Genomic DNA, 57,671 nt, shown 5'->3' with positions numbered 1-57,671 from the left:
CAAGAACATTTGGCATTAATCGCTACGGGAGCAGAAAATATCTGGGATCCGGCTATTTTACAAAGTACCAACTACAAAGACTTTACCAACGGCCACCTTAGCGAACTTACCCGGCAACGTTTTTTACCTGCAGATTGGCCAGAGCAAATGCGTCAGTTGCTGTTGCAGGTGGATGGACTGGCGCTATTCACCCTGGCACAGCTTAATGAAGATATACCGCTAACAGCCTTAGCCGACTTTGCAGCGCTTCGCGCAACAGCAAACTGGCAACATGCTGAGCAACAAGCTTTTAGCATAATTACAGAAGCCGGGTTTACACCTCAAGCCTTAGCTAGTTGGCAAGGTAAGGATTTAGTCACCGATTTTTACCGCTTGCGTAATGCCGGACAACTTGCATTGGCCGATATCAGTGCTGAGCGTTTATTACAGTATAAGTGGCTCACTCGGCAATTACAGCCACACCAACCTAAGCAAGAAGCCAATAAGATGCTTTCGCAGCCTAATCAATCACTATCAATGTCGGTACGCAAACAATTTGGGGCTCTGTTTAGTATTATGCATGCTTTTCAGCACGGTGATCCTAACCAGCACTTTTTGATAGATAAGGCGACCGGTAAGCTAACTGATCTAGCCACATTTGTTGCGGAATAAACTACGGTGGAAGTGTCCACTGTTGCTGTTACAGATCAGATCTCCCAGGATTTAGACCAGCTGACCGCAGCTCAACTCTCCACCACCGGGCAATCATTTTTAAGCCATTTGGAGAACGGAAAAGAAACAGCACAAATTGGCAAAGTGTTGCAGGTGCTAGAGTCATTGGGAATTGGGGTTGAGCTGATTCTGCCGCCTGATGTTGACACTAAGCTGTCTAACTATCACAACTCAGTAAAACACAGCAGTAATTTACACAATCCTAGCGCTTTTCCTGATGACCCAAAAGAAGAACCATCAAAAAAACATCGGATTGTCGCTCTGTTAGAGGATAGTCAAAACCTGCAGCGTACTGATACAAAGACCTTTCTTAAACTATGGGAAGAGGTATCGAACAGTAAAAGAGTGCGGCGGGCATGAGAGAATTAATCGTTTATCTTGATCGCACTGTGGTTGGAAAGCTATTCGAAGAGTCGTCGTTGTGGGGATTCTTAAAAGAGCACTTTAAAGAAATTCCAGCTTGTTAAGCTAACGAGAGGGCTATAGTCCGGAGTCCCGCTAACTCGGTAATCTTGAGCTAAGCTCAGCATTGGTAATAATCTTGTTTATTTAGGATTAAAGTCTTTAAGACTACTAATCTCTATTAAATCCTAACAGATGATGATTTAATCTATGCAATATACTACACTTGATTAAATCATCATCCGTTAGGATTTAAGCATGGCTCGTACTGTTGTCGTTACGCCTAAACCAGACATCACTAAACCGGTAGATATGCCTCTTCTGGGCGCTTATATTCGTCATCACAGAACTCATTTAGGTATGAAGCTGGAAGATGCGGCAGCACTATGCGGGGTATCAAAGCAAGCCTATAACAATATCGAGCTAGGTGAAAAAAATCTTAATGTAGATACGCTCTTTCGCGTACTTAACGCTTTAGGTATTTCGTTGCGAATTATGGGTACTGCAGGGGCTCACACAACATTAGAACAGGGAGGCCGCGATGGGGTATGGCTCTAACACGCTGCCACAGCTAGAAATTTTCGCCCAACACTATGTCGTAGGTACCTTGACGTTTAAGCAACAGCAATTTTGCGAACTTCATTATAGCGAGCACTGGCTTAATGTTGGCTACCCAATCTCCCCTCACCTTCCCTTATCGGGTGACTATTCAGCCAATACGGTAGTCCGTTTTCTTCGTAATTTATTCCCTGAGGGGGGCGCCTTTGACAGATTACTGGAAACAGAGCATTTGTCGAAGAATAATATCTATTCAATTTTGCGGACTATCGGCAGCGACACCGCGGGTTTGCTTACTTTTGCAACTCAAGTAGCGGATCAAGATGCGCCAATGCTACGACAGGTGACAAACGATGAACTAGCGGCTCGCCTGCGGCAGCAACAAGATATGACTTACTGGGATGGCAAGTACCGCTTATCCTTGGCTGGCGTACAGAACAAACTTAACGTTTTTCTTAATGACCACGATGATATTTTTTTGGCTAGCGGTGCTTATTCCAGCACGCACATCTTAAAGTTTGCCTCTGACAAACACCCTTCAATTGTGATCAATGAATTCTTCTGTATGCAGCTGGCAAAAGCGATAAATCTATCATGCGCTAAAGTAAGCTTACGTTCGCTCAATGAATTCACCTCGCTGATGATCGAGCGATTTGATCGCAAAAAAACATCGTCTGGTATAAAGAAGCGCCACATCATTGATGGGTGTCAGGCATTGGATATGCCGCCAGAAAACAAGTACGAACAAAACTTTGGTAGCAGTCGTGATGTGCAGCATATTCGCGAAGGGGTAAGCCTGCCTAAGTTGTTTGTCTTCGCTAACCAAACCGCAATACCTGCTCAAACCCGTCTAAAATTATTAGATGCCGTTATTTTTAATCTGATTATCGGCAATAGCGATGCCCATGGTAAGAATTTCAGTTTCTACATTGGCAAACAGGAAGGCATTAGCCTGGCGCCATTGTATGATCTTGTCAGTGTTGTTTATGAAGCTCAGCAAGTCCCAGATCTCGATACTCATCTTGCGATGGCAATTGGCGACAACTTTGAGATCGGGAACATTTCTGCCTATGACCTGTTAGCCTTTGCAGAGCAGGTAGGTATTGAACACGCTTATCTTAAGCGCCGACTCAATCGCCTATGCCAATTAGTGACAACGATGGTCCATAAGCTGGATTTCACGGCAGATCCCCTTAGCCAGGAACAACTTGCGCATATTGAAGCATTAAAAGCATTGTTCATAAAAAGAGCAGAGTCATTACAGTCTCAGGCTAAACTTTTTGAACAGGTGCGAAGAGAAGCGTTTTGATAGAACCTGTCAGCCCACAAATCAATAAATACCCTATGAGAGTATATAGAGTGGACATAACATCGACGAAGATCATTGATGCAGCTGAGGTGGCAATTTATTTCATTTGTGGAGCCTTTAATGGAAGAACATCAATGTGACAAGCTGCCAGTAGGGGCTTATCTGTATAAAGGACAACTAAGCTCGTGTGGTAAAACTTTATGGTATTTAAACTTAGTCCGTGAAGCGACAGAAGAAGACCTAGAGGAAAATCATTATCTTGACGAAGTTGGCGAAGCTATTTAGACAATGATATCTGAAGTTTTGTTTTGCCCCTACTGTGGTAAAGATTTATACAATGGTCAACCAAAAAAAAGCACGGGTGATTTTGCGCTTTATGATTCATCAGCCTATAAAATGAGAAAACGTTAAACTTCACTGGCTAGAGTTGACGCATAATATGACACTAAAAGTGGTACTTTTATTGCGTGTGGTGGTGTGAATTTGCAACGCGTGGTAAAGCACGTTTGCAAATGAGTGGATCTTTAAGTGCGATTAATCAGCAAACATGTTTTCTAACTAAATTTTTCAAAAAAACCAATTTATTTGTTTGCCTATGCGTCAGTTGCATTCCTCATTAATAAGATACCCCTAAGCACTTACTAAACTATTTCTTCTTAGGGGCACATATGAACAATTACGACGCAAACTCCATTCTAGAATTCGATTTTGAACATAACGACTTAATTAATGAAGATGAACTGAATTATGATTCCTTAGCCGAAGGCATCATGGCTGCAGCGCACGAATTATTGCCTTTGCTTGAATACGACGATGAATCAGACAGCTCATTTGAAGATGTAAATTCGTCAGTCAATGATGACGCGATAGCTGAAGCGTTCTCTCAAGCCATCGCTTCTGAACGTAAACAAAGCAGTAATATTTCTAAGAAAAGAGTAAAAAATAGTTCTAGCTATTCAACTCTTACAGAGGAACAACGTGCTGAGGTTTTTGAGCAAAGAAAAGCGTGCGCTAAATCAAACTCGTTGATTAATAGTCGTAAGCGTAATGCTTTTCCTGAGCCTATTAACAAGATGCTGTTATCAGATACAAATGATGAGGTTATGCTATTTATTGAACAGTTGACCTATATCGCAGTAAGTCAAAGCATGTCACTGGGTAATCTCAAACAGTTTAAGGCTGATACGTCAGAGTATAATGCTCTGAGATTTAATGAAACTATGATATTAGCTGCATTGTTTGGCGTTCCAACCGTTCTGCATAAAATTGCAACGAGAGCAGGTAAAGCCCCGCAAGAACTGCAGTTTCCTGAATGCGTAATTGACTGCCGAAAAGTGCTACATGAGAAATATCAGCGCCGAACTTTCTCACCTGACCAAAAAAGCCCCAGCAATGATTGGTTTCATTTTGCTGTAGAGCTCAAGAACAGTTTAAATAGCTCAAAGAGTGCTTTTGAATTTTTACATTTCATCTTCAAATACACTGAAGATAGAAATGGCGGTATTGTGTTTGATTACGCGAACCTTGCACTGCTGTTTCAAAACAATCTAGACCTGGATTTTCAATCAGATATCCTCTCAGAGTTAGGGCGTTTAAACCAAGAAAAACCATCGTTGTTTAAAAAACAGCGCAAAATTCAGCAATTCAAAAAGCTCTGTGAGGAGAAGATTAAAGGACAAATGCAAGCTATTTCAGCGGTTACGGAAATGGTGGGCGGCGCCTTTAACTCTAAGAAAACCGGCCCAAGAGGTATTGTGACTTTTATGGGAGCATCCGGTACAGGAAAAACGGCATTGGCCGAAACACTTGTTGATGCTGTAAATGAAGTGTACGGCGCTAGCTATCGGAAACTATTACTTAATATGGAAATGTACAGTGATGATCGTTCATCAATGAAACTCTTTGGAACGGGGTCTCAATATGTTGATTCAGCATTGGGCGAACTTACCACCGAAGTGCTGATCGCCCCCCGCACCGTTATTATCATTGATGAAATTGAAAAAGCGCATCGTACGGTTATCCAGTCATTACTCACCCTATTGGAAAAAGGTGAAATGACCGATCAAACCACCAACAAGGTCGTTGATTTTAGCCAATGTATTTTCGTGTTCACGACAAATCTCGGGCAAAAAGCCGCTAAACAAAGTCTGTCAAAAAATAAACCGCTCGATTTAAGTGCATTACTTGCTGAAAAACCGGGAAAAGTCGGTTTGTCACCTGAACTGATCAGCCGCTTATCACGTGGTAGTGTAGCGCTATTCAGAGAGCTAGAGATTAAAGACTTACTCAATATGGCAGAGCACGCAGCAAATATTGCGCGCGAAGATAAGACGCTTTGCTGGCCTGAAGACTTACCTGAGATGCTCATTGAAACCCTGGGTGGGGACCTTGCACCAAGAACTATCCTAGCTCAAGCCTCGAAACTACAGGGCAAGATTGTAGAGTTTGTGTTATCAACAATCGAAGAAACCGCAAACGACCCACGTATCGAAGTTGAAATAGCAGAAGATATTGCGAACTTTCACTATGCTGTGGTGACTCAAGATCGCCTGTTAACGCGGCTGCTTAAAAAGTACTTTCCAAATTGCAAAGTATTAACAGAGGTATCGCAAATCCAGCAATTATCTAGCGAGCAAAATATCCAAGCGGTACTGATTGATCAACCGCAATGTTCGACCGAACTGGCTGCTGAACATAAAGGTAACTTACACTTTTACAGTTTTGGCTATCAACATCAGGGTGTTGACGAAGCAATAAAACCAACACAAATAGAACGGCACTTTAAGCTTGTTGATTTTACCGTACCATCATTAACCGCATTTATTAAGCAGGTTGCTAAACGTTGTCGCCTATTAACCAGCGCTGAGCAACTACGTAAGCGTAAAATGATGGTTGAGTTTGATTATCAACTCACGCGCATTGATGATGGTTTCAAAGTCACCCTGCAACACCCTGTTTATGAGCAACGCTTTGATCCTAACGATTTTGAAGCACCCTACATGCAGGAACCTTGCATTCCCAAAATTAGCTTTCAAGATATTATTGGTCAAGATGAGCTAAAACAGAGTATGACATTCATTTTACAACGGCTACGTGGTGCAAATGACTTTGTACTGGATATGCCAAAAGGCTATCTTTTTGCAGGTTTACCTGGGACAGGTAAAAGTTATTTTGCAAAAGCCATTGCAGGCGAGTGCCAAGTACCCTTTATTCCGGTAAACGCAGCAGATTTGATGAATGGAGATGTGGTTATCAACATTAATCACTTATTTGAGGTGGCCGCACGTTATGCGCCATGTATTGTCTTTCTTGACGAAATTGACGCCATCGCGTTGAGCCGTGAACAAAACTCTATACATGGCCGTTTAGCGGTTAATACGCTGCTAACCCAGTTAGATGGCTTTAACAACAGTGATAATCCGGTTTTTGTGTTGGCCGCAACCAACTTTGCACATAAGCTTGACCCCGCTGTGATGCGTCACGGACGTTTTGATAAAATGGTAACTATCCCATTACCCGATCTCGCCGCACGCACACGCTTTATCGAACAATGCTGCAATAAATATAAGTTTCAATTAACAGATGCTGCCTTACTCAGTTTTGCCAAACGCGTTAGCGGTGCATCATATGGTTTTCTTGAAACACTGTTTCGCGATCTACAGCTAACGCTTCTCACTAAGCAATGCCAATTTAGTGCGAGTATGCTAGACGAACAATTGCTAGCGGCGACGATTGGAAATAAAAAAGCCGTTAGCTCCAATAATGATAAAGACCGCTTGGCCATTGCTTATCATGAAACAGGCCATTACCTTATGTACAAACATTTGCACCCCAAAGCGAGGTGCACCAACTTGTCGATCCAAGAACATGAAAGATCTGGCGGAATTACTATGTTTGATTTGGACGGGCAAGTGTTAAGCAACACAAAAGCAAATTATAAAGCTCAGTTGCAAGTGCTTTTGGCTGGACGCGCAGCGGAGAAACTACTCAGTGAACATGACGATGATATTTCAGCTGGCGCCAGTCATGATATTCAACAGGCTACGCAACTCGCTAAACGTGCCATATCGGATCTGGGTTTCTCAGACAGCTTAGGTTTAGCTGATTTTAAGCAATTACCTATGCTACAGACCAAGGTAGAAAACGAAGTAGTAGAATGGTTGAATACCGCGTTTATAGCCAGCGAAACGTACTTGCGGAAAAATTGGGCTTTAGTGAAGCAAATTGCTGAAGTGTTATTTGAGCAAGAAACGTTAGATCAAGATCAGCTAGACAACATTGAAACGCTGCCAAATAAGAAGAATGCTAAAGCATAACCATTCATAAAATGACAAAAGCGGGGTGACTCTAGAGCACCCCGTTTTTTTTACGCAAAAAAAATGGCTGCCAATAGAAGATAAGACCAAGTGTTTGTGAATTTAATGTAAAACGAACGAAAGGCCAAAGAAGTTGTTAAATAAAGGTAAGAAATAAATCCTTGCACAAAAAAGATGGTTGTTAATTTTACGTAAAAAAAGAAAGGCGGGATATGTGTTGCAAAATCGCGTTTTACAAAAAAAATCAATATAAAAAGCGATTTCTTAAAAAATAAAAATACTTCAAAAACAGTCACTTACAATCGAAAAGCGACCATTTAAAAATATAAATAAAAAAATAAAAAAAGTGCTTATTTCAAGGAAAAATTATTAAAGAGTAACGATAAGATATCTCTCAACAACAGCACAGACCAATATTAACACGAGGTGGCTATGTCTTCATCTACAATTTTTCGCGTACTTACGACTTTTATTGAAATTATTCCTGCATCCCCCAACTTTCTCTCTTCAAAACAGATCGCTGCGAAGTTAGCTGAGCTTGGTATGGACATTTCTCAAAGCCAACTAAGCCGAGATTTAAACGAATATGCTGCATTTTTTAATGTGCAAGAATGTGAGTTTTCTTACGAAGGTAGTAAATGTTGGCAGCGTTTTAGCAAAACGCCATCGGCAGCAACAATCTCAGAAACTGACATGGCCATCCTTAGTTTGATAAAGGAAAATATGGACACTTTTCCTGCATTTACCCAAGAAAGCTTAAATCAAAAGCTAGCCGATTTAAGCAAAAAACAAGCCGTGATGCACAAAGTGAACCCTAAACATCGTATATTTGAGTGGCAAAAAAATAGGGATCTCATTATCAAGTTTGAAAGACAGAATATTATAGATAATGCCCTACTAAAAGCGTTAATGCAGAGTCTTAATCATGATATTGCCTTCAAGTACACAACTGATGAATCTGCAAGTAAAGTTTACTCTATGAAAGTTCATTCGCTGTCTGAGGAAAATAATCAGCTAGTGATCCATGGATTTCTTTCGCATGAGAATACTCATGAAATAATTAAAGCATCTTCAATTAACATTGTAAAAAACAACCCTGATCACTCAGCATCCACACATGTGTTTCAACAGCAAAAATGTTCTAGGTAATATACCTCTGAATTGTGAGTTGCTTGCTACAACGTTTTAAAGTTGTTGGCAGGCAATTTTGCTTATGCTAAGGTTTTTAAGATATGTATTGATAAAAGCCTAGATGACTTTATGAGTGAAGAAATTAACAAGAAAGAAAGCCTACTCTATCGATTCATCTTACACAGCCTAGACCAGTATCAAAACGGATTAGACTGCAAGTCTTTAACGTATCGATTTAGAGAATCGTTTAAACATTATCAAATAACAGAAAACAACACTCTGTCCGCACTTAGTTACCTAGAACAAACCAATCGCATTAATAAATTACATGATAAATGGTTTCGGAATAAAAAAAACGATGCATTAGCCTGCTTAACCGAGAGTGATATCATCTTCGCTTTAATTGTAAAGAAATTTACTCCCTACTCTTTCTCCCCGTCATTAGAGGAATATCTAGATACCACCATTCAAGCTTATGCCTCTGGAGTTGCTTCATATTATAATTATGATTTTTCTAACTATTTTCATGAGTGCATGAGTGGCATAAATACGTTACCAAACATTAAGAAATTAAAAGCTCATGAGTTTAAAAATATTCAACAACCTTTAGCATTTAGACACTCATTTAAAAAGTCTATCTTAAAATTTTTTCAGTCCCAATCTATGAACGCCTTGAAAAACTTAATAAAAATCTTATTGAGCAAGGAGACAATTGATAGAATTGTAGACAAAGCATGGGTCAAAAATACTTTAGCAAAGCATCTATCTGATCTTATTTGTGGTGTTTGTGCTTATAGTCACGTTGTGAATGGTGGCAGTACCATTATATCGTCACTTATCTTAGAACGATTAATCGAACTTGCCCCTTTGTCATCGCAAAATAATATTTGGCTAGTTAATAACATACAAGAGTCAAACCTCAAAAACCCTGCAAAGCAATTTTGCAACACACTGACGTTAAAACTGAAATACTTTATACGCAAGGCCAGTAATGAACAGAAAGAGTTGAATAGAAACGGTCATAAAGTAAACAACCAAGATGTAGATTTTACAACCTTTGATCTAACGATTTTTATTTATCATGTTTTATCACTTAGTGAAAACAAAAAACTCCAAGAATCTTATTCGCTAGACTCCACCCCTGCTGCCATTAATTATTCTCAAGCTTTTAATTGTTGGGCGAAGACTAACTGTGATGATGATGAACATAACCATTATGAAGATGATTATTATCTAAACAACGTGAGGTCTGACATAAATCAAATTTTAATATTTTTAATAAAACACACAGATAACACTAAACAATACAGGTTTAATAAGGAAAATAGTTCTCAGAGTGATGAAGGGCATGCTAAAAACGAGAAACGCGAAGGCTTTGAATGGTTAGATGATAAAATCTACGAAAAACTGTTTAAACAGATATCATTCGATGATGGCGATAACATTGAATTGTACTCATTTGATTTCACTCTTAACGCTATTATTAGCCTAACCTCAATCCCTTACAAAAACGATAAGTTACTGCTCAGACGGCGTAACTCTCGCCTCGCCGTTTTTTTCCAAATTTATACTAAAACTTTTGAATTTTATCAATCAATTCTGCTTAACTGGCCAGAACATAATGCGACAACAGAAAAAGGTTCTCACAGCAGTATAGGCAACAATCCCACGGCGATAATGAGTTTTGATACTGACGAAACCGATAGTCCTTTTCTTGAATCATCAGCAAGCATAAAAAATCATCCTGATATAACGAAAAGCAGAATTGAAGCGCGCTCTAACCGTATGTTTTTTATAGAGAACCTTATTAAATCCATAGGGCGTTGTGACAAAAATGCTTTCGTAGAGTACCTGATTTTGCACACCAGTTCTGACAGAAAGACAATTGTCAGCGACTTGATGCAACTTGAAGCGATATATACGCTAAATGTCGGTATTGATGATGATGCCAACTTAATATTTAATCGGACAACAAATAGAGGCGCAGGCCTCTCAACCGCTGAAAAAAAACAAAGATTATTTCGTGCGTTGATAAATGAAATTCTTCGAAACTTTACTCCACTAGAGTCCTTCGGCAAATATCAACTGGCTTTTGAACAACTTCATATTGATTTAAGCGATTTTACTGTAGAAGAAAAAATATGGCTAGATAATCAGAAAAACCAACTAAAGCAATTGCCGCAAGTCGCAAAACGCTGGAATTTAGATTTTTGTCTTGAGCTTACCCAAAATATTGAATATCCAGAATTTATAAGCACTCCTAATACTCGGAACTGCAAAATAACAAAGTATAATGTGATTTTATACGATTATTACGGCATTACAGACAAGGAATACTTTAACGAGAATATTATTACACAACCAATTATAAATGCTCACTTTAAAGGCGGTGGTGGTTTTTCGTTCGATATTGATGAGCAATACGAAGATTTTACTAATAACAGTAACATGTCTTATTTCATACCACCGAGTAAAAAAAGTTATCTTGGTGATGTTTTGTTGGAGCATACGCTAGAAGCACTAGCAAAAGAATATCCTTTTGAAGGGAATTCAGCCTTTTTACAACAACAAATGACGAGCCTGATATATCCTCAGAAGCTGAAATTCAAATACTCGATGTTTAGTGCTCTTGCTCATACTAAATTTTGTACACCATATCGAGGCTAAAATAGCAGTATCATTGTAAGCGTAATAACAGTAGGACTACTACCTCGCAAAACTCCGTCCTAAAAAACCAAAATTGTGTCACATCAAAAATTGATCTGAACCAATATTTTTGGACAGCACACTAAGTGAGTCAAATGACTTAACGAGGGGTCTATGGACTCCGCCTCTATTGCAAGCACAAAGTGTTCAAACTTGGCGGTGAATGACTGCATACGTCTATTCGGCTTGTGAGATTCATGGTTTTGCCATGCTCCAGCCCTGATAACTTTCGCGCACAAGAGTCTCATCGAATAAAAGGTAATAAATACCAACCTCGTTACCAGGCCTTTCCTATGCACGGTCTTAGCCGCTTTATTTATCCACTTTGTAGTCCATTCTTTACTTGAAAGGACAAGAGCTGGGAGGTACTTGCCGATCTCTTTGCCTTTCACTGGCTCAAAATCTAACCAGATAATGTCATTGCGTTTTGGAATGTACTGCGCCACTACTCGCCTAACTCCTCAACAGAGACAACAGCCAATTCATCAGCATGTGCCGTATGAGCATCTAAGCCGTTTAGAAGTTCTTTTTCGCTAAACGGGAAGCGTTTCTTTTGACGCTTAATAGGTTCAATAGTGATCTTCTTACCATCCGCTTTAACCTCAATCTCAGCCCCTTCAACCAAGCCAAATTGACGAATTAACGCAGCAGGAATGATGTTGCCAAGACTGTTGCCAATTTTTCGTACTTGAGTCCGCATATCTCAACCTCACAAGTGGGTACATTGTTATAACCAAATTGATTGTATACCTTTTAACCTCGGTGCCAACATTGTTATAACTAAAAAGCTAACTCAGCTGCCTTAGATATTGAGATAATACGCTCCTCATTTTAATTCTAAAAAGTTTTTAACTTTAAAGTCATAGCTTCAAACGTTATTGTCTACCGACAGAAAAATAAAGATTTATGCTAATTACTACTACTACGCCAGAATCGAACTACAAACCGAGTATTAAAGTATCATACTCTTTTTGTAGCTAATCTCTGGACAAAAAAAATTTAGAATTGCTGCCTAAAGTATTCAGTTATCAACCCCAAGTTATGCATGATCGTTCGATCACGGGCTTACTCATGAGCGTCAGGTGCAAGGATGCCGATTAACAGAAAACAACTAAGTATGATTCTTTATTACTTAGTATGAATCTTTATCCTACTCACACATTTATACTGTTTAGTAGTGACGATTTAAATACCACCTAGCCGCAACAGGCGCATAAAAAAACGGATACAATAGTGCATATAGAACGGAATAACCTTTAGTCTTGGCATGAATGTTATAAAAAAAGTACCCAATGCAACCCCAAATATTGATCGTAATTAACACAGAGATCAAATAACAAAAACGCTCTTGATCGGGTTCTAACAGTGCCAATTTTATTAAGGGGCTCATCATGGCAAGTACCACAACCCCACCCAACAGTTGGCAACTATAAATTTGTAGTGTTTTCATGTTGTTTCTCTTTTTTAAATACCAACTACGCCAACCTAACCTTCGGTACCCATACCGCATAATCCATAAATAGTGTCATATTTACTCTCCCGGCGCGATTACCAATCATCTGAGCCAAAACTACTGAAAGAGTCATCCAGTCCACTACTATATGAGTCGCTACTGCTAAAATCTGATACACCACTGTCGAACATATCTATTGCTGAATCACAGCCTATACCGCCTATTGAATCAATACCGTAGGCGTTACCTTCAACATCAACGCCGCACATACCACCAATCATAATGTTCCCATTTGCCGGATTTAGCACGGCATCATCAGTAGCAAAATCAGTTACAGACTCAAACTCTGCAGTGCCTTCATCAAAAAGCCCGCCAAACCAGCTGAACAATCCCAATTTCATTCTCCTAAACAAATTAAAGTGCAATATCCTTACACCAGCTTTTCAACGGGTTGTCGATAATGACAGCACAAATGCTTATCCGAACTTAATTATTTTCGATTGAATAGCAAGTTATTTTTAATTGGGGTTGTATATGTATGGAATTCAGATAGGTGGCCGCTAAGCAATTGTGATCAATTCAAAACTGGACAAAGGTTTTGAGAAAAACAAACCTAAAAAAATGACTATTTTGGTCTGTTTTACTGAGTTTAGCTTTTAACTTGAGTACTGAGGCTTTAAAAATCCCTTGTTGCAAGATTCATATATTCTACCAGGGTTAACGACGCTGCCCCCTTCGTTATTAATTAATGCCATAAAAGCAAAGTAGTATATGTATGAGTTTGATGTTATCCGTAATCTAATGGTCAAAATAATCTAGAGGTATTCAAGAACCAGTCCTGCATCCTGTTTGCTTTGAATCAATAAATTCATAGTAATAGTAGAGGTTTGGCCTATTGAAATAGAGACACCATTCACAACCTTACCTAAACCGGCTCCTACATGAGTTTAGGTGGAGCCAGTTAGCCAGACTTACACTGTTTGTAGCAAACAAGAACCAGACCAACTGTTAATATCACTGCCGGTATTAACCATAGAGCTTCCATCTAATTCTCCCATACCAGATTTTGAGAAAGGACCGTCTGTTGTCTATTGACTGAGGGTGTTCCGGAGACAAGTTTAATAGGACAATAATAAAGTAAAGGTTTAGCGTCAACTCAATAACACGGATAAAAAGAACAAACTGGCTAGGTGATACCCAAACGTGTGGAAGGATCATACCGTCACTCTTTGCTCACCTGATGTATAACGGTGTGAAAAAGAAAAATACTTTTAATAAGTATTTCCTTATGATTTTTCTTGATAATGAAGCCAAAGGCTTTTACTTTGGAATTGTATGCGTCATGTAAGCTTCAGATTCAATGAATAAATTTATTCTGCATTTTGTAACTTACGCTTTGGCTAATTTAATTTGTAATAGAAACCTGCAAATGGATACAGGAGTCATTTAATGAAAATTTTGACAGGCTTGGGTTATGACGAGCGATTGCCAAACAGGCCTTCCAATCAACTTGGCTCTTATGTCTGCGGTGAACAAGGCCTTATAGCTGCCATGGAGTTTCGTGCGGGTTTAAAAAAAATTGAAGTATCTCAGGCTGCTCGGTCAGTCGCTTACCTTAAAGCTTTAAAAGCTGCTGATAATGGTGAGCGTTTTTATAGCAACTCTTTTCAAGTTGATGAAATGGCAAGTGCGGCGACCCTGTTAGCATGGCGAGATTGGTCGATTCTGCATGGCTGGAAGCACGATGAACGCAGTAATAATTTTGGCCGATTTCACGATTTCGACGCCGTAGAACAACATTTCACGAAAATTGGCTCTTCCCTGGGCGAACGTATTTATGCATTGATACCTCGCCTTGCAATGATAAAGTCTAGTATTACAGGTATTGAGTTGCACCATACAAAGGAAAGTTGGCCCCCCCTGTACCAACTTCTATTTAAGGAACTGAGGAATGCAGGGGTAAGCGTGACTGAGGTACTAGTTAACCATCAGCCACAAGCCATACCAGACAGTGATTTGGGCAAGTTACAGCGTGCCTTGCTTGCTGTTAGCAAAGAGCCAGTATCTCTGCGACACGATGGTAGCCTCAGATTAATCGCCACTGCAAATAAACCACTGGCGGCGCAATATGCAGTACAAGCGGCAAATGATAAAGCCATCGTTATATCCAAGAAACTCAATCACTACCTAGAAACAGCACTAGAGCTTCAGGCTGGAAATCATTCTGGGGTGGGTGATACATCTGGGTCGCGCTCACCTAATCAACTACTGTTTCTTATGTTGCAAAGTGCCTGGAAAACGCCCTCTGCTAATGCTTTACTCCAGTTTTTAACCCTTCCAGCTGGCCGTTTTAAATCGCTTCGAAAAAAAATAGCTCGAAGCTTTCGTGACTTACCTGGCGTTAACAGAGACCTTTGGCAATCACAGATTGATGAATTTGTTACAAGGGTGCTGGTTGAAAAACCAGAGCAGGATGAAGCTGCATTGCGCCACGCAATTAGTGACTGGTTACCGATAAGTTTGACTGACAATGATGAGTACATGCCGCTATCGCTGGCAATTTGCCTAGCCGAGCGAGTCGCTGGTTACTGGCGCAGCCTTCTCATGATGACTGAGCAAGAACAAGCAGATGTCATTTACTCTTCAGCGTTTGCAGCGGCAGACGCTGTAGCTGAAGCACTGCGAGAATGGCCAGATAACTCAATTAGTAAAATGCAATTAAATCGCTTATTAACAATGACACTGAGCATTGGCAATAGCCGCTACTGCAACACTCGGCAAGTGTCAGCTTTTGACATAGTAGCTAATCCCGAGGTTGTGCAGTTGAAAGTGGACAATCCTGAGCAAGTTATTTGGCTTGATCCCGAAGTTAGTCCGTTTCACGCAGCACCACCGCTATCACGACAAGAGCTTAGAGGTATTCCATTAGCGCCAACATTGACACAGCAAGCCCAGTTTATGCAACAGGCACTTGCTAGGGCAATTACACCATTGCTCGCGGCAAGCAAATCATTAACGCTTATTTCAACAGACATGGCTCCTGAGCTGCTTAAACTCCAGCTAATGGCATTGCTTGGCAAGGATGTTTGGCTAACATTGGAAGATACTGTTTTAAATGGTCAGCAAATTTATGTTACCACTGAGCAAGTGCCTGAGTTTTCACTACCCAGATCCAAACGCTGGCAGCACATAGATCAACCCATTCCATCTCCCAGAGAAACGGAGTCATATAGTAGTTTGGCTGCATTAGCGCTCAAACCGCACGAATACGTGTTGAAATACTCAGCGAAGCTTTACGAGGATTCGACTGAGTCATTAACGGTAAATCCGCGCTTATTGGGTAACCTGGCGCATCATCTTGTGGAATACTGGCTAAATACCCATCCATGGACAGGCCAGCCCGTTGAATCCACAGAAATAAATGACTGGTTGAATACTAATCTGCCAATATTTATTCAGAAAATAGCGTTACCTCTGGCACAGCCTGGTAAGCAAGTTGAACGGATGAGATTTCAGCAGCAAATGCTGGCAGCCATCGATGCTTTATTTAATGCAATGGCGTCGGCAAACGTGGTCAATGTTCAGCCAGAACGAACCTTTAAATACGACGATGCACTTTGCCAGCTAACCAGTAATGTCGATTTGTACTGCGAACTACATGATGGGCGCTTTGCCATTATCGACATGAAATGGGGCAGCTACGAAAAGTACCGTGAGGAATTACAAGCTGGCCGACCTCTGCAACTGGCAACTTATGTTTATATAACTGAGCGCAGTTCCGATAGTTCAGGACATAGCCGCTATGGCCAATTCGCTGATGCCGGCTATTTTATCCTTAGCCGAGCAGAATTGCTGTGTAATAGCAATCTGACCTTTCCAACGGCCACTGTGGTTGATCCCGCTTTGCCGACGTCGTTTAAGCTTACCTGGCAACAGTTTGAGAAAACCCTGCGCTGGCGCTTAGCACAGTTAGAAAAAGGCGACATAGAACTGACTTACGGCAACGCAGATGTAGATGACAAATCTGTGCCGCCGGGCGATGCACTTGATCTGATTGTCCTTGAGCAAAGTGCCACCAAACGATCAGCAACTCCCTACAAAGCTCAATATAAAGCTATAGATGTATGGCGCAACCTGACTGGCAATATTAAGGATATTTAATTATGACGTTGTATTACACTCAAGCCAGCGCTGGTTCAGGTAAAACTTATCGAATTCAACAAGACGTTGCCGATAAATTAGAACGTGGCGAGCTTTTACCCTCAGAAATAATGGCAGTAACGTTTACTAAAGATGCCGCAGCAGAGTTAAAAAGCAGGATAAGCGAAGCATTGCTGGCGCGAGGCAATATACAACTTGCTGCCGGTATTATGTCAGCACGAATTGGAACTGTGCACAGCGTGTTTGGCCAACTGTTATCCGATTTTGCCTTTGAACTTGGCTTATCACCAGAGCAACGGGTGCTTGATGATCGTGATAAAAAGCAGGTACTAGCCGAAGCATTAGACAGTTGCTTAGTAGAAAATGAGATACAACAACTCAACAGGTTAAGTAGCAGGCTCTGTATCGAAGAATGGCGAGAGGACGTGCTTAAAATTATTGAGCTTATGCGTGCTAATGCTATGCATTCAGATTCAGCAGAAAAATTTGCCAAAGAGTCTGTTGCTTCATTTAAAAATTATTTCCCGGCAGCGGACGAAAGCATAACAGAAGCGTCATTACGTGCAGTATTGGAAGAAGCTGTTAAAAAAGCAAAGCTTGTTCAGTCACCAACCAGAGGTCTCACAGACACTATTGCCAATAGTGAAAAAATTCTGCGGCAATCGGCAATGACATGGCAAAACTGGATCAGTATTAGTAAATTTAAGCCAACAAAACTGGGTGAAGCATTGTTCGCACCGGTACAAAGCATGGCACTTGATGTACTGAGATGCCCAGCATTCCAGCATGAGATTGCCGACTTTATTACGCTTATGTTCCAAATCGTGCAAAAAGTTATGGATGGTTTTGCTGAGATTAAAAAAAGTCGGGGGCTCATCGATTTTGTAGATCAGGAAGAACTGGCACTCAAGGCTTTGCATCATTCTCTGGTGCAGCAACGTTTAACAGAGGAAGTGCGCTATTTAATTATTGACGAGTTTCAAGATACCAGCCCATTGCAACTTGCACTATTTTCTAAGGTCTCAACGCTAATAGATAATGTATTGATGGTAGGTGATGCCAAGCAAGCAATATATGGCTTTCGGGGCAGCGACCCCAAGTTGGCGCTAGATGTATTGCATTATGTTGGGCAAGGCGGCGGCAACATTAGCACACTAGCAAATTCCTGGCGCTCTAGAGCAGGCCTGGTCGAGTTAACCAACGAGTTGTTTACCCAACCATTTAGCCATTTGCTGCAAAGTGATCAGGTAAAACTGACTGCCAAACGTGACGAGACACTTAATTGCGCTGAATTAGCCTGGTGGACCCTTTCATACGAAAAGAAAAATAATGAAAACATATTAGCGGCACTTGCCGAAGGGATCCAAAAACATATTGGTACTGGTGTACAAGTAATTGATAAGGCAAGTCATAAACCCAGAGTCGCCAGCTGGAAAGATTTAGCGGTATTGTGCCGCAGTAATAAAGATGCAGCAGATCTGGCAGGTTATTGCGCTCAACTAGGCATTCCCGTTTCATTGGAACGAACCGGGCTATTAGAAACTCCCGAGGTGAGTTTAGCATTGGCGTGCTTACGCCGTTTAATTGACCCAGCTGATGCCTTAGCCAGCGCAGAAATACTTACGCTCTGTACAGGTCAAAACCTTGAGTTATGGTTACAAGACAGGCTTGCCGCCATAGCGGCCGGTGAAGCAAATGCTTGGAATAATACAGCCCATCCGCTGTTAACAAAGCTTGATAAAGCGCGCCAGCATATTGGACTGTTAAGCACCAAAGAGGCAGTTGCTTTGGCCATGATGGCCGGCGATGTTAATGCAACGGTTTGTAAGTGGCGCGAAACAGCAAAACTAACCGAACACCGGTTGGCCAATTTGGTTCGCTTATCAGACATGGTTGATGACTATGAAAACCATTGTCTTGCGCAATTTTTAGCAGCCACGCCCACAGGTTTTATTCTGTGGCTGAAAGATTTAGAACAGCGTTTTACTGATCAGCAAGCCGCTAACCCAGGAAATGCCATTACCATCACCACTTACCATAAAGCGAAAGGACTTGAATGGCCAATAGTAATCTGCAGCAGCCTGGATTCTTCATTAAAGGTGTCTCTGTTCGGGCCACGCATTACCGATCATGGGCTACCATTTGACTGGCATAAACCACTAAACGGACGTAGCTTATGCTACTGGCCCTACCCGTTTCCAGCTCAAAAAGGTAAAGACATTTTGTCTGAAAGGCTTGTTGGTACGGATGAATATAAATCTGCTGAATTACAGGCTCGTAACGAAGCCATTCAATTACTGTATGTTGGCATGACCCGTGCCAGAGATCAGCTTATTCTAACCACCATTGGCGAGGAGGAAACTTTAGGTGATTGGCTACAGCTTCTCAATACCAAAGTATTGCCGCCCGAAGACAAGTTAATCACTCTGCCCTCTGGTGCAACGTTGAATGTTGAAAAAAATACTTGGATAAAATCAGCAAAACCTGAGGTGAAATCCCTGAACCGAACGCGGCATTGGCTAAAACCTGGGCTGCAGCTTACCGAGTTACAGGCGTCGGATTATTATCGTCCGGCATCAAAGAGCACTTCTGTTACTCCATGCTCAAGTATCCTCTTGCATGACTTTAATAGCCGCGTAGCAATCAGCGGGAACCCTGACATGGGCAAAGTGGGTAATGTAATTCACCACTGTCTTGCGTTGATACTAGATAAGCCTGATATTGATGTCGAAATACTCAATAATTTAGTTAGCGCAGAAACTCCGGGCATGCTGCAGGGGGAGCAAATACTTCGCCAAGGGTTGGCATTATTAGACTGGATTAACACTAACTATCCGCAAAGCGTACTCCATACCGAAATGCCAATCATGCAATTACTGGATGACGGCAGTTTAAGGCAAGGCGCTATTGACCTGGTACTTGAAACTGATGCAGGTTGGATAGTGATTGATCATAAATCCAACCCGCAACCTAAAGCTAAGTGGTTAGAGATAGCGCAAGTTCACAGCGGCCAGTTGCTGGCTTATAAAGAGTGTCTTGAAACGCTATCGAGCAAACCTGTGCTGGCAATGTTGATTCACTTTTCGGTAAGTGGAGCGCTGGTTAAGGTAGAACTTTAGCAGCTAATCAGCTTTACTGAGTTACTTGTTTTGGTTAAGGGTTCGCCCTCATATCAAGACTGGTAACTCTTACTTTTAAATTACAGGTTCTCGTTAAGTAGCTACTTTACAATTTAGTCAGTTTATTGAAGTTTTATAGTCAGCTTATTGAGTTTGGTGCTTATAGTCGCGGTCTTTTGGAATTTGTTGCTGTCTGAGAATATTCGCCGCTATTATTACGACAAGACATTTTTTTACAATCAAATGGGCATAATTAATCTGTTGAGGCTTTCGGAGTTTGGGTTGGATACGTTGATAATGTTCTTAACCGTTCTTCCTCCTCCCGCAGATACTTAAACGGAAACGGCATTACAGAATACTGCTTATGCCTGATATGTGAAGGCGTGAGCAAATCGTAAAAATTGATTGGGATGTCTGGCCGATTACCACAGAGCCGGTACATGCGGCTAAAGTTACCATAGCTTGCTTTTACTGCTTGCACATTGGCTGAAAAATACAGATGGTGTTCAGCAAATACTCTTAAGCCCCAATGCGCTTGCAAAAAACCATCCTGCCGTTTTTTGACTGACTGCCACAGCGTAATACCATAGTTTTGTAGCCACTGGTTTAACTGCTCTTTGGCACGGCTGCGAAGCAGGCTCTTGTCTTTAAGAATTGCTTTTGCATCTGATACCTTCATATCATTTGTTGCGTTGTCTTTAGCGAGATGCTGTTGCAATAGCATAGCTGCTGAATTACCAGGATATTGCTGGCAGAATTGTTCAATTAACGCTTTAGGTATTACCTTTCCTCTACTATGTTCTATGCTGAGTAAAATAGGCATAATTCCGCTGAGATCAGCTAACGGTACGGCTGGTGTATCGGTAATAAACACATACTCCTGCTGCTCTGGCCAATACATCAGTGGCTTTACTTGCCACTTACTGCCAGTAAGCATTTTGCTATGCTGAGGGCTAATTAACTGTTTTAAGATGGCGATGTCTGCTTGCGACAACAGACCAAACTGTATCTTAGCATTGTCGATTTTAAGGCTGTGATATCTGATTTCTGCATCATTACTTATGTGCTCTGCCAGAATGTAGGTTGCCCCCAGCGTATCAGGCATATTGTCGAGTAAAATCTGTTTTGTGCTTAGCTCTAACTTTACAAACAGCTCTTTTAATAGCACCTCGTATACATGTGATGATAGCTGCCCGTTAGCATCGAACAGGTTTTCAATGGTGCAGTTCTGAATAATAACGTCAAGGTTAGCCTGTTTAACCAGTTGATAAGGGTCCTGCCCTTTTGGGTAAGTGTCTTTGTTATAAGTTATGAGTAAGTTCAGGCTCCCCTGCTCTGGCGCTTCCGCACACATTGCTTGGTATCCGTCTGCGGCTAGCTTTAGCAGCAACTTCTGCTCTGCTTGCTTATCTTTTGTGGTGTTTACCAGCACCATAGCATGCTGCAACAGCTGCTGGTGTATGGCGGCATAATGTTTTTGTATTTCATTGCCTTTGGGTAACAATTCCAGATGTGATGAAAACGATGCCAGTGTTACCGTAAACATATCGCCGTAAACCGTTTTTATGTCTTCCAGGCATTGGTTGATAACACCGGTTTTAGTGCGTTCAAATAACTCTAAGTCCAGATCTTTTAAATCGATAGCTGCCACGCGGTTTTTAAATTTACTGGCTGCTGCTTTAATGTAATCGCCTTTAACACTTTTACTGACCAGTGCTGATGTTAAATCGAGTGCATACCTCTGCCCACGGGCATACTCAGGGTAAAGCTTGCCAGAGGCATCTTGTAACTCTTCTACCGGGGTAAAGGTGACTACTTTGGCGATGAGTGCGCGCGGTACTTCGCTCGTGCCGTTATTGCCTGACCAATCAGTGTCGATATCAATCTCTACCGCCACTAGCTTGTTATTGATTGTTTTAGCTTTTCGGGTTTTCTTAAAATCGACCAGGTAATACAGGCCATTTTGCTCGAACCGGCTGACAGCGCCATTAGCCTGAGTTAAATTACGCGCAAGGGCGCGTAGCAACAGCTTGTCCAGGACGTAAGGCGGTGTATAGTCGAAGTTTGCTCTTTTAACCGCCACCCTAGGGTCGTCAAATCTAAAATTATGCTGCTGGGGTAGCAGCACGTAATAGTGTTTACTGAAGTCATCTACCAGCGACAAAATGCAACCTGTTTTATACAGCTGGCCCGGGATAGTCTTTTTAACTTCCGCCCTTTCTTGTTTATCTGCGACATGCTGATAGCTAATAATGTAAATATCATACTGCTTAGCTAGTGCCGGCCTATCAAACTGCGTAGCAGCAATAAAAGTAGTCATTAAAGGAATATTGGAAGGTGTTATCTTGGGCATGTCAGCTCTCTTTATACTCAACGTACTCACTGTTTAAACACCAAAGCGCCAAAGCTTGTAAGGCATCACTATTAACCACTGCAGTTACACTATTTATAAGACCGGATACTTCCAGAATTTTTGCATCCTGGCTTGAACACTGCCGAAAGTCGAGGTCAAGATAGCGTATTCTGCTTTCGCCCTTAGCAAAAAGGTTGATATAAGAAAATTGTTGACAGATATTACGCTGAGATAAATTTTTGAGCTTACTAATTGTGGTACTTGCTGGCATATGGTTGACCGACCAGCACTTCACATCCAGGCCGATAGTGCAGCCATTTTTCTCTACTAGTGCATCCAGGTGCTCGAAGTATGCCTCTGGCATATCTTGCCACGCAAACCCTGCGCCGGTCAGTACCACTTTCACTGCCTGTTCAGCAATGGCCGGCAGATACACATTGGTGTATAGATACGGTACCATCACCCAATTGTGGGCAGGCCAGTTTAGCTGATAACCCTGCGCCGCAAAATATTCCTTAATATTGGAAATGCGGCTGAGTACCGGCAATGGCGTATTGGCATTGCTGACCACCTTGCCAGTGCTGACCTCATTAAAAAATTGATAGAGTTCTAAGTTGCCGTCTGGATCACCTTCATATCGATACTCTGGCAGTTCTGAATCTGCGGGTAGTTGCAAATATAAGGTGGGCCATGTGGCATCCTCAGCAGCTATTACCGGGTGCTTTAACAACTGTTCGCGGATGGCTTGCCAGGCATTAATATCTGATGCTAATACCTTCTCAGATTTAAACAAACGGTCAAGTAACCTTGAAATCATTTTTGCCGCATCGATGTTGTTATTGCGGGCAATATTTAGACGCCGCTGCAGAGTAAAACTGTTCAAAGAGCACTGTAACGCCTGCTTCGCTTTTTGCACTAATGCCAGATACTCATGTGACAGCAGATCAGGCTGGCGCGGATCATCTGCCAAGGTTTGCATAAGAGCAGCATCGGTATATATACAGATAGATTGTTGCTTAAATTCGGTGCGCGCCATCCTGCCAACGGCTTGTTCAATGTACTTCCGGATTGCCCATTGGTAGTCTTCGAGCTGGTAGTACTCTTTTAATAACCTTGGATCTTGGTCACCGCGCAACACATTATAACAAAGCGTCCTGGTTGCGTTGTGCGATAACTCTCCCGCCTCTTTTAACGACATAAATTGGTGCAATAGTTTCAGCTGCCTCAGCTTGAAATCATCATCTGTTTCAAGCAACCGGGTTGGCTTTTCCAAGTAAATAGTATCAATATCTGTTTTGATAGTGCTGCTAGCCTGCCGATTGGCTCCGATGTATTTTAGTAGCGAAGCGAGCTGCGCATCCTCCACCACATAGTCAGGGTTTTTACCTGCACCCATGGATTTGTATGTCGACACCACCACCACTTTATCGGCGCTGGTTGTTAGCGTAGCTAACACTTCGTCATAACGGCCCTGATGCATAGCTGCAGCATTTACCCCAAAGAAAATCTTAATGGTAACGCCATGCTGTGATGCCATGTTTTCAACGTTTTGTTTAATAAAGTTTATCAGCGCCGGATATCCTTTTTCATCCAGAGTACGGTTTAGCAAGGCAAGCATATAACGGTTTGCTGGCTGTGCTACAAAATCATGGAAAGCACGTAATAACTTTGCCACCCAGCTTCTGAAATAATCATTACCGTCCTCTGGGTTGGGCATCAGGCTATCTAAAAACAAAGAACGCGCTCTGGCACTTTGTCCTTCTGCTTGAGAAAGTAAAAAAGGGTCATCGGCATGGTTAAAGCTGACATTCACCGAGACTTTTTCACGCTGGTAATTGCGCCTGGATTGATAATAATCGGAAATTATCTTTCGATGTTGTGGAGCTAACTCAATAAAGCTTTGTTTTAGACGAGCTTGCAGATACGCCATATCAAAGTTGTGTACTACGGTTTTTGCCGTTGCTGTTGCGCTAATCCCCAGAATAACGGCGCCTTCTTCAACCATTGTTGCTAATAATCCGGTGGGGGTTATGCTTAAGCCATTTAGATAGCAATTTACGGTATCTCGTACACCCGGGTTCTGGCTGATGTCGATACTTTTAAAACCTTTGGCGTGATAACTGCGACCAGACGCAAGGGGTTGTTTGCTTTTGACGCTTGAAAGGTGGGTGTCGAAGGCATTAAAAACGGCCTTGCTAAACTGACTTAAATTATAGTGATCCAGAATTGATAATACGGCATCTTGCAACAAGGCGTTTTTACTTCGGTGATCTTTTGTAAGTGCCCCCTGATTTTGCTGATAACGTGATACAGCAAACATCATATTCTGCAAAAAGCGCTGATAAATATGATCGGCATCATTTAAAAACTCAAGCAAATCGCTTGAAAACTCGTCGTTCAGTTGTTCTTTCGGTAAAACGGAGATGAGGTTTTTCTGTAGCAGATCGTTGCGCTCTAAAGTCAGAATGTCGCTGGCACTATTGGCCAGGGCCTGATACTCCTGAGCCTTGCTGTGGAATATCGAGTGTACTGTCAGCCTATCAGAAAACAGCCTCACTGGAGTATCTGCCAAAGTTTTACCTGACGTATTAAATGCGAACTCCATACACCATTTCTGCTCAAACTCATTAATTTTGTGCCGGACCTCGTCGAATACGTCATCGACACCACGGTAGCGTTCAGAGTTTTCTAGCTTATATAGTTTGAAATTAGCTAACAGGGTGCGGATAACTTGCAGCAGATCATCAGCCTTATTGTTGAGTAACTCTGAGAGAATTTCTGCGCTCTGCTTATCCACTTCGTCAATAATCAGCCACTGCCGGTTGAGCTCTCGTAACGGCCGGTATTTTCCTGTTACTGTGTCGATACCCTTAAGATACTTTTTTGTAGTCATAAGCATCACATGCGCTTTGCCTGTCGCTATTCTCTCACCTGGCAACAACTTCTCCAGCAAGCTTTGCTGGACGTTATTAAGACGGATTGGTTTATCAGACTGCTGTACCGTCTGCATGTAACGCACAAGTTTTGAATAAAATTGTGCGGCATATTTGTCTACACTTCGATTTAATGCTTCATCTGGATGATAACCAGCTAACTCACGAAGCGCAGAAATTTCTTTCCAGTCGTGATATAACTCCGAATTTTGCAAATCAAATAGCTGTAGTATTTTTTCAACGTCTGACGGTGATGTGTCTAGTAACTGATTTTTCTGGCTGGGAAGATAAACAATGCGATCCTTCAGCATGTTTTTTTCTTCAGTAGTGAGGGTGCTTTCATCATCGATTAGCCGATTTATTTCAGTAAAAGCATTTTTTACGTTGTCAATTGAATCAGTGATAAATACTATTAGTCTTGGCTTGGCATTTTCTTTTGCCTGCCAAACCATATCCCAAATAATTAATTTTAGTGCGGTGTATGTTTTACCGATCCCCGTTTGAAACGGCAGTGGAAAAAAAGCGCCATGCTCACTATGCCGCTCGTGCAGATAGGGTGATAGTAACTGCTCATCAACTAGCGTAAACAATGGATTTTGATCACCCAGCGAGGCCTTTATCACTTGAGATTCCATAGCCATTCTCCCTTATCGCTAAGCAAATCTGACTGGTTATGTACTGTATGTTGTTTTGCGCTGCTTTCTAAACAATGCTGACTTATCATAGTAATCACCAAGCTTCGGTGCTTGCTTCTGGCACATCAGTTCGCTGGGTCTGCGTTCAGCGATAGTGACGCCGAACATTTCAAGATGTAACTGTTTCATCAAGTTCTGTCTTGTCTTTGTCGGCTTTGCTGGCAATAACATGTCAAAAAACTATCGGCTTAAATTGATTAAAAATAGCTCATTTTGTGCGTAGTTATTTTTTCGCTTTCGGCCAATAAAACGTTAAAACATCTCTGCCTGTTGCATCCTGCTGCCTTGTACATTAGTGCTTAATATAATGACATTCCATCCGTTAATTAACATTTTAGGTTGTTTCTCAATTCACACCATACTGTGTAACTGTTCAGTGTATGCTTTTCATGCAGGTGTTTTTTAGCAGGGTTAAAACACTAAGCCTGCAGGCCACAGTTACCTGTACTTTGGTATCGCATAACCACAATAGAGCAAAACAGCATAAGCGACATATGGCAGCAGAAGGTCTGCCGCATATAACTCGGCTCGGTAATTTATTGAAGAACATGAATGCTAAAGCCTATTTAGCCTATAGGGGAAGCGTGATTTGGCTGCTTTGAACGAATAACTTATGTGGATAACGGTTATGCTTAGATAGATAGCAATAGTGCCAAGCGCACATTTTGACCCATTGCCTTGGGTAGGAAAAATTACCTGTTTGCGGGGTCATTTGCCGGATGAGAGCGAGAGGCTGTGCTGTACTCAATACTCGGCACCGCTAAACTCAATAGCATCAATCCAAATGACTATTTAACAGCGGTATTCAAACGTATCGGCACTCACCACATCAACCATGTCGATGAGTTGTTACCTTGGAATATCGTTCTATCCAAACAGTCAGGTGACGCTATTTAAGACACTCAGTGTCCACTAAAATTAAGTGGACACTCAAATCAAAGCGCTAACCTGTGATCGCCGGACGCTTACAACTCAAGCGGATATTGCTAAGCAAGACGGTTTGCGATTTACAAGCATTTCGGACGTTGAAAACAAACTGAGCCATGAAATAAGCCATAGTTTTTTTCAACTGCAAATTAGCTATTCGCTTCTTATGCTCGTTCTCTCGACATATACCCTGCAGTCTCACTAAAAGCTTCAGTGCTTCATACGCATTGTAAGACCAAAATTCAATTTGTGGTTAAACTCATACTTATCAGCATCATCACAGAAAACTATTAGAACATTGTGGTAGCCACCATTGTGATATTGACGCTTTAACTCCTGCTGAAAGTAGAGCTTCACATGTGGCTCTGCTATACTCAAATTTTGTAATAATAAAACTGAAACTTCTTCTTTATTTAAATCTTCAAGCAAGTTAAATTCTTTTGGGAAATTATCAGGGTAAAATTGCTTAAAAGCCCTTACAAGTTCATTGTCTTCAATTACCAGCTTTGGAGAACCATAAGTTATTAAACCTTTGAGATCTAATTCTACTAATCTTATTCCAAGCTCATCCTTACCTAATTCATCAGGAAATTCAAAATCATTTTTTACCTGCTCTATTCCTGTTTTAATCAAATCTAATGCTTTTGATTTATCTTCTGTCACTATAGTCAGATTAATTCCATTGCTCCTAAAAAATGGGACACCATTTTTATCAAAAAAATTCTTTTCAAATGACCTCAATACGTCAAACTTTGAGTCGTTCTCAAGCTTATTAAATAATTTATATGTAAGCTGATTTTTAAAAAAATCTAAGACTTTTTGAGCATCTCTATACAAATCTTCGTCATTACAGTTCATTCTTATCCCCTAAGTAGAATTAAATTTGGTTTATAAAAAAGATATTTAATGCATACGTGTGTTGGTTACTATTGAATCCAACGTATCATGATTCATCACTTCCTTTTCAAGAAGTGCTTCAGCAATTGTTGTCACCAGATCCCAATGTTGCTGCAAATAGCTCTTACAAGCATTGTAAGCTTCATTTAGCCACATCAGCACTTCCTGCTCCACTTTTTGCTGTTGTAATGGTAGTTGTTTAAAATCGGCCAATCCTAGTGTCTCAGAAAGGCCAAAATCCGATATTGCCATTTTGGCCAATTCTGTTGCCTTACTGATATCGTCACTTGCTCCAGTCGTGATCTCATCAGGACACTTGCTTAACAGCTGTTCTGCTGCACGCCCAGCAAGAAGAACTTGTAATTTGGCTTTGAACGATGCACTTGTATTGGTGTTATCCCCTTCGTAAGATTCAAACTCTACAAAGCCCCCTACACCCTCGTATTCTTGAATACTTAGAGTCGTACAGCGCATAGTTGGAAACCAACGCTTATTTAAAAGGTAGTGGCCAGTTTCGTGATAGGCTACTTTTCGCCGTGATGTAGTATTTAATGATTTTGCAGTTTTTTTTCTACCGATGGTCTCTATCAATATCTGCTCATAAAGCATATCAATATTGAATGGAGTGTTTTCGGTAAGAATCTTTAACTGAATTTCCCTGAAGATATTCGTAATAAAACCATATGCAACACCTTCGATTTTACGTGAAAACTCCTGCACTACATTTATAGGTATTTCAAAGCTATATTTCTGTGCACACTTTTCAACAAAGCAGATCCTGGATTGAATGTCCGGTAATGGTATGTTTATTACCTTATCAAAGCGGCCATGGCGCTTAATTGCAGGATCTAATTTGTTAACAAAATTAGTAGCTGCAAGCACAAATACGGGATATTGACTCTTACTGAAGCCATCAAGTCGAGTAAGAAGCGTATTCACTGCCAATCTACTCCCTGTGTTACTATTTTGTCTATCAATGGCAATGGCATCGAATTCGTCAAAAAATATGATACAAGGTGAATAACGTTCTGCTACATCAAATAAATGGTTAATGTTTTCGACCACATTACCAGAGGTCAAATCAGCTGCATTTACTGGTAAAAATGGAACCTTACACTCGGCAGCCACAGCTTTTGCAAAGTGACTCTTACCAGTGCCAGGAGCCCCTTCAAGTAAATAGCCTTTGGGCATATCCAATAAGACACTGTTGTCACTTCGCAAAACTTGCATGACAAATCCCATTTTTTGCTTAAGCTCATCCATGCCGATCAGGTCATCAAAACATATGTCTGGCATACAGGGTGTTTGCATAAATGCTGGCTCAAAATCTTCATGCCTGAAGCAGTGCTCGTATTTGGGATTTTGCATGGTGATTTTAATTTCACTCAGGTTAACATCTAGCTGATAATCAAAACTAACCACCATATTTCGTGAGCGCCACTGTGCCATATTCTTCAACAAGCGCTGACGTTTCGCGACTTTTTCTACCAACAGGCCAAATGCAGCGACGCTAAAATCCACAAGAGGATAGATTTTTTCAAACCCCTCGAGTTCCTCGTTTTGCTTGTAACTTATAGGGTTTGACTTGATGCCATACAAAGTTAAGCCTGTTTTCTTTGCCTCAGTGAGTAGTTTTGCAGAGACTGAACAAGGCAATAGCAAGGATGTAAGTTGCTTATGATTTTTTAGCGTTTTAAGCTTAGCTTCAGAAGTAATCACAACACATTGTTTAAATTGGGTTTTAAGCAATTTTTTTAGCTGAGGCTCGTCTGCTAGCACAGCAAAGCAAAACTCAGAAATGTCCTCTGGAAAAACGATGTTAATTTTAGGATCGGTATCATGTTCTTCAATTACATTGCAGACTTCGTTCAAGATAAGACTGCGTAATTTTGCAGGCTGAGCAATTATACTTCTAGGCTCTAAGTTACCTCCTAAAGTCTCCAGAATAAGCTCTGCCATATTCTGCGGCCAGAAAAAGTCATATTCTTTCGGTACGTTATAAGCAACTTTCTCGGCCAGCATTAATAAACTTTTAGGCGTAAGAGGCTTAAAGAGGGCGATAAATCCTGTAGAGAGGCGACTAATGAACTCAGGCGATAACCCTTTACGACTCGGATTTGATGCAAGAAGTGATTTCAAATCTACGGTAGCACTTTCAAACGCGCCCTTTGTCACTGCTTTTTGTCCAAGATTAGTAGTAAAAATAAAAAAACACTGACTAAAGTCTACCAATTTATTGGTAGTTTGGTCTTTAATTTTACCTTTCTCTAAAAGCGTTAACATAGACTGGATAACTGAGGGGTGAGCTTTTTCAACTTCATCTACTATGATAACCGTTCGAGGGTAGCAAATTATTTCTGTGGTCAGATCTCCAAGTGCAGAATCAACATACTGAGAGCCAGAGCCAAACAGCTTTAATGCTGACTTTTCGTCACTGAACATTTCCATATTTAGCATTAAGGTATGAAAACCTGAACCAAATACTTTATTTATCGCCGGTGTTAAAGACTCTGCTAAGGCCGTCTTGCCTGTCCCTGAGGCTCCCATAAAGGTAATAATTCCCAAACAGCTATTTTGTTTGCTGTTAAGTGATGCGGACACCATATCAGCAACTGAAGAAGTAGCGTCTAGCTGTCCAAAAATACGCTCATCACAGTATTTTCTTAATTCTATAGTCTTCGAGCATTTAGAGATTACAGAGTGCTTTGAACGGTTTAATGAACAAATATTCTCAAGAAAATCAGATCCAAAATCACATATCCATTCACCGCTGAAAAAAGCACCTAGGTTGTCATAATCAAGCTCATAACTCTCAACAAATGGAACGGGCATCTTGATAAAATATTCAAGACATTTTTTAGCACAATTGCTGAATTTAATTTTGGCTTTAACACCCTCTATATGCTCAAACCAGTTTTTATTCCCGCCTTTTTTTTCTACAGCATAGGTTCTTCTGCCTACCTGTTCTGACAATTGTTTACGCAATTTCAGGATTTCTTCAGGAAATTTGAGTTCAACACAACTTCTTCCTGCAGCAGCAGCAATTCTATTCATTACACTACTTATCCCGAAAAGTGCAGCTATTAATGTTACTTCAGTGCACTCAGTTTGAGGACTTGAAGTGATAATTGAATCAACACTGTCAATGTGACCGCTAGCAAGTGCACTACTTGTCAATAAATAGCAAATTTGAGAAGTTATTTGACGTAAATCATCGTTGTCTGATTCAAGCAACGCGAATTCTGGCTGGCGCATAAGAATGTTTTTTCGATTTCTAACTTTGCATCTCGGGGTCTCATAGCCTGATTCAAAATCTAATATGGCTAATTCTTCTTCAGAGTTATGTTGAGATGAATCACTAACTCCAAAACTTGTTTCATTCTTCACTTCTTCTAACTCCCAGCCTGAAAAATCTGCAATCTCTTTATCCAGCTCATCATTATTTGAAGAAATAAGAAAGCCATCACTTATAAGGTCTGTCAGGCATAGCTCCTCTAATTCTGCCAATTCTTTAAGAATTTCATTTTCATCTAGGTTATTAAAACTCATAAAAACTCCAGGAACACGTTTAATTAATTGAAAAATTCAAATCGTTGAGAGCGTTCTATTTAAATGCCAGTTGGAATCGAAATCTCGATACTCCAAATAGATGACATATCTTCACTCACATCACATTTAACCGAATGAGTTCCTGTCGCATTAGAATGTTGAATAAACGTTGTAATACAATCCATTGGTGTATCCGGACAGAATTTGGATAAATCAGCTATTGATAATTTGCCATCGAAGAATGCACATGTGTCTAAATAGGTTGTGTTCCCCAATGTAATAGGTTCATCCACAGGAGTATGGCCGCAAAATATATGGTCAACCCCACTTACTTTAGAGGTGTTTTGACTTCTTATGCGATTCCGTCCCCAAATAAGGGATGAGGCATTAAGATTGATTTTATTCCAATCTGCGCCAAGGTACTCAGCATGAATAAGACCAATAACGAAGCCTTGTGGAGTTTTAACAGTTGCAGCTCGAGGAAGTGCTTGAGTGATTGCTTGATAGTGTTTGTACCATTCTTGCATACTATTAAAACCATCATAGTCATGCTTATAAATCCATTCTCCTCCGTTTGTTAAAAATGTGAATTTGTCTTTTTCAAAATCACAAAACATAGATTCATGATTACCTGAAATGGCTTTGAACCAAGGTTGCTCTAGTAATTTTATACATAGGTGTGACTCTGGACCTCGGTCGATAATATCTCCCAAAGAAATTAGACGATCTTTTTTGTAGTCAAAGTTAAGTTGCTCAAGTGCAAAATTTAGCAATGAATAACACCCGTGAATGTCACCCACAACATAGTCTTTTCCACCTGTTACGTTTGTTCTAAAATCAGTAATCATTTTCGAATCTCCAAATAAGGTTTGTAATTTATTTTTACTGATATAAATGGCTTTACTCAAGTCAGAGGGAGAATCGATATTGAAAAAAACAACATTTTTGAATACCTAATTTGGGTACTCGTGGATTTTTAAAGGCTTCTTAAAGTTTCAAGAACGCATGAGATGGGAGATCTGATTACTTACTTATGTTTGTAAAACGACTTAAGTGCCAAGCATTAGGTGTGGTTCTCTATCTAAACAAAAAAATCATTATTGCTCGCAATTTAAGTTATCCAAATAATAAAACAGTTATCATTTTGCTGATGCTATCGGATCAAAGTAGACACTTAATCGTTTAATCACTAAAGGACGGTCAATCACTTTAGGTTTAGGCGCTTCATCGGCGAGAAACGGTTTGAGTGGATGGCACTTCACATTTTGGTTAAAAACGAATAAAGGTGAGTGGGCAATCATGTCTACAGGCGCTTTGAGATCGGGCCCCAGATAGAGTGGCGCATCTTTTATGTAGCGCAAGTTCATGGCAGGCGCGACACGAAGTGGGCGAGTCATTAAAAAGCGGCTGGTTGCCGGATATTGGCTGATCACCCTTTTCTCTTCGTGTACTGCTTCGCCTTTTTCAGACAGCGGGAAACGTTTTTCGTAATAGCTGATGGTTTTATCTAGCATATCTAGCAGTTGCTTTTTAGTGAGGTGTTTACTGGCTCGCCGATTCTTCCAAGTGAAACCCACGGAGTAAAGTGCGCGATTAGCAAACAAGGTACCTCGAAACGCTTTAAGCTTAACAACGTTGGGCATCGAGCGCAGTAACGCTTCAAAGCGTACATCACGGTTGGAGTGGCTACTTAGCACCATTTGGTGAAAGTCAGCTTTCTTCTTATTGATGGTGGCTAATCTCGCTAGCATTGATAGCGGATCCGGATGCGAAACGCAGATGATGCCGGGCAACCGCGGAATAATACGATTGGAGTGGTCATGCTCCAGATCCATGCTTTTTAAGTGTGCAATGGCAATGTGGTAGGCGTCATCACCGGTGATGGTATCCACGGAGATATGTTCTGGCCACTCGCCAATATCGTCATCGTGAAACGGGGGTAAGCGGAAGACCTCGGCACGGATCAGGGAGCCATGGTCATTCAGTTCATTTTCAAACAAGGTGAGTTCTTTTCGAATATCTGCAAAGGAGAGTTGTACTCTTGCGGCAAATTCGCCATCGTCAACTAACGGGTGTTTTTTCGGTGTGATGTGTGAATCGGACATAGTGTGCTCTTATTAATCTTTAGCGATACCCTATTGAACGCAACGGTTACTGGTTACGATCCAGCCGCAATATCAAAAATTTATAAATATTGTAGACCAAGGTTAGTACATCATACCATATTAAACATTGAAAGATTAACAACAACCAACCCAAGTCAAAATTCCAAACGACCGGAGTACAGTTAGCACATTTCTGTTATTTGCCACTAATTTTTTACACTCACATCGCAATAATAAACTGATCACATTCGAGGACCAGACCTGGCGCTTTGCGCCAGGGTTTAGCAGAAATTATATAGGTATGATGTACTAACATCGCGGGTAGAAAAAGTATCCATCGCGGTTTACCTTGATGCAAAAAACTCACTTCGCTTAATTACATGAATCGCAATTGGAAATTTGACATTTTCCCCCACCTAAATCGGCGGTGATAATGGTGGCCTGTTAATTTAGTGGAGGACTATGCCATTTTGAATGAGAGCAGATGGCTATATTTATAAATCGCAAGCTCGTGTCATGCAAAGCGATGATCAGATACAGTTATTATTAACAGTCATGACCCCTTTGTAACGCCCAGAACTACAGTTTGCAATATAGATATAGGACCACTTGATGGATAATAATGCCCCTCGGCAGCGGGGCATTATTATCTCTGAAAAAGAAGTTCTTTGCCTTTTTTAAATACTGAAGCATATTCCCTATTTACATTAATACGTACAGGTTTATCAATGGCTACAAAGTTAAAATAATCTGGCATGATGAGGTATCCATCATAATGCTTTGATAAAGCTTCGTTAAAATAATGCCCAAATTCAACTTTAAAAACAATAATATAGTACTCATCCCCGTCAATCACTGTTTTACCAGCAATAGAGATTAAGCCACCCAGTTCGCAATATTCCTCAATACTACTGGTATCCTCAAAAAAAGTGCCTTGTGGTATTTTATTAAAGCCAGAACTCGCATTAATTTTATCGCTTAATGAAAATTTATAAGATTCATCACAAGCTTTTTTATCGAAAAACAGAAAGTCTGTGTTAAATAAATGAGATCTTCTTTTGTCATTTAAAGTATATGCACCATGCCAAATGAGATCTGGATATTCTGCTGCTAATGAATCCTTAATTTTTTCACTAAGAATTTTTTGAATTGAAGAAAATTTATTTAACTCGTCTATTGACTTTACAGGTACAAAATCAACAATTGATGGTTTCCAATCAACTTTACGATTAACACCAGAATTGAGTGCTTCCATAGAGATAACACCAAAGACACCTTGGCTGAGTAGGCCTAAACCAGCATCTAATGTGCGGGTGCCACCACCGATCCGCCCAGTGTTTGCTTCAGTACCATCAGCAAAGTCTTTCATACCATTGCCAACGCCGGCGGGTTGAGCCATGCGAGCGACATTTAGCGCTTCTGAAATAGAGTCATCCCACACATAGGGTTTGCTCGATAATACCTTTAATACTGGATAACCGTTTGTACCTTTAGAACTATCAGTGCTAGCGCAACTAACGACCAATACACTAACTAATCCAGCCATAATCATTTTTTTGAAAATACGCATTTTTCAAGTCCCTTTCAATTAATGCACATAGTTTAATATCAAGTTAATCTACCGCAACTTTCCTAAATATGGCAATAAATAGCTAAAAAAAATATATGTACTAAAGCTATCAATGAAGGAGACGAAGCAACTACCATGAGACTTTCGGGCCCAATAGACATATGCAATAATTTATGGCAAGTTTGCTTACTGTACGCTAATAGTAGAAGTGACTGAGCATAGACCCCTTATAAACAGCTAATCTTCGATTAAACCTTGTTTTTTTAACTCAGCAACAATAGCTACCTTGGTTCTGCCATGTATTACTGATAATTCGTCTATCGAAAATTCTGACTTATATTTATGAACAAGTTGTTCTTTCTCATCAGTAGTCCATGGAAGCCCTGCATTTTTAGGTAAACCATTTTTAATATTTTCAGCTTGTTTTTCTTCTATTGTTTTCTTTAGTGATTTCATTTTTTTTACTGGGTTTTTCAACTCAGCTAAAATAGTAAATAATACTCTAATTACCTCCGGCTGATTATATGGAGATTGATTATCAAAAAATTCACCTGTAATTGGATCTACTCCCTTTGCTAAAGCTTCTAAAACTTTGATTTCTTTTTCTAATCTCATAGTAATTCCAATCTATAGATAATTAACATAGCGTTAGAGAGCAACAAACGGTGGCTTTATTCTGGTCCTTGTTGGGCCTCGGTACTCATAAAAAAGCACTAATGATAATTTAAGTTTTTATCATTGCTTGTAAACACCTACCATTTTTATCTTCCATAACTCCCCCTTGAGGAACCCACCCTTGCTTAATAAGTTCATTAACCTCTTTGATTAATCCTTTATACGAAATTGTTATCACAAGTGTATATTCCATTAATTGTTTCCCTTGAAATTGATATTCGACAAAAACTAACGCCGATGTAAGCTTGAATATGTAAATATGAAACCGTTTCTCTGCAACTAGTTATCTATATCACACATACATATTGCACTAATAAAATGAAAAAACTGCACAGATAAAATCATTTTTTACATAAATTATGTAGTTATTAAACAAAATCCATTAACAAATGGCAAGGACCAAATTGGTAGTGTTTTCTAAGAAGATAAAAAATGACAAAAAGGGATATTTACAAACCTACTCACAAAAAGGAGCATGTTTAAATTAGCCGTTATCTGCATTAACAACTAGTAATTACGTAAAGTTAAAATTCGTTAATAAAGTAAAATATCTTAAATATGGAAAATTAAGAATAATTAATTTTTTTACTTGTTTAAGATGTAGTGTATTTAGTCGTTGAGTGTGACAGCAGGACTTTAACTTAAACCTAAAAGCTTTAATGGTCGCTTGTAGCGAGCGTTAAAGCTTTTAGGTTGACGACCAAAGCATCAGCTTTGGTTGTAATTCATGATCCTTACTATATGGTTATATAGTTATATAGGAAGATTTGAGGCTTATATTCGATCTAAAGATCAGGAATAAGCTTAATGACGATCTCTTAAAGCTTATTTCTAATACATTAAAGCTTATTTCTGATCTAGCCGTCTAAAATTAAGGCTTATTAGCGATCCTTTGGTTAGTTTTTAAACTTACTTCTGATCTCTTTTTTTACGCTCATGCCACAGTCTTAATTGTTCTTTATCTTCTTCTGTAACTATTTCATCTTGTTTCTGTTGCAACGCTTTTTTATCAATTGAGCTTTGACTAAATATCAATGAGCTAAGAGTAATTTCCTTAGGTTCATCTTCAACGATTTCTTGCTTATTCGCCAAAATAGCCTGGAGTGACGGAACATCAGGTAGTTGCTCTACATTAGATAAAGATGGTTCGATAGATTTTACTTGATTGCTTACAGCATAAAGGTCAGTGTTTAAAGCATCAAAAAGTAGAGAATCTTCATTCCATTGCAGTTTATGCTGGAGTAAACGGTCATTTTTTGAAATATAATTAGCTTTAATATGTGAAAGAGTGGTTTTTGAATCTCCCCTAACCTTGCCTTCAACACGGTCAAGATATAAATGCATTCGGCTGTTTGCTTGAGTGGTTGAAAAACCAGAGCCACTTACATTACTAATTTTTTCATTACCCCTAATAGCAGCCTTAGTTAAATGATGAACAACGAGAATAGCAACATCAGCTTGGATTGCTATATCTTGTAGAATTCTTTTAACAGTTTGGTCATCATCTACCTCGTCAGCATTACCGGCTGCTTCACGAAGTGTATCAATAATAAGTAAATCAACCCCTTGGCATGCTTTAATCAATTCATTTCGCGCTCGCTCGCTCCCTTCTATTTCCAAGCCATTACGTAAAGTGCAAAGTGGATGATGACTATCCCAGAGCATGACGTTCTCAGTAATTCTATTGACAACTTCAGCAGGCATTGATTGCATGTGTCCTAACATACGCTTTGCAACTTCATCCACACCATCCTCAATTGGCCAGTACAGGGTTTTAAAATAACCTGGACTGCCTTTTAATTTAAGAAATGGAACATCGCTTGCTAACTCATAGGCGATTGATAAACATAAGTAACCTTTACCTACGTCTGGAGCAGATAGAATAAATCCAATACGTTTCTTAGAAAGGCCTTTTAAAATATAATTTTTGTTCTGGGATTTGCTTATAGAATTGAGATTATCTATGTTTGTTCTTATGAGTGACATGACTAAGCCTTAAGACCTTCTGTTTCTTTAAGTTTCTCTGTATATAAAAGCTTATGATCAGATTTATGCTCATCGACGGGTGTTAGAATAAAATTGAAATGCGTCAGTAGTTTATCTTTGTCTTGTACAACTTGATCAAAAAGTTGTTTTTTCTTAAATCGAAGGTTTATGCCAAACGTTGTCATTTTATTGTTAAAGTATTTTTCTAATAAAAATGACAATGTTTGTCCATGGATAAAATCTCGCTTGTGGCTATCTAAAAACTTATAAAAATCTTCGATCGAGTTTTTCCCAACCAAACTGACATAATGGTTTTTAAGACGTTTTCTGCTGATTATCCCGTCATTTTTTAGACTTTTTAAGTAATATTCAGAAATACTCACTATCAAATCAGTGTGGGTCTCTTCCGTAAACGAACCATTTCTAATTTTAGATACGTCTAGCAAAGCATAATAATCTTTATCAACAAGAGAAAATGCGGTTTTATATTCATGCAAAGGCACTCCCTCTTTCACTGGGGTTAAAGCTAAATGCATGATAGAAAGTCTTTGTAAGCGTTCTAAAATTTTGAATCTATTTTGTTTTTGCGGGGCGATCCCCATACCTTTGCAAATTTCATTAAATGTAATATGAAAAAAGACGCCACGGTTTATTAGTGGTCTATCTATAGCATCCTGCCTTACATATTCCCACTTCACATCTTTAAGTTTACAGCCCTCAGCTACCTGCCTTAATGTATATTTAGACGCATCGTTTATCATACTCCCGTGCGCTATTATGACATCAAGCAAATGCCGATCATCTGCAAGACAAACCGCCCCATATATATCGACATCTATGCTATTAAATTTTGCATCTTTGCCTTTCCAATAAGGTTTCAAAATTTGCGTTTGGATAAGTGGTGAGTTAGCAAGCAACATTTGTTCTATTTTCTCTGGAGATGACAATATGCTGCTTATTAATTCTTTTGGCACACGGTTGCCCATGATAAAGATCTTGTCAAACATAGAACTGCTGACAGGTTGATCACCTTTAACTTCAGTAAGAAAGTCATTGTGCAAAAAATCTAACTCGTTTATCTCAACCTGTTTCTTACTCATATTTTGAAGTCCCTGATTGAAACTAACCTTAGTTCTAATACAAATTCACTCTAGCCTACCTTAAGAACTGATGAAATCAACTGATTTTTATACAATGTATTAGAAATAAGCTTAAAACTAAGAAATAAATCTGAACTGGATCAAAAATAAGCTTTAAAAGTTGTATTTCTGATCCTGCCGTCTTGGAAATAAGGTATAAAAATCTCTCGCTGTCTTATAAATAAGGTGTAAGGATGACTAAACCGTCTTAGAAATAAGGTTTGATTTCAGTTTAGAACATTTTCTAAACGTCATTTCTAAGACGTTCATTTAAAGCGACAGTTGTCTTTGATGAAAATCTAAATTTGAAGATATGAGTATTATTATTAAGCTTAAATATTAGCCAAGGCTATGTCGTAGGGAACGTTTAAACGTTTGAGTAATAGGTAAATAAGTAAGTGTAATGATTAATTGGATCTGAAATAAGCTGTAAGCACTCTTTTAAGCTTGGATATTCATAATTAAGTTGAATATGTGTATTAGAAATAAGGTTTGTATACGCTAGATGGCTCTCTTACACAAACTGAAACCGTGGTGATTGTCCGAACATGCTTGCATACCTGAATTTCAGTACAAGGATGACAAGTAAGAAGCTTATGCTCGCCGTTGAAGAGGATAAGTTTACCAGTGTAGTTAATTTTAGTCTGGACTACTTTGATATACTCCAGTACCGAAAACTGTAGTGATTTCTGCCTTTTTGGTGAAAAAATAAAAAGATTATTGAGGCAGCTTACGAGTTCTTATTTCAGATCGATCCACAAACTACTTTTTAGCTATCGTCACCGTGTTTGTTTGCAATCAATAGTCGTAATACGTTTGTTGAGATGGGTCTTTGAATAGCCTTTTAAGTAATACTACATTTTAACTGCCGTTTTTAAATAACTGTGATGGTAGTTAGACGTTTATATCTGTCTAAAATATAACTAGTTTTTTTTAGATTTTATGCCTGTTTGAACCTCAAACATAAAGTGTTCTGCTTGCTCATCTAATACATTCTGAGTTCTATTCTTACCCGATAAATGCTTACATGCTAACCAACCAGCGCGGTAAGCGTAGTCTATGTAGTTCACAATAGTTGACCAAGTATGTCTGCGAAGTTTTAATTTTGCCCTTGAAATGTTAAATGATTGATCAAGCGTTAATGCTGATGTTGGATCTTCGACAAGGGTTTCAGCTTCCTTTCTATCCTCGGGATCAATTAGCAACTCAATCAGGCCATCGTAGGTATCGAATTCATACCCGTTTGAATATGCAAATTGCTTCAACCTTTGGATTGTTTTGTTATTTAGAGTAATGGTTGTTACGTTACTTTTTGAACGGGTTTTAAAGGTTCGGTACCGAGTCACAATTTTAGAAAGTGCTTCAGCGGTGAGGTATTCAGATAAAACTGCCATGTCGGATGCAAAGTCTTCACCGGGCACATAAGGCAAAGGATATGATGCGTCTTTAAAAAAAGTTATTGGCATGGATTCAAAGTGTTTCTGCTGTGATACAAATGCTGGCCACAGTGTTTTATCCACTTTTGACGCTCTTACTTTAATCATTTAATAATTACCTGTAATTCTTTTTTATATTTCAAAAATACTACTCCAACTCATAAATATACGCAACACAAAAAGTGTTACAGGTAATTCTTTTTGGTTGCGTTCGCATTAGCAAAAATTACAGATCAAATTAATTACCTGTAATGCTTTTTTGTTTCCGATTTACTCCGTAGCTAGTGACTATTCATGCAATATAGTAAATGATTACAGGTAATTCTTTGCTTGCCTAATTTTGTGTTTTTATAACATAACAAAATAATAAGGCTTATCTTGTTTTGTTGCATTATCACAAATTTAAGGTATTGTTTATCCGTTTTATGTCTTAATTGAGATTTGTGATGCAAAGTGACTTCATTTCTGCAAAAAACCTAAAAAGTGAGAGCTTGGTTACTCATGGCAATGTAGATCGTGCAAACCATCAATTCGATAGGTTTTTAAAAACCATATTTGCCAGAATGCCCATAAACTCTCAAAAGGCGATGAAGTCAGACTGGAGCTGCTACCAACGATTTATAAAAGAGAGCGCGGCAATAGGACTGATAGCTGTACCAGATGATGAAGATGTCATGATTGAAACCATGTTGGCCTATGTAGACTACCTTAGTAAAAAATACAAAATAAAGACAATTAGGCGGCGTTTGCATCATTTAAAGGTGTTATTTAGCTATTTCGGTTGCCCTAACCCACTTTTAACAAGTCATGAACTAAAGAAGAATATAAGCTTAACGATAAAAAGTGTGGCTCAACCAGCTGGGCAAGCGGAGCCACTAACTGCTGATATGTTGATTGAACACCTCAGTAAAATTGATGCGAATAATCTTATGTCACTCAGAAACGCCATGATAGTTAACCTCGCTTATGATTCGTTATGCAGAGCTAGTGAAATGAGGATGATCAAACTTAGTCATATCGATAAAGAAAAAGACGGAACTGGTACTGTGTTCGTTGAAAGGACTAAATCAGACCGTGAAGCAATTGGTGCATATAGGTATATCAGTAAAACAACAATGGAGTTGATAGAGCAGTGGAAAGAAAGAACTGGGCTATCAAATAAGGATTATCTGGTACGTGCATTGACCTCAGCGGGAACAATAAAACCCTATATAGCGCATGAAGAATCCCCTCCGGTTAGCTATGAAGTGATTGTTAGTGCCTTTAAAGCAGCTAATGTCAGTCTATCAGGCCACTCTGCTAGGGTTGGCGCTGTTATAGACATGGTAAAAGCAGAGATTTCCATCGAAAAAATTCAGTTGGCTGGAGGCTGGCGAGATCAAGCGATGCCGTTACTCTATTCACGAAAAATAAGAGCTAAAAACTCCGCTGCTGCAGAAATGGCGAGAAAAAATGGGCGATAAGATAGGTTAAGTAATTAGAAAAACAATGCGGTTACTATTCAGAGGAAAAAGAATCGTCTGATGGCAGCAATGGTATACACGATATCAACTTTTTGACTGTACTATCTCCAGCGCTTCTTTAAAGATCTCAGAATCCAAGGTTTTGCGACCAAGCTGCAGAGTACAACAAGAATATATTGCAGGCGTTTTTATAAATTACGTTTCGTGAAAGCTTTATGGGGATTTGGTCGAACTATAAAAATATCTGGACGAACGGCTGGTTTATTACAATAATGACTTAACTGATCATTTGAATATGCGCAGTGGTATAGAGTTAGCGAATCTTTTGCAGGATGGAAAGCAGGTTTAGGAGTAGAAAAACCTGACTCAAATCTAATCTGGCAGACACTATAAAAAACTGTAAATTGTCAGATAAAATATGATTTATTAAACTAATCAGTGGTTTAATGAAATTTGGCAAATTACTTATGAATATACCCCTAAAGCAACCGGCATTCATCGAAGTATTTTATACAAAATTGCCTATCAAAAATGCTGCAACACCACGACCGATGTTTTAGATAAACGGTGCATATTCTTTAATGTTTAATTGAATAAAGTTGCATCCTACAATCCGGATGAATAGTAATGACTATAAGGGTTCAAGAAGCATCAGAGCAAGCTGCACAGAAACTTGATGACGATGTTTGGTTAACCAGTAAACAAACTAAGCAAGTACTAAAAATATCCGATTGCCAACTCATGCATTTACGTTTAGCCAGAAAATTGCATTTTCGAAAAGAGGGTAATAAGTTTATGTACTTGATATCTAAGCAGCCTGAGAACTAATACAGTGCAATCTTATGATGAGCTTTATAATCAGCTTATAAATTGGCACAAACTTAAACATCTGTTTAGTGGTGATAACTCACCATCCCAAGACTCAGCAATAATGCTTCAAAAGCTTGTTCAACAGATTCTTTTACCGTTATCTGAAAACTTAGGCGCTATAACCATTACATATGGCTTTACTAACGCAGCACTTACTCGTTTTATTCAGAAAGAATCACCATCAGGGACGGCTCCCATATTAGACCAACATGCTTGCGCGGAGAGAAATACAAAAGGGAATACAATATGTTCACGCAATGGTGCGGCTTGTGACTTCGTAATTTCAAGCTATGATTACCGAATGCATGAAGTAGCTTTGTTTATTTGCCAACATTTGTCTTTTGACAAACTTTATTTTTATGGCCGCTGCAGGCCCATACATATTAGCGTTTCAGACGAACGCTTAAGGCACTTACAGATCATGCAACAAAGTTTAGCTGGAAGGCGATATCCTGGTAAAAAGGCGAAGGGTGATAAAACGATAGCTTTGGCAAAAGAGCTTTAACTATGAATGCAGAAAAGTTTAGTGCGTTAGTTAAGGAAATAACTACTGGAAAAAAACTTCCAGATGCAACTTATCTGCACAAGGATGCATTTTCTGCAATGCCGCCTGTATTGGCTAAGTTCGTTCAAGTTGTCGCTAACGCACTCAAGATAGCCGAGGAAGATTGGAACATCGTTAAACTATCTAAAAACAATTTTCGTTTATCTTTACTAAGTTACCCTGATTTTTATACAGAAGCCTATCCCGCATTAAAACAAAGTGTTTCTGTAGACCTAATCAAGCTACAACATCGTGTTACACACTATCACGAGCACGACAACCCTCCAATTCTTCATAGAAAAGAGCACTTTATCCTACCTGAACACCCTGAATACGATAGTTTTTGTACTATTACTCAAGAAGGCGAAGCGGCAGGTTTATACGATAACCCTCGTATGATTGGCTTTCAAGCAAGCTGGCTACGACTTATCGCTAAACACGGATATGAATTGGTAGATGGCAGATTATTCAGAAGTTCAGCAGTACAAAGTATGAATGATGAGCATAATATCGATAGACACAGAACAGCTTTAGTTAGACATGAACTCTCCGCACCAATGAAAACCTTGGCTAAACACGGTTTTCTGCAAGGCGATTATTCAATCTTCGATTATGGGTGTGGCCGAGGTGACGATCTGCGTGAACTAGAAGCGCACGGCTTAGATGTTGTAGGCTGGGATCCTAATTTTAGACCAGATGCTGACAAAGTTAGCTCGGATATTGTGAACATTGGTTTTGTTATTAATGTTATTGAAGACAAAGACGAACGTTTAGATGCCCTGCTCGGCAGTTGGGAGCTCACACAAAAACTGCTCGTTGTGTCAGCTATGCTTGCAAATGAAAGCTACATCTCGCAGTTTCAGCCCTATAAAGATGGTGTTATTACATCACGTAATACTTTTCAGAAGTACTACAACCAAAGTGAGCTAAAAGAATTTATCGAAACAACTCTTGATGAGAACGCCATTGCGATTAGTCCCGGTATTTTCTATGTGTTTCGTGATAAAGATCTTGAACAACAATTTCAACAAAACCGCCAAAAACGGCATTACCAATGGCAACATTTAACTGCTCCTGAACCGGTTTCAGAAAGCCAAGCACGCTTAATGTTTACGCAACACCAACTGCTTTTTGAGGCTTTTTGGAAATGTTGTTTAGAATTTGGTCGTTTGCCAGTAGAAGATGAATTTAGTGAGTATAAAACACTAATCGACGTTGTAGGCTCACCCAAGAAAGCACTTCGTTTAGTCACCAAATGGTTTAGTCAGGACGAGTTTGACCAAGCTGCAACCATGCGCAAAGAAGACCTACTTGTATATTTTGCCTTGGCCCAGTTTCAAAAAAACAGAGGATATACACATCAGCCTGAAAGTCTTAAGCGAGACATTAAGACATTTTTTGGAAATTACACTACTGCATTAACACAAGCAAAAGAACTACTTTTTCTTATAGCTGATAATGAGTTAATAGCAACTATTTGCTTGGAAGCACAGGGCCTATTGCCAGCAAGTCAAATAGGCTTCGAGCATGATATAGCCCACAGTTTAACCTTACATAAAGACTTTATTACCCTATTACCGATAGTTTTACGTGTGTATGTTGGCGCGGCACTTCAAATGTATGGGGAATTAGATGACATTCAACTTATTAAAATTCACTTTCACTCAGGAAAAGTGACCTTGTTAGGGTATGAGGGGTTTTATGACTCCCCATTACCACAGCTAAAAGAGCGCGTTAAAATTAAAATGGCTGAGCAAGAAGTAGACTTTTTCGATTACATACACCCTGAAAAACGACCTCTTCTACTAGATAAAATTAGCTATATTGATGACACTTTTGATGATTACAAAAAGCAAAAGGCGTTTAATAAACGCCTTCTTAAAGAACTTAGCTGCAATGCAAATGACTGTACAAATATCAACTACGCACAGATGTTGGAGATATTAGCCCAAAGCAGACAAAGAATTAACGGTTACACTTTATGTTCAATATAAATTTCACTATTCAACCCGAGAGTTTTTTTATAAAATACATGTCGTCTTCCAACAGCTCGGGATCTTGGTCTATTTCAGACTTAATTAATTCTAAACCACCATTAGCATAAGATTCGATCTCTCTTTTCACTAGCTTCACTTGTTTTGACACAAAATCTTCGTCATTCACTTCTATCGCATTCATATCAAAGTCTGAAACTGCAATAGCGCATGTTAAAAGGCTGTTTGTAAGTGAACTAGGTTGCCAATTCTTCATTTCCCAAAAATCTTCTAGCTTGTCTTCATCAGTAAGATCGTATCTAGCCTCTTTATATAACCCAATGAAAAAGGCGTAAGTGTATAACTCATAAGCACTTGAGAAGCTTTTAGCTTTTATGTACTTATCTCCTTCAGCTCCACCACCAAATTGAGTAACTTGCTCGAAAAAACCTTTAAATTTTGGTAGAAAGCCCGGCCTAATATTACCTAATTTATTTTTAAGTGAGATCATATCTCAACCTCGCTAATATTGATGCTTAATTCAGTTCTATTATCACTATTTCCGGATAGGTTTTTGGGTTCGATTTTATAAACATTCCCAACATTAAAATCTTTTAGAATAGCTCTACGTTCATCGTCTAAAAAATCATATGTCATTACAATGCTTTGTTTGAACCTATTACTAAGGACCTTATAAAAACCATTAGTGTAATTGTTAGCCATTTTCGATGTTGGAGCATCAGATATAAGTGAGTAATTAAGACTCCATTTTGCACGAGCAGTAAGTATAGACATAATAAGTGCTAACTTAACTAAAATTATATTCGCATCATTAGGCGAATTGATAATAAAACCTTCACTATCTACTATTTCAGGGATACAACTACCGTTTGAAAGCCTCTTAAACTTTATTCTCCCTTTAATTGCTTTATTGTTGACCGTCATTTCTTTAAAAATATCATTTGATGAGTCTTCTAAATTTTTTATAATCTCTTCAAATACATTTTGTTTTGTTGATTTGACTATCAGTTTTAGCTTTTTAAAGATAATATCAGAAGTCTCAATTGCAACATCAATTTCACCAGTGACTAGTTTATCAAGCTTTCCCTGTAGTTCAATTTTTTGATCTAACAACTTAGCCAATTTCGTGGAAAACTCACGCTTCTTCTGTTCATAGATATCCTGACTCTTACTATGCTGTTTATAAGCACCAAGCACGTCTTCCGATTTATCTTCTTCTATCAAGGTATCGAATTGCCTATCTATTTCTCTGATTTGTTTTCCTGTTTCTGCAAGTTCTTTTTTCAGTTGCTGTATATTTTCAAGTTCTTCTAAAATTGATTTATCGGTGTCTTTAACAGAAACCCCATAACTTAAATTGTTCTTATATAAATCTTCAAATTCACTGAAGAAATTATTTTTGAAAACGTTCTCAACAGGTTTTCTATTCATCAAATTCAAAATATGGTCATGGGCATCTGAGCCTTTAGGAGCTGATCGTCCACAAACAAAACAAGATTCCTCATCTATCATTTGTTCAACATGAATTGGCTGAGGTACATTTAGCGGAAGTTTTACTTCTACAGCTTTACCTGCATTTTCTTTAAGAGAATGTTCAACTGCATATTTTTTGAATTTTGCTTCAAATTTTTTAAAAAACGGCTCTACATTCTTAAGAATCCAATGTTTATGAAATAAGTTTTTAGAGAAATTAGTATTCATTTTTACTAATTCTTGCTCTATCCTCTTGTAATTAGATTCTAGATGTTTTTTTTCTGACTTGTACTTAGCTTTCGCCTCTGCATCATCTATTTTGCTGATTAGTTCTTCAACTTTAATTTTCGCTCTTTCAATATTTTCATCACAAAGATTAATTTCTCTTTGATTCTTTTCGATATTTTCAATACATATATCTAACTCAGAATTTAAAGAGTTGCTCTTAGTTTCATCGGAGCTAATTTTACTCTTGTGCTTTTTTAAGTCTGTTTCAGCTTTAGCAGCGCCAGTTGTAACTATAGATATAAGGTCATCGTAATCAGATATATCAGATAAAAGATTTACAACCTTAGTTAAGGCGGTGCTATCCGCTAAATCCATTAAACTATCAACCTGTTCACCTTGAAACCACATGTAAGGTTTGATGTGCCCTGGTATAACTCTATTCAAGATAACACTATGCTTTTCAACCGGGACTAACTTCCACCTTGCGTGTGAAAATTCTGATATTAGCATTGTTGAATCTATATCAGATTTCCACTCTCGCTCCCCTAATTTAATAGCTGTGTAAATTCTTTCTAATTTATATTTAGTTTCATTTGTACTTGATACTATAAGTGTCACTTCAGCTGAAACTTTATCACCTATCTTACAGTCAAATTTAGCTTTATCAGATATTAAATTTTCTTTATATATTCTCGTATTAATCATTGATCTTTGATCTGATTGAAATACCTGATTATGAATAACCCAGTAGAACGCATCATAAATCTTAGATTTCCCGCCACCATTATCACCAATAATTAAGTTCAAACCGTCTGAAAATTTAAGAGTGTTTTCTGAATGTTCTCCATAATAACACTGGAAATTTTTCATGGAAATCGAATTAATAATCATGACCCATGTACCTCACTAGCGATTAAACCGTTAATTAACTTCAACGTTTGCGATGGATTATCTTCATTGCAGTAACTAAAGATCAATTTCTTTAATGATTCGACTAACAAAGATTCAGTTTTATTAGAAAATGATACTGAATCTAATTCAATATTTTCAATAGCGATTAACTCCAAAAACTCTTCATTTTTTAAGAACTGTGCAAGCATTTCATTTCTATCTTTAGCCACTAGTGTTCTCCTAATTCATTGTGTATTGCGTACAAGTCTAGATCGTAAAGGCTAGCTATTTGCTCAAATTTCTCCATTGCTTCATAATAATTTTTTGCCAATGAAGCAAAATAGATAACCCTAATTAACTCTTCTTTTACAAGATTTTTCTCAATATTAAAAGTAGATTCGTCTAGTCTGTGACTTGGCATTACTACTAAATCATATATTGTAGAATAATCTTTTTCGGGATGCTTACGTAGTATTCTTCCTCTGCGCTGAATAAATTGCCGTGGATTACCAGTACTAGAACAAAATATTGCTAACTCAGCTCTCGGTATATCGACACCTTCATCAAGACATTTCATAGAAAAAAGAGATTCTATAAGTCCTTGCTCAAAGCGTTCCATTACTTCTTTTTTATTTTTTGTCTCACCTGTGAAGGCATAGGCTCTGGTGTTTGGTGACAATTCATTTAATACAGATAAGTAATCGTTCATAATATTTTTCCCGTCATGGCTTTCGCCTTCAGGAACATAAACAAATGAATAGCTAAGCCCTTTTTGCTTACTTAAATGTTTTGTTAGAATCGATTTAAAAGCCAATTTTTTATTTTCTGCTTTATGAATAATTCTTTTTCTAGCAAGCAGCAATTTCTCGAGCGCATCGCTTTTAATAAATTTTTTGGTATTGTTGTCAAAAAATTTGGCGAGTTTTTTGCTTATTTCGATATAACGTTCCAATTCGTCTTCAGTGAGGGTAATCAATTTGGGGTAGTATTCATAACTACACAATATTCCCTGTTTTATTGCTTTCTCCATTGAAAATGAGTAAGTGTAAGGCTCTTGAGAGTTGAAAAATTTTTCAATAAGTTCATTTCCTTCTTCATCGAATTTTCTCTTTGGAGTAGCTGATAAAGCAAGTCTTTTTTTAAAATTCAAATCTGGAAGTAATAACTTCATCTTAGCGCTGCCAATATTGTGCGCTTCATCTGCTATTAGTAAAGTGTTGTTTGGTAGAGCATTTATATAACGTGAAAACCCTTCAGAAGAAAAAGTTTTATATGTACTTATTAAAATAAATGATGTTTTCACATCAAATGAAAGTTGAGTGGCCAGTTGATTTAGATTTTTTTTCCACTTGTAGTCCGATGAAACAAGGTAAACGTTTGAGAAATTAAAGAGTGCAACCTCTTCCGCCCATTGATTTAACAGTGTTTTTGATGGAACGAGGATGATAGCTTGGTATATTCCTTCTGATTTATACAAATTTAGTAAACAGTTTAGAGAGGTGATTGTTTTCCCTGTACCTGTCGCCATCGCAAAAATACCCTGCATGTCATTTTCTATCCAACTTTCATATGCTTCTATCTGATAATTTCTTGGTAAAGAATTGAAAGGAAACTTAGGTTTTAGTTTTTCTTCAGAAATTAGTACTTCAAGCTCTTTTTTATAGACTTTAATAATTTCTGAGGTATGTCTTATATTATATTCGTTTAACAGTGCTACCTCATCAGTTAGCAAATCTTCTATGGTTTTTTCATTCCCTAACGAAGAAACTGCGTTTAATACTTGATCAGCCTTTAAGTATTTGTATTGTTTATTCTCTTTACCGCAAATGCCGATAATGTCCTTCGTCTTGTCACGCACCTTATTTCTCTCGAATCCTCCCCCCCAGGAACGAAAAACTGATATGTTTTCACCATTTTCCAAAATACCATTTGCAGTAAAATTACAGCTGCCATCTATAAATATTGCATTTTCTTCGCTGTCAATAAATATTCCCTGTTTATAATGACTCATTCGATTAGGTATAAGCATGACTGGAATTAACTCTAACCTTCCTTGATTTACAAGATACTTTAAACAATTTAGAAACTGTGTTGATTCGCTAGTCAACGAATCATGCAACCAATTTAAGTCGGCTAAAAGTAATTCCTCGTCATATTGACTACTTATGTCCTCCTGTTCGAGGAGATTTATATCGGATTTGTAAAGAAAGTGATTGGTAACAATTTTTATATTTCCGCCACGATATATAAACTGTGCAAAACCATATGCAAGCAACTTAATTGCAGAAGAGCTAAAATAGCCTAACTTTAAATATACGGTTTTTGCTCGAGGGAATGCTTGGAGATAGAACTCAATAGGTAAATTCTTTGTGTCAGAACTATACTCGAAGTTATCAGGGAATTTTATGTCTACTAATTTCAAAGCTAAACTCCATGTAAATTAAAACAGTGGCAATTCATATCATTTAAACCACTGATTAGCTATGTAATAAAGGTTTTTTAGCACATCACATATAGTTACAATTTCAATTATACTGCTTTTCTAGCAACAAAAACGATAATTATGGGCTTGACATTTTTAACTACTATATCATTTTCCATGTTTAAATTTGTTACAAGTGTATACCACCATTAGGTATGTAAATTAAGTTTTCGTTCACCCAAAGTATAACAAGTATCTCGTTAAATCTGAGATAGTTGCGAGGAGCATGCTTTTCGATTGAAAGTTAGACAGTAAATTAACAAGTCTTGAGCTTTGAGTTTTTTAAAATCGGTCAAATTAGCAATAACCTAACAAAGTTTAGTTTTTTGGTAAAGGTAGTTTTTGAGCTTCGATAGAGTAAATTTGTTTGAAATATCTCAGGTAAATCAATCTTTAGTAAAGCTACTAAACTTTAAGTTACGGAAAATTAGCTTTATTTTATGTTTTAGCTATTGAAAAGCCCTTACCTCTTTCGAAAACTTAGAATACACGGTAACATCGTTTCTGGACAAATCCTCCAGAGAAAGTATTTAGCTATGAAAGCAAAATTTACAGGTCATGACACATTCCCTCTTCGTTATGGATGGTTATATAAAGCAATTAACCATCTGAATTCAGGTGGTATTTTTTCAAGTTCTGACGAAAACAGTATTCGGCACTCTGTCGTTGAACTTGGAGTTGGTAAAAATATGGTAAAAGCTATTCAGTATTGGGCTGAGTCGGCAGGCGTTATTAAGGCTGAGCGTAATGGTAGTTTGTCTAACCATACAATAACTGGAAATGGTGAGTATCTATTTGGTAAGTGCGAACACTTAACGGGGCGCGATCCCTATCTAGAGCAGCTGGGTTCGGTTTGGTTATTACATTTTTGGTTAAATTTTAATAATGAGCAATTAACCGCTTATCGTTACTTTTTTAACTATGCTAACGTGCAACACTTTGAAAAAACAAAGCTTGTAGAGGACTGCTACGAGGATGCGAAGCGTTTGGTAAAAAGTGAAGCCGGCAATATTTCTACGATTAAAAAAGACGTCGATTGCTTTTTAAACATGTATAGCAAAAAACTGAAAACAAGCTTGAAAAAGGTAGATGAAGACCACTTTACGTCTCCTCTTGCAGAGCTAAACTTAATTCAAGACAACAGCCGTTCTTTTTACGTTAGTAACTTAACAGAGCGGCCTGAAATACCTATTCAAATATTTGTTTACGCACTTCTCGAGTTTTTTAAAATTGAAACTAAAGACTCTAAAGTTAGCACCATAGACTTCGACTCACTCCTGACAAAGCCTTGTTCACCAGGGCGTATTTTTCGCTTGTCTGAGTCAGGATTAGGGCAACAACTAGATGAAGCTCAGAAGTTCACAGATAAGGGCATATCTTGGGTTGACTCCTTAGGATTACGCCAGGTTTCTGTTTCAGCATCTTTAAAAAATGACACGATTAACTTCCTAAACGACTATTATGGCAAACTCAATGTCTGACTCTCTCATTGCTATTAATCAGCGCTACAAAAGCTCAACCCGAATTGACACGGACAGCAAAGATCTGACTCAATTTATAGATGCCTTCATACTGCATGGAACAGCTATCAATGTACTTGATACTATAAGTCGGGAATTTGAAGGTAGTGACCAAAGAGCCTATACCATTACAGGGCCGTATGGCTCTGGGAAATCAACTGTCGCACTATTTTTATCCTGTTTACTTTCAACAGATTCTGAACAAAGAAATTACGCACTACAAAAACTAAACGGCTCTCAAAGTACAGTTGAAAATTTCGAAAAACGTTTCAATATTATTAAAGGTTGGAAAACGGTCAAGCATGTTTGTGGGTTAGAAGCGCCGGCTAACAGCTTGCTAGTAAGTTTGTTGACCTCCTTTAATCATGAGTTCAACGTTGAAGAGATCGCCGGATTAAATGATGATAAATGTCTCGCTAGAATTAAGAAGCTATTGCAACAGCAGAACGAGAAAGAAGATGGCGTTTTAATTCTGCTCGATGAAATGGGTAAGGCGTTAGATTATCAGTCGCGTGCTAACAAAGACTTGCATTTATTTCAGTCGTTAGCCGACATCGTGCAACAGGCTAAATTGCCTGCACTATTGATAGGCTTTTTGCATCAAGCTTTTTCAGACTATGCAAAAAATAAAGATTCTAAAACACAACAGGAATGGAGCAAGGTTCAAGGACGCTATCGTGATGTTAGCTTTAACCCCTCTATTGATGAATCACTTGTTTTAGTTGGTGACTCAATACTTCGCTCTCCTCAAATCAATAAAGCGATAGAGACTAAACACCGAGATTTAGTAGAAATAGTGAGTTTTGCTTTTGCTAACCAAAACAAGAATCAAATTGCACTAAGCAAAACACTACCACTTGACCCGCTTGTTAGCTTATTAATAGGCCCTGTTTCACGTCGCCGATTTTCGCAAAATGAGCGTAGTTTGTTTGGTTTTTTAGCTTCACATGAAAAGTTTGGCTTTAGAGAGTTTTTAGAAACGGAATACTGCTCTTTTAATGAAGATTTAGAGTTATACCGGCCTGAAATGTATTGGGACTACCTGCATCATAATTTACACCATCTAATCGTTACCTCTCAGGATAGTAAAGCTTGGTTAGAAGGTTGTGATGCAATTTATCGTGCAGAGCAAAAAGGTGGCGAGCTGCATATCGCGATTGCAAAGCTAATCGCATTATTGACAATATTTGGTTTTCACCATCAATTGCATGCTAAGCACTCGTTTTTAAATGAGTATTTTGTAAAACGCGGCTATGATGCGGATGACGTGAAGCAATCAGTAAAAGATCTGGAAACCTGGACTGTCGTAATTTATCGGCAAAAACACGATGCTCTCTTTGTGTTTCAAGGCAGTGATATTGATATCAATAGCTTGATTAGTGAGAGGGTAGAAGCTATCAGCCATGGTGTTGATTGGACTGAAATATGTGATATTCCACAAAGTATCTTAGCGACAGCGCATTACCATAAAACAGGAACAATGCGCTGGGCAACAACTAAGTTAGTAAGTAAATACGACGAAAAAGTGTTCAGCGCATACGAAAAGCCTCCTTTAACGGGGGAAGCATTCACGACATTTATTTTGTGCGTAAATAACGATGTATTTACGGAAGTTAGTCGTCATGCAGAAAAAATGCGCTTCATGATGATAGGTAAATTCGATGATTTCTCTAATCTTAAGAAAGCTGCGATAGAGCTTATTGCTCTAAGACAAATTCTTAAAGAAGAGAAAAAAATTGCTCATGATTTAATCGCTAAAAGTGAATTGGAAAACCGTATTAAGTTTGCTCAATCCAGTGTTAGCTATCAGCTCCAATATGCATATAAGAATGCAGTATGGTCTCACTGTAATAACGAACTTGCCTCATCACCATTAAGTTTTATTGCCTCGAAAATTGCAGATGTTATCTTTTATAAGTCACCATCAGTTATTAATGAGCTTGTGAACCGCTCTAAGCCTTCTGGTAGTGCTAATAGTGCAATACGCAAGCTAATGACTGCAATGTTTACAAGTGGCAGTGAAAAAGATCTTGGTTTTGACGAAACCTCTTTTCCACCTGAAAAAGGCTTATATCTATCCTGTTTAAAAAGCAAAGGATGGCATACTGAAACATCAAAAGGTTTCATATTCCCAAGCATCTGGAGCACGGAAGCTATAGAAGCTGCACCTAATATGTATTCCTTATTTGAAAGTGGTTTTGAGTTCATAAAAAGTAACTCTGCGCAAAGAAACGTTACTATGGCAGAGCTTTATGAGATGTGGATGCAACCCCCGTTTGGCTTAACAGCCGGCCTTTGCCGAATATACGGCTTAGCACTTTTAAAAGCTCTGGAAGGGCAAGTAGCTTTTTATGACTGGGACTCCACCAATCAATTCATCTTTATCCCTGAACTAGATGAAGAGCTCGTTAATAAAATTTATAAACACCCTGCCGAAGCGGGAGTTCGATATTTCCAAATTTCCGAGATACAAAGCCACTTACTTGATAATCTCGCGCAAGCGACTCTGGGCGAGTCAAAAAATGAGGCTGCAATATTAAATATTGCAAAGCACATTGTTGGTATCGTACATAAACTGCCAGCGTGGGTTAAAAAGACTAGTGGTGAGAGTTTTACTGGTGATAAAACAAATGGCCTTACGAAGCAAGCAAGAGATTTTAGAAATAAGGTTATTGCAGCAAATGACCCATACAAACTAATTCTTGATGATTTGCCAGCGGTTTTTGGTTACGACAAAGACGACCCTACACTTGAAGACAAACTTGGTCAAAATCTAAAAACAGCGATTGAAGATCTTAGTGCACAACATGAGATTTTGTTAACCGGATTCAAACAAATTATCATTAATGTTTTAGGTGAAGATTTTAACGCTATCTTGAAGGAGCGTTGTGAATTCGTCGAAAAAATTGCAAAACGTCCTACTGTTAAAGACCTTGCCTCTAGAATTGCTCAGTTTATTGACGGTAAGATGAAGTTTGAGTTTATTATAAACTTGGCTGTAGGTGCTCCTGAACGTAATTGGACTGATAAATTATTACGAAATGGTTTAGATGAATTGCAAAATTTATGTGTGCAATTTAGACGAATCGAATCCTTTGGTACAATTCAAGCAAAAGGAACGTCAAAGCCTCTCGCTTTTATGACAACCGACGTTAATGGCGAGCATCAAGAATTTGGCAGTTTTATAAAACATAATTTAGAAACAGATATTGACGTACTATCTGCAGTAGAGAATATTAAAACTTCCATCTCCAATATTTCCAAGGAGAAACAACTTGCTGCACTTGCGAGTTTACTTACTAGTTTGATGGAACTGAGCGAGCCAGAGGGAAATAATGACTGAAAAAGTTAAACATGTTTTGGGACTTTCTGGAGGTAAGGACAGTAGTGCCTTAGCATTATTTGTAAAGGAGACTTATCCAGATTTAAATGTAGAATATTTTTTTACAGACACTGGGTATGAGCTACCAGAAACTAACGAGTTTATTGACAAGCTAGAGGAAAAGCTTGGTTATATTCATAGGTTAAATTCACGCTCTTTAAACAATATAGAAGGTAGAGGCGAAAAAGACTTTGCTCATTTATTGAAAGAGCATGGAAATTTCCTTCCCTCTCAAAGAGACAGATGGTGCACAGTACAAATGAAACTTAAACCATTTGAACAATGGCTAGATAGTTTTATTAAAGACGGTTACAAGATAAAAAACTATGTTGGTATTCGTGCTGATGAACCTGAACGTACAGGTTATATGACCATAGAAAAACCTATCGAGTCGGTTTTCCCATTCAGAGAGCATGGCATTGTTCGTAGTGATATTGAAAATATCCTGCAGCGAAATGGTTTAGAGCTACCAGAATATTACAAGTGGCGATCGCGCTCAGGTTGCACATTTTGCTTTTATCAAAGAAAAATAGAATGGGTAAAGCTAATGGAAAAGCACCCGGATCTGTTTGAGGAAGCTAAAGCTTTTGAAAAAGGTGATGAAAGTAACACAACTGTGGGCGAACGTTTTTATTGGATGGGACAAGGGCAGCCATTAGAAACCTTGGAAAACCCAGAAGTACAACAGCGAATTATTGAAAACCACGAGAAGAAAGTTGCTAGGTTCAATCAAAAGAAACGTCGCAATGCACTATTAGGTGATTTTGAAGGTTACTGTGAATTCAATGAGCTTGATGATATTTACGACGAAGCTGAGGGTGGTGGAGCATGTGTAACATGCTACAAATAATTGTTGGATAGAAATAGAGCGGCTAAAGAGCCGCTTTAGTGATAGCGTTGACTAATTCATCAATTTCTGAGTACGTCACTTCATTAGTAAAACTAATACGCAATGTCCTATCAGCAAGTTCTCTATTTAAGCCTATGGCAGTAAGTACGTGTGATGCTTCAATTTCACGCGAAGAGCACGCAGAACCTTGCGCTAAACAAAAGCGCTGGGAATTCTTTTGAAGTAATAAACTAGTATTAGTTTTAGGTAAAGTTAAAGAAATTATATGTGGTAGTACGTCCTCATTGCCATTTACAATAAAGTTTACGCCTGACGTTTGTAGTTTTTCTATTAAATAATTTCGTATGTTTTTCTTTTTAAAGCCTTCGTAGTAATTTGGAAAAGTTGCTAGCGCTGCTCCGAAGCCACTAATTAAGGGCGCGGCAACAGTCCCCCCTCTAATGCCTTGCTCTTGACCAGCACCATGAATTACAGGCTGTAATTCTCTTTTTCTTAAATCTCGAATATAGACAGCACCTATCCCTTTAGGACCTCCGATTTTGTGCGCTGAAAAAGACATAATATCAATGTTCATTGCATCAACATTAATAACTTGTTTACACAAACTTTGAGCCGCGTCACTATGAAATAAAATTCTGTTATCGAAACAAATCTGACCAATTTCTGCAATTGGATTTATGGTGCCTAGCTCATTATTTACATGCATTATAGATACTAGCGCAGTATCTTCTCTCATGGCTTTCTTTACGCTTTCCGCATCAATTATTCCAAAATCATTAGGTTTTACCAAAGATACTGAGAAACCATTATTTTTTAGGTGGTTGCATATTGAAAAAATGCATTTGTGTTCTATAGCACTAACAACAATGTGTTTTTTTTTGGACAGCTCAGTATCTCCTAGTAAGATACTCTTTATAGCAATATTGTTAGACTCAGTAGCCCCGCTCGTAAAGATAATTTCACTAGGATATGCGCTAATATGATCAGCAATTTTCTCGCGGACATCATCGACTATAGCTAACATTTGTTCACCTAGAAAATGGTTAGAAGATGAGTTTGCAAAACAGTTATCAAATGCGTTTCTCAGGGCTGTTTTGACTTCAGGTAAAATTGGATAGGATGCAGCCGAGTCAAAATAAATCATTATGTTCACCGTGTTAATATATAAAACCGCAATGTTTAATACTTAATATGATACTTATTCATTGTTAAGTGCCGGCGTATAACGCTAAATATTTATGAAATATAATAAATGCTACTTAATCTAGATAAATAAAAACGAAAGGTTACCAAAGATATGTGCTATATTATTTTGCGTTTCTCATTGGGGAAAATTCTAGTCTTTTAGACCTTATTGATATTCTACATCAACGCGGCTTCCAAAACTTAGCCATTTTTCTTTATATTTTTTTGCGATTATATAGGTAACTAGTCTTGCTGCTCGTTTAGTCGCTTTGTATTTCTGATTTAGTTTAATTTAATTAAGTCATTAATCATCGTTTTCAAATCTATCCCAAACGCTCTCCCAAGCATAAATGATGTCTTCGCTAATTGAATATTTTTCACTAACTTGTTGACGAGTTATCTCCCCTCGCCGAATCGAATTTATGATTTTTTTTTGAAATCTTTCCGCGTGTGCATGTTTCGGATGAATCCGAACACTGATTTCGGTTCAATCCGATCACTCATTTCGGTTTAATCCGATCGCTTGTTTCGGTTTTATCCGATCACTTTTAGCCCTTTTCCGAAATAGCTGATCGGAATGCCGAAATGCCATTCTTTTTCTAATCAAATCAACTGGTAAGCTCTACCTAATTTTAATTAACTTAGGTAGGCGTTGACC

At 38.7% G+C, this 57,671-nt stretch carries 37 protein-coding genes and 1 pseudogene (1 of these 38 running past the window's edge); 18 read left to right on the top strand and 20 right to left on the bottom strand.

The window, feature by feature from the left end; all coding sequences use genetic code 11:
- From LMJ53_RS14290 to LMJ53_RS14255, 8 genes are all read left to right on the top strand, one after another.
- Positions 1-651, top strand: partial view of a metallophosphoesterase gene (locus LMJ53_RS14290; RefSeq protein WP_229587765.1) — the end only. It extends 1,401 nt beyond the left edge of the window; the window shows 651 of its 2,052 coding nt (coding positions 1,402-2,052); the start codon falls outside the window, past its left edge; it ends in the stop codon at positions 649-651.
- A gap of 6 nt (positions 652-657) precedes the next feature.
- The gene (locus LMJ53_RS14285; RefSeq protein WP_229587764.1) at positions 658-1,071 is read left to right on the top strand and encodes a transcriptional regulator; all 414 of its coding nucleotides are present in this window, start codon (positions 658-660) and stop codon (positions 1,069-1,071) included.
- A gap of 300 nt (positions 1,072-1,371) precedes the next feature.
- Positions 1,372-1,671 carry a helix-turn-helix domain-containing protein gene (locus tag LMJ53_RS14280; RefSeq protein WP_229587762.1) on the top strand — a complete coding sequence of 100 codons (300 nt, stop codon included), beginning with the start codon at positions 1,372-1,374 and terminating at the stop codon, positions 1,669-1,671.
- Positions 1,655-2,980, top strand: coding sequence for a HipA domain-containing protein (locus LMJ53_RS14275; protein ID WP_267867530.1), 1,326 nt, complete (start codon positions 1,655-1,657; stop codon positions 2,978-2,980). Before LMJ53_RS14280 ends, LMJ53_RS14275 begins: the two co-directional genes overlap by 17 nt.
- A 120-nt stretch (positions 2,981-3,100) precedes the next feature.
- Complete coding sequence (locus LMJ53_RS14270) at positions 3,101-3,265, top strand: hypothetical protein (RefSeq protein ID WP_229587750.1); 165 nt, start codon at positions 3,101-3,103, stop codon at positions 3,263-3,265.
- 383 nt (positions 3,266-3,648) lie between these two features.
- Positions 3,649-7,296, top strand: coding sequence for an AAA family ATPase (locus LMJ53_RS14265; RefSeq protein ID WP_229587748.1), 3,648 nt, complete (start codon positions 3,649-3,651; stop codon positions 7,294-7,296).
- Between the two features lie 432 nt (positions 7,297-7,728).
- Positions 7,729-8,445, top strand: coding sequence for a hypothetical protein (locus LMJ53_RS14260; protein ID WP_229587738.1), 717 nt, complete (start codon positions 7,729-7,731; stop codon positions 8,443-8,445).
- 111 nt (positions 8,446-8,556) lie between these two features.
- Positions 8,557-11,094 (top strand): hypothetical protein, encoded by a 2,538-nt coding sequence (locus tag LMJ53_RS14255; protein WP_229587736.1) that lies wholly within the window; start codon positions 8,557-8,559, stop codon positions 11,092-11,094.
- An 83-nt stretch (positions 11,095-11,177) separates the two neighbouring features.
- Here the strand turns inward: LMJ53_RS14255 and LMJ53_RS14250 are convergent, their stop codons facing one another.
- The 3 genes from LMJ53_RS14250 to LMJ53_RS14240 form a co-directional block, all read right to left on the bottom strand.
- Positions 11,178-11,579, bottom strand: coding sequence for a type II toxin-antitoxin system PemK/MazF family toxin (locus LMJ53_RS14250; RefSeq protein WP_324295613.1), 402 nt, complete (start codon positions 11,577-11,579; stop codon positions 11,178-11,180).
- Complete coding sequence (locus tag LMJ53_RS14245; protein ID WP_229587734.1) at positions 11,579-11,833, bottom strand: AbrB/MazE/SpoVT family DNA-binding domain-containing protein; 255 nt, start codon at positions 11,831-11,833, stop codon at positions 11,579-11,581. The genes LMJ53_RS14250 and LMJ53_RS14245 overlap by 1 nt, the downstream gene beginning before the upstream one ends.
- A gap of 848 nt (positions 11,834-12,681) precedes the next feature.
- On the bottom strand, positions 12,682-12,981 hold the full coding sequence (locus LMJ53_RS14240; protein WP_229587732.1) for a hypothetical protein: 300 nt from the start codon (positions 12,979-12,981) through the stop codon (positions 12,682-12,684).
- 1,072 nt (positions 12,982-14,053) lie between these two features.
- On the opposite strand from LMJ53_RS14240, the gene LMJ53_RS14235 reads away from it, so the two are divergent.
- Together LMJ53_RS14235 and LMJ53_RS14230 are read left to right on the top strand one after the other, a co-directional pair.
- On the top strand, positions 14,054-16,747 hold the full coding sequence (locus LMJ53_RS14235) for a PD-(D/E)XK nuclease family protein (RefSeq protein WP_229587730.1): 2,694 nt from the start codon (positions 14,054-14,056) through the stop codon (positions 16,745-16,747).
- A gap of 2 nt (positions 16,748-16,749) precedes the next feature.
- Positions 16,750-19,866 carry a UvrD-helicase domain-containing protein gene (locus LMJ53_RS14230; protein WP_229587728.1) on the top strand — a complete coding sequence of 1,039 codons (3,117 nt, stop codon included), beginning with the start codon at positions 16,750-16,752 and terminating at the stop codon, positions 19,864-19,866.
- 253 nt (positions 19,867-20,119) lie between these two features.
- Here the strand turns inward: LMJ53_RS14230 and LMJ53_RS14225 are convergent, their stop codons facing one another.
- Positions 20,120-22,219 (bottom strand): hypothetical protein, encoded by a 2,100-nt coding sequence (locus LMJ53_RS14225; protein WP_229587726.1) that lies wholly within the window; start codon positions 22,217-22,219, stop codon positions 20,120-20,122.
- A 1-nt stretch (position 22,220) separates the two neighbouring features.
- Positions 22,221-25,787, bottom strand: a complete 3,567-nt coding sequence (locus LMJ53_RS14220) for a hypothetical protein (protein ID WP_229587724.1) — start codon at positions 25,785-25,787, stop codon at positions 22,221-22,223.
- Positions 25,788-26,483: 696 nt separating this feature from the next.
- On the opposite strand from LMJ53_RS14220, the pseudogene LMJ53_RS14215 reads away from it, so the two are divergent.
- A pseudogene (locus LMJ53_RS14215) lies at positions 26,484-26,744 on the top strand (transposase domain-containing protein); the annotation flags it as partial.
- Between the two features lie 240 nt (positions 26,745-26,984).
- Here the strand turns inward: LMJ53_RS14215 and LMJ53_RS14210 are convergent.
- The 10 genes from LMJ53_RS14210 to LMJ53_RS14165 form a co-directional block, all read right to left on the bottom strand.
- Positions 26,985-27,632: a hypothetical protein gene (locus tag LMJ53_RS14210; RefSeq protein ID WP_229587722.1), complete on the bottom strand. Its 648-nt coding sequence runs from the start codon at positions 27,630-27,632 to the stop codon at positions 26,985-26,987.
- A 45-nt stretch (positions 27,633-27,677) separates the two neighbouring features.
- The gene (locus LMJ53_RS14205; protein ID WP_229587720.1) at positions 27,678-31,220 is read right to left on the bottom strand and encodes an AAA family ATPase; all 3,543 of its coding nucleotides are present in this window, start codon (positions 31,218-31,220) and stop codon (positions 27,678-27,680) included.
- 59 nt (positions 31,221-31,279) lie between these two features.
- On the bottom strand, positions 31,280-32,068 hold the full coding sequence (locus tag LMJ53_RS14200) for a metallophosphoesterase (protein WP_229587718.1): 789 nt from the start codon (positions 32,066-32,068) through the stop codon (positions 31,280-31,282).
- Positions 32,069-32,359: 291 nt separating this feature from the next.
- Positions 32,360-33,325, bottom strand: coding sequence for a DNA replication terminus site-binding protein (locus LMJ53_RS14195; RefSeq protein WP_229587716.1), 966 nt, complete (start codon positions 33,323-33,325; stop codon positions 32,360-32,362).
- A 646-nt stretch (positions 33,326-33,971) separates the two neighbouring features.
- Positions 33,972-34,895 carry a hypothetical protein gene (locus LMJ53_RS14190; protein WP_229587714.1) on the bottom strand — a complete coding sequence of 308 codons (924 nt, stop codon included), beginning with the start codon at positions 34,893-34,895 and terminating at the stop codon, positions 33,972-33,974.
- A gap of 237 nt (positions 34,896-35,132) precedes the next feature.
- On the bottom strand, positions 35,133-35,510 hold the full coding sequence (locus LMJ53_RS14185) for a hypothetical protein (protein WP_229587712.1): 378 nt from the start codon (positions 35,508-35,510) through the stop codon (positions 35,133-35,135).
- A 109-nt stretch (positions 35,511-35,619) separates the two neighbouring features.
- Entirely contained in the window at positions 35,620-35,763 is a 144-nt protein-coding gene (locus LMJ53_RS14180) for a hypothetical protein (protein ID WP_229587710.1), read from the bottom strand.
- A gap of 716 nt (positions 35,764-36,479) precedes the next feature.
- Positions 36,480-37,556 (bottom strand): AAA family ATPase, encoded by a 1,077-nt coding sequence (locus LMJ53_RS14175; protein ID WP_229587708.1) that lies wholly within the window; start codon positions 37,554-37,556, stop codon positions 36,480-36,482.
- Between the two features lie 2 nt (positions 37,557-37,558).
- The gene (locus LMJ53_RS14170; RefSeq protein ID WP_229587706.1) at positions 37,559-38,656 is read right to left on the bottom strand and encodes a hypothetical protein; all 1,098 of its coding nucleotides are present in this window, start codon (positions 38,654-38,656) and stop codon (positions 37,559-37,561) included.
- Positions 38,657-39,618: 962 nt separating this feature from the next.
- The gene (locus tag LMJ53_RS14165) at positions 39,619-40,239 is read right to left on the bottom strand and encodes a hypothetical protein (protein ID WP_229587705.1); all 621 of its coding nucleotides are present in this window, start codon (positions 40,237-40,239) and stop codon (positions 39,619-39,621) included.
- 338 nt (positions 40,240-40,577) lie between these two features.
- Between LMJ53_RS14165 and LMJ53_RS14160 the strand changes: the two genes are divergently transcribed.
- From LMJ53_RS14160 to LMJ53_RS14145, 4 genes are all read left to right on the top strand, one after another.
- Positions 40,578-41,594 carry a tyrosine-type recombinase/integrase gene (locus LMJ53_RS14160; protein WP_229587828.1) on the top strand — a complete coding sequence of 339 codons (1,017 nt, stop codon included), beginning with the start codon at positions 40,578-40,580 and terminating at the stop codon, positions 41,592-41,594.
- 627 nt (positions 41,595-42,221) lie between these two features.
- A complete protein-coding gene (locus LMJ53_RS14155) occupies positions 42,222-42,422 on the top strand; it encodes a hypothetical protein (RefSeq protein WP_229587703.1) in 201 nt (66 codons plus the stop codon).
- Positions 42,423-42,426: 4 nt separating this feature from the next.
- Complete coding sequence (locus LMJ53_RS14150) at positions 42,427-42,969, top strand: hypothetical protein (RefSeq protein WP_229587701.1); 543 nt, start codon at positions 42,427-42,429, stop codon at positions 42,967-42,969.
- 2 nt (positions 42,970-42,971) lie between these two features.
- Complete coding sequence (locus tag LMJ53_RS14145) at positions 42,972-45,002, top strand: DNA phosphorothioation-associated putative methyltransferase (RefSeq protein ID WP_229587699.1); 2,031 nt, start codon at positions 42,972-42,974, stop codon at positions 45,000-45,002.
- A 10-nt stretch (positions 45,003-45,012) separates the two neighbouring features.
- Here LMJ53_RS14145 and LMJ53_RS14140 read toward each other — a convergent pair whose 3' ends face one another.
- The 4 genes from LMJ53_RS14140 to LMJ53_RS14125 are packed head-to-tail and all read right to left on the bottom strand — an operon-like array spanning position 45,013 to position 50,016.
- The gene (locus tag LMJ53_RS14140; RefSeq protein WP_229587697.1) at positions 45,013-45,492 is read right to left on the bottom strand and encodes a hypothetical protein; all 480 of its coding nucleotides are present in this window, start codon (positions 45,490-45,492) and stop codon (positions 45,013-45,015) included.
- Positions 45,489-47,594 carry an AAA family ATPase gene (locus tag LMJ53_RS14135; protein WP_229587695.1) on the bottom strand — a complete coding sequence of 702 codons (2,106 nt, stop codon included), beginning with the start codon at positions 47,592-47,594 and terminating at the stop codon, positions 45,489-45,491. Before LMJ53_RS14135 ends, LMJ53_RS14140 begins: the two co-directional genes overlap by 4 nt.
- Positions 47,591-47,824 (bottom strand): hypothetical protein, encoded by a 234-nt coding sequence (locus tag LMJ53_RS14130; protein WP_229587694.1) that lies wholly within the window; start codon positions 47,822-47,824, stop codon positions 47,591-47,593. The genes LMJ53_RS14135 and LMJ53_RS14130 overlap by 4 nt, the downstream gene beginning before the upstream one ends.
- The gene (locus tag LMJ53_RS14125; protein ID WP_229587692.1) at positions 47,824-50,016 is read right to left on the bottom strand and encodes a DEAD/DEAH box helicase family protein; all 2,193 of its coding nucleotides are present in this window, start codon (positions 50,014-50,016) and stop codon (positions 47,824-47,826) included. The genes LMJ53_RS14130 and LMJ53_RS14125 overlap by 1 nt, the downstream gene beginning before the upstream one ends.
- A gap of 596 nt (positions 50,017-50,612) precedes the next feature.
- Between LMJ53_RS14125 and LMJ53_RS14120 the strand changes: the two genes are divergently transcribed.
- From LMJ53_RS14120 to LMJ53_RS14110, 3 genes are read left to right on the top strand one after another with little or no spacing between them, the layout of a single operon-like run.
- The gene (locus LMJ53_RS14120) at positions 50,613-51,557 is read left to right on the top strand and encodes a DUF4007 family protein (protein ID WP_229587690.1); all 945 of its coding nucleotides are present in this window, start codon (positions 50,613-50,615) and stop codon (positions 51,555-51,557) included.
- Entirely contained in the window at positions 51,550-54,939 is a 3,390-nt protein-coding gene (locus LMJ53_RS14115) for an AAA family ATPase (protein ID WP_229587688.1), read from the top strand. The genes LMJ53_RS14120 and LMJ53_RS14115 overlap by 8 nt, the downstream gene beginning before the upstream one ends.
- Positions 54,932-55,828 carry a phosphoadenosine phosphosulfate reductase family protein gene (locus tag LMJ53_RS14110; RefSeq protein WP_229587686.1) on the top strand — a complete coding sequence of 299 codons (897 nt, stop codon included), beginning with the start codon at positions 54,932-54,934 and terminating at the stop codon, positions 55,826-55,828. Before LMJ53_RS14115 ends, LMJ53_RS14110 begins: the two co-directional genes overlap by 8 nt.
- 22 nt (positions 55,829-55,850) lie before the next feature.
- Here the strand turns inward: LMJ53_RS14110 and LMJ53_RS14105 are convergent, their stop codons facing one another.
- Entirely contained in the window at positions 55,851-56,972 is a 1,122-nt protein-coding gene (locus LMJ53_RS14105; RefSeq protein ID WP_229587684.1) for a cysteine desulfurase family protein, read from the bottom strand.
- Between the last annotated feature and the right edge of the window lie 699 nt (positions 56,973-57,671).

The sequence above is a fragment of the Rheinheimera sp. UJ51 genome (genome assembly GCF_020819615.1).
Classification (GTDB): domain Bacteria; phylum Pseudomonadota; class Gammaproteobacteria; order Enterobacterales; family Alteromonadaceae; genus Alishewanella; species Alishewanella maricola.
The sequence above is the reverse complement of the archived record's forward strand: the minus strand, read 5'-3'. Positions and strand labels throughout refer to the sequence as shown.

What these genes read in the sequence shown, in the direction of transcription:
- LMJ53_RS14280 (WP_229587762.1), top strand. Translation starts at nt 1,372, where the DNA reads ATGGCTCGTACTGTTGTCGTTACGCCTAAACCAGACATCACTAAACCG.
- LMJ53_RS14275 (WP_267867530.1), top strand. Translation starts at nt 1,655, where the DNA reads ATGGGGTATGGCTCTAACACGCTGCCACAGCTAGAAATTTTCGCCCAA.
- LMJ53_RS14270 (WP_229587750.1), top strand. Translation starts at nt 3,101, where the DNA reads ATGGAAGAACATCAATGTGACAAGCTGCCAGTAGGGGCTTATCTGTAT.
- LMJ53_RS14265 (WP_229587748.1), top strand. Translation starts at nt 3,649, where the DNA reads ATGAACAATTACGACGCAAACTCCATTCTAGAATTCGATTTTGAACAT.
- LMJ53_RS14260 (WP_229587738.1), top strand. Translation starts at nt 7,729, where the DNA reads ATGTCTTCATCTACAATTTTTCGCGTACTTACGACTTTTATTGAAATT.
- LMJ53_RS14255 (WP_229587736.1), top strand. Translation starts at nt 8,557, where the DNA reads ATGAGTGAAGAAATTAACAAGAAAGAAAGCCTACTCTATCGATTCATC.
- LMJ53_RS14245 (WP_229587734.1), bottom strand. Translation starts at nt 11,833, where the DNA reads ATGCGGACTCAAGTACGAAAAATTGGCAACAGTCTTGGCAACATCATT.
- LMJ53_RS14230 (WP_229587728.1), top strand. Translation starts at nt 16,750, where the DNA reads ATGACGTTGTATTACACTCAAGCCAGCGCTGGTTCAGGTAAAACTTAT.
- LMJ53_RS14225 (WP_229587726.1), bottom strand. Translation starts at nt 22,219, where the DNA reads ATGCCCAAGATAACACCTTCCAATATTCCTTTAATGACTACTTTTATT.
- LMJ53_RS14220 (WP_229587724.1), bottom strand. Translation starts at nt 25,787, where the DNA reads ATGGAATCTCAAGTGATAAAGGCCTCGCTGGGTGATCAAAATCCATTG.
- LMJ53_RS14210 (WP_229587722.1), bottom strand. Translation starts at nt 27,632, where the DNA reads ATGAACTGTAATGACGAAGATTTGTATAGAGATGCTCAAAAAGTCTTA.
- LMJ53_RS14205 (WP_229587720.1), bottom strand. Translation starts at nt 31,220, where the DNA reads ATGAGTTTTAATAACCTAGATGAAAATGAAATTCTTAAAGAATTGGCA.
- LMJ53_RS14200 (WP_229587718.1), bottom strand. Translation starts at nt 32,068, where the DNA reads ATGATTACTGATTTTAGAACAAACGTAACAGGTGGAAAAGACTATGTT.
- LMJ53_RS14195 (WP_229587716.1), bottom strand. Translation starts at nt 33,325, where the DNA reads ATGTCCGATTCACACATCACACCGAAAAAACACCCGTTAGTTGACGAT.
- LMJ53_RS14190 (WP_229587714.1), bottom strand. Translation starts at nt 34,895, where the DNA reads ATGCGTATTTTCAAAAAAATGATTATGGCTGGATTAGTTAGTGTATTG.
- LMJ53_RS14185 (WP_229587712.1), bottom strand. Translation starts at nt 35,510, where the DNA reads ATGAGATTAGAAAAAGAAATCAAAGTTTTAGAAGCTTTAGCAAAGGGA.
- LMJ53_RS14180 (WP_229587710.1), bottom strand. Translation starts at nt 35,763, where the DNA reads ATGGAATATACACTTGTGATAACAATTTCGTATAAAGGATTAATCAAA.
- LMJ53_RS14175 (WP_229587708.1), bottom strand. Translation starts at nt 37,556, where the DNA reads ATGTCACTCATAAGAACAAACATAGATAATCTCAATTCTATAAGCAAA.
- LMJ53_RS14170 (WP_229587706.1), bottom strand. Translation starts at nt 38,656, where the DNA reads ATGAGTAAGAAACAGGTTGAGATAAACGAGTTAGATTTTTTGCACAAT.
- LMJ53_RS14165 (WP_229587705.1), bottom strand. Translation starts at nt 40,239, where the DNA reads ATGATTAAAGTAAGAGCGTCAAAAGTGGATAAAACACTGTGGCCAGCA.
- LMJ53_RS14160 (WP_229587828.1), top strand. Translation starts at nt 40,578, where the DNA reads ATGCAAAGTGACTTCATTTCTGCAAAAAACCTAAAAAGTGAGAGCTTG.
- LMJ53_RS14155 (WP_229587703.1), top strand. Translation starts at nt 42,222, where the DNA reads ATGACTATAAGGGTTCAAGAAGCATCAGAGCAAGCTGCACAGAAACTT.
- LMJ53_RS14145 (WP_229587699.1), top strand. Translation starts at nt 42,972, where the DNA reads ATGAATGCAGAAAAGTTTAGTGCGTTAGTTAAGGAAATAACTACTGGA.
- LMJ53_RS14140 (WP_229587697.1), bottom strand. Translation starts at nt 45,492, where the DNA reads ATGATCTCACTTAAAAATAAATTAGGTAATATTAGGCCGGGCTTTCTA.
- LMJ53_RS14135 (WP_229587695.1), bottom strand. Translation starts at nt 47,594, where the DNA reads ATGATTATTAATTCGATTTCCATGAAAAATTTCCAGTGTTATTATGGA.
- LMJ53_RS14120 (WP_229587690.1), top strand. Translation starts at nt 50,613, where the DNA reads ATGAAAGCAAAATTTACAGGTCATGACACATTCCCTCTTCGTTATGGA.
- LMJ53_RS14115 (WP_229587688.1), top strand. Translation starts at nt 51,550, where the DNA reads ATGTCTGACTCTCTCATTGCTATTAATCAGCGCTACAAAAGCTCAACC.
- LMJ53_RS14110 (WP_229587686.1), top strand. Translation starts at nt 54,932, where the DNA reads ATGACTGAAAAAGTTAAACATGTTTTGGGACTTTCTGGAGGTAAGGAC.
- LMJ53_RS14105 (WP_229587684.1), bottom strand. Translation starts at nt 56,972, where the DNA reads ATGATTTATTTTGACTCGGCTGCATCCTATCCAATTTTACCTGAAGTC.